This is a genomic window from Pseudomonas sp. MM213 (assembly GCF_020423045.1).
GTDB lineage: Bacteria > Pseudomonadota > Gammaproteobacteria > Pseudomonadales > Pseudomonadaceae > Aquipseudomonas > Aquipseudomonas migulae.
The window spans coordinates 6,185,845-6,242,222 of record NZ_CP081943.1 but is presented as its reverse complement, the minus strand read 5'-3'; the positions used below and the strand labels follow the sequence as shown (position 1 = coordinate 6,242,222).

Annotated in this window: 55 protein-coding genes, 2 tRNA genes, 2 pseudogenes and 1 riboswitch (1 of these 60 running past the window's edge); of the genes and pseudogenes, 32 read left to right on the top strand and 27 right to left on the bottom strand. The window is 59.0% G+C overall.

Going from position 1 to position 56,378, the window contains the following annotated elements:
* On the top strand, positions 1–863 hold the 3' portion of the coding sequence (locus tag K5R88_RS28435; RefSeq protein ID WP_226300294.1) for a LysR family transcriptional regulator. It extends 73 nt beyond the left edge of the window; 863 of the gene's 936 nt are visible here — the last part of the coding sequence; its start codon lies beyond the left edge, outside the window; its stop codon occupies positions 861–863.
* Positions 864–866: 3 nt separating this feature from the next.
* Here K5R88_RS28435 and K5R88_RS28430 read toward each other — a convergent pair whose 3' ends face one another.
* The 3 genes from K5R88_RS28430 to K5R88_RS28420 form a co-directional block, all read right to left on the bottom strand.
* Complete coding sequence (locus tag K5R88_RS28430; RefSeq protein ID WP_226298773.1) at positions 867–1,232, bottom strand: 5-carboxymethyl-2-hydroxymuconate Delta-isomerase; 366 nt, start codon at positions 1,230–1,232, stop codon at positions 867–869.
* 57 nt (positions 1,233–1,289) lie between these two features.
* Positions 1,290–2,216, bottom strand: a complete 927-nt coding sequence (locus K5R88_RS28425; RefSeq protein ID WP_008034933.1) for a LysR family transcriptional regulator — start codon at positions 2,214–2,216, stop codon at positions 1,290–1,292.
* 146 nt (positions 2,217–2,362) lie between these two features.
* The gene (locus tag K5R88_RS28420; protein ID WP_008034931.1) at positions 2,363–2,554 is read right to left on the bottom strand and encodes a YegP family protein; all 192 of its coding nucleotides are present in this window, start codon (positions 2,552–2,554) and stop codon (positions 2,363–2,365) included.
* A 486-nt stretch (positions 2,555–3,040) separates the two neighbouring features.
* On the opposite strand from K5R88_RS28420, the gene K5R88_RS28415 reads away from it, so the two are divergent.
* Both K5R88_RS28415 and K5R88_RS28410 read left to right on the top strand, forming a co-directional pair.
* Positions 3,041–3,703 carry an acetyltransferase gene (locus K5R88_RS28415; protein ID WP_226298772.1) on the top strand — a complete coding sequence of 221 codons (663 nt, stop codon included), beginning with the start codon at positions 3,041–3,043 and terminating at the stop codon, positions 3,701–3,703.
* A gap of 29 nt (positions 3,704–3,732) precedes the next feature.
* A complete protein-coding gene (locus K5R88_RS28410; RefSeq protein WP_223449589.1) occupies positions 3,733–4,599 on the top strand; it encodes a 3-hydroxyacyl-CoA dehydrogenase family protein in 867 nt (288 codons plus the stop codon).
* Between the two features lie 527 nt (positions 4,600–5,126).
* Here the strand turns inward: K5R88_RS28410 and K5R88_RS28405 are convergent.
* From K5R88_RS28405 to dapA, 5 genes are all read right to left on the bottom strand, one after another.
* Positions 5,127–5,216: transfer RNA gene (locus tag K5R88_RS28405), tRNA-Ser, on the bottom strand.
* Positions 5,217–5,300: 84 nt separating this feature from the next.
* Complete coding sequence (purC, locus tag K5R88_RS28400) at positions 5,301–6,014, bottom strand: phosphoribosylaminoimidazolesuccinocarboxamide synthase (protein WP_008034929.1); 714 nt, start codon at positions 6,012–6,014, stop codon at positions 5,301–5,303.
* 28 nt (positions 6,015–6,042) lie between these two features.
* Complete coding sequence (locus K5R88_RS28395) at positions 6,043–6,801, bottom strand: MBL fold metallo-hydrolase (protein ID WP_008034928.1); 759 nt, start codon at positions 6,799–6,801, stop codon at positions 6,043–6,045.
* A 4-nt stretch (positions 6,802–6,805) separates the two neighbouring features.
* A complete protein-coding gene (gene bamC, locus K5R88_RS28390) occupies positions 6,806–7,921 on the bottom strand; it encodes an outer membrane protein assembly factor BamC (protein WP_008034927.1) in 1,116 nt (371 codons plus the stop codon).
* A 17-nt stretch (positions 7,922–7,938) separates the two neighbouring features.
* Positions 7,939–8,817 carry a 4-hydroxy-tetrahydrodipicolinate synthase gene (gene dapA / locus K5R88_RS28385; RefSeq protein ID WP_008034926.1) on the bottom strand — a complete coding sequence of 293 codons (879 nt, stop codon included), beginning with the start codon at positions 8,815–8,817 and terminating at the stop codon, positions 7,939–7,941.
* A gap of 329 nt (positions 8,818–9,146) precedes the next feature.
* On the opposite strand from dapA, the gene K5R88_RS28380 reads away from it, so the two are divergent.
* Together K5R88_RS28380 and K5R88_RS28375 are read left to right on the top strand one after the other, a co-directional pair.
* Positions 9,147–9,707: a glycine cleavage system protein R gene (locus K5R88_RS28380; RefSeq protein ID WP_008034925.1), complete on the top strand. Its 561-nt coding sequence runs from the start codon at positions 9,147–9,149 to the stop codon at positions 9,705–9,707.
* 10 nt (positions 9,708–9,717) lie between these two features.
* A complete protein-coding gene (locus tag K5R88_RS28375; protein WP_008034924.1) occupies positions 9,718–10,191 on the top strand; it encodes a peroxiredoxin in 474 nt (157 codons plus the stop codon).
* A gap of 121 nt (positions 10,192–10,312) precedes the next feature.
* Here K5R88_RS28375 and K5R88_RS28370 read toward each other — a convergent pair whose 3' ends face one another.
* Both K5R88_RS28370 and K5R88_RS28365 read right to left on the bottom strand, forming a co-directional pair.
* Complete coding sequence (locus tag K5R88_RS28370; protein ID WP_008034923.1) at positions 10,313–11,383, bottom strand: AI-2E family transporter; 1,071 nt, start codon at positions 11,381–11,383, stop codon at positions 10,313–10,315.
* A 31-nt stretch (positions 11,384–11,414) separates the two neighbouring features.
* Positions 11,415–11,654 (bottom strand): sulfurtransferase TusA family protein, encoded by a 240-nt coding sequence (locus K5R88_RS28365; protein ID WP_008034921.1) that lies wholly within the window; start codon positions 11,652–11,654, stop codon positions 11,415–11,417.
* Positions 11,655–11,752: 98 nt separating this feature from the next.
* Here K5R88_RS28365 and K5R88_RS28360 point away from each other — a divergent pair, with 98 nt between their 5' ends.
* Positions 11,753–13,186, top strand: a complete 1,434-nt coding sequence (locus K5R88_RS28360; protein WP_008034920.1) for a M48 family metalloprotease — start codon at positions 11,753–11,755, stop codon at positions 13,184–13,186.
* Positions 13,187–13,252: 66 nt separating this feature from the next.
* Here the strand turns inward: K5R88_RS28360 and K5R88_RS28355 are convergent, their stop codons facing one another.
* The 4 genes from K5R88_RS28355 to rpoE form a co-directional block, all read right to left on the bottom strand.
* Positions 13,253–14,638: a DegQ family serine endoprotease gene (locus K5R88_RS28355; RefSeq protein WP_442963920.1), complete on the bottom strand. Its 1,386-nt coding sequence runs from the start codon at positions 14,636–14,638 to the stop codon at positions 13,253–13,255.
* Between the two features lie 226 nt (positions 14,639–14,864).
* On the bottom strand, positions 14,865–15,821 hold the full coding sequence (locus K5R88_RS28350) for a MucB/RseB C-terminal domain-containing protein (RefSeq protein ID WP_008036016.1): 957 nt from the start codon (positions 15,819–15,821) through the stop codon (positions 14,865–14,867).
* Between the two features lie 8 nt (positions 15,822–15,829).
* The gene (locus K5R88_RS28345) at positions 15,830–16,417 is read right to left on the bottom strand and encodes a sigma-E factor negative regulatory protein (RefSeq protein ID WP_008034916.1); all 588 of its coding nucleotides are present in this window, start codon (positions 16,415–16,417) and stop codon (positions 15,830–15,832) included.
* A 30-nt stretch (positions 16,418–16,447) separates the two neighbouring features.
* Entirely contained in the window at positions 16,448–17,029 is a 582-nt protein-coding gene (gene rpoE / locus K5R88_RS28340) for an RNA polymerase sigma factor RpoE (protein WP_007944079.1), read from the bottom strand.
* A 557-nt stretch (positions 17,030–17,586) separates the two neighbouring features.
* Between rpoE and nadB the strand changes: the two genes are divergently transcribed.
* Entirely contained in the window at positions 17,587–19,203 is a 1,617-nt protein-coding gene (gene nadB / locus K5R88_RS28335) for an L-aspartate oxidase (RefSeq protein WP_008034915.1), read from the top strand.
* Here the strand turns inward: nadB and K5R88_RS28330 are convergent.
* Together K5R88_RS28330 and K5R88_RS28325 are read right to left on the bottom strand one after the other, a co-directional pair.
* A complete protein-coding gene (locus tag K5R88_RS28330; RefSeq protein ID WP_223449590.1) occupies positions 19,172–19,624 on the bottom strand; it encodes a protein YgfX in 453 nt (150 codons plus the stop codon). The two genes, nadB and K5R88_RS28330, sit on opposite strands and share 32 nt — an antisense overlap.
* On the bottom strand, positions 19,608–19,862 hold the full coding sequence (locus K5R88_RS28325) for an FAD assembly factor SdhE (protein ID WP_007944081.1): 255 nt from the start codon (positions 19,860–19,862) through the stop codon (positions 19,608–19,610). The genes K5R88_RS28330 and K5R88_RS28325 overlap by 17 nt, the downstream gene beginning before the upstream one ends.
* A 150-nt stretch (positions 19,863–20,012) precedes the next feature.
* Here K5R88_RS28325 and ygfZ point away from each other — a divergent pair, with 150 nt between their 5' ends.
* A complete protein-coding gene (ygfZ, locus tag K5R88_RS28320) occupies positions 20,013–20,954 on the top strand; it encodes a CAF17-like 4Fe-4S cluster assembly/insertion protein YgfZ (protein WP_226298770.1) in 942 nt (313 codons plus the stop codon).
* Between the two features lie 35 nt (positions 20,955–20,989).
* Positions 20,990–21,811, top strand: coding sequence for an HDOD domain-containing protein (locus K5R88_RS28315; RefSeq protein ID WP_008034910.1), 822 nt, complete (start codon positions 20,990–20,992; stop codon positions 21,809–21,811).
* 79 nt (positions 21,812–21,890) lie between these two features.
* Here the strand turns inward: K5R88_RS28315 and K5R88_RS28310 are convergent, their stop codons facing one another.
* Both K5R88_RS28310 and K5R88_RS28305 read right to left on the bottom strand, forming a co-directional pair.
* Positions 21,891–23,279 carry a sensor histidine kinase gene (locus K5R88_RS28310; protein ID WP_008036011.1) on the bottom strand — a complete coding sequence of 463 codons (1,389 nt, stop codon included), beginning with the start codon at positions 23,277–23,279 and terminating at the stop codon, positions 21,891–21,893.
* Complete coding sequence (locus K5R88_RS28305; protein WP_008034908.1) at positions 23,272–23,943, bottom strand: response regulator; 672 nt, start codon at positions 23,941–23,943, stop codon at positions 23,272–23,274. The genes K5R88_RS28310 and K5R88_RS28305 overlap by 8 nt, the downstream gene beginning before the upstream one ends.
* Before the next feature lie 390 nt (positions 23,944–24,333).
* Between K5R88_RS28305 and K5R88_RS28300 the strand changes: the two genes are divergently transcribed.
* From K5R88_RS28300 to K5R88_RS28285, 4 genes and pseudogenes are all read left to right on the top strand, one after another.
* Positions 24,334–25,311 (top strand): Bug family tripartite tricarboxylate transporter substrate binding protein, encoded by a 978-nt coding sequence (locus K5R88_RS28300; protein WP_008036010.1) that lies wholly within the window; start codon positions 24,334–24,336, stop codon positions 25,309–25,311.
* A gap of 58 nt (positions 25,312–25,369) precedes the next feature.
* Positions 25,370–25,828 carry a tripartite tricarboxylate transporter TctB family protein gene (locus tag K5R88_RS28295; protein WP_008034905.1) on the top strand — a complete coding sequence of 153 codons (459 nt, stop codon included), beginning with the start codon at positions 25,370–25,372 and terminating at the stop codon, positions 25,826–25,828.
* Position 25,829: 1 nt separating this feature from the next.
* Positions 25,830–27,344: a tripartite tricarboxylate transporter permease gene (locus K5R88_RS28290; protein ID WP_008034898.1), complete on the top strand. Its 1,515-nt coding sequence runs from the start codon at positions 25,830–25,832 to the stop codon at positions 27,342–27,344.
* A pseudogene (locus K5R88_RS28285) lies at positions 27,337–28,376 on the top strand (AbrB family transcriptional regulator). The gene K5R88_RS28290 and the pseudogene K5R88_RS28285 overlap by 8 nt, the downstream one beginning before the upstream one ends.
* A gap of 88 nt (positions 28,377–28,464) precedes the next feature.
* On the opposite strand, the gene ung reads toward K5R88_RS28285, so the two are convergent.
* The gene (ung, locus tag K5R88_RS28280) at positions 28,465–29,157 is read right to left on the bottom strand and encodes a uracil-DNA glycosylase (protein ID WP_008025785.1); all 693 of its coding nucleotides are present in this window, start codon (positions 29,155–29,157) and stop codon (positions 28,465–28,467) included.
* Between the two features lie 132 nt (positions 29,158–29,289).
* Here ung and K5R88_RS28275 point away from each other — a divergent pair, with 132 nt between their 5' ends.
* Positions 29,290–30,393 carry an enoyl-CoA hydratase/isomerase family protein gene (locus tag K5R88_RS28275; RefSeq protein WP_226298769.1) on the top strand — a complete coding sequence of 368 codons (1,104 nt, stop codon included), beginning with the start codon at positions 29,290–29,292 and terminating at the stop codon, positions 30,391–30,393.
* 124 nt (positions 30,394–30,517) lie between these two features.
* On the opposite strand, the gene K5R88_RS28270 is transcribed toward K5R88_RS28275, so the two are convergent.
* A complete protein-coding gene (locus K5R88_RS28270) occupies positions 30,518–30,985 on the bottom strand; it encodes a hypothetical protein (protein WP_008036217.1) in 468 nt (155 codons plus the stop codon).
* A gap of 167 nt (positions 30,986–31,152) precedes the next feature.
* Positions 31,153–31,395, bottom strand: coding sequence for a hypothetical protein (locus tag K5R88_RS28265; RefSeq protein ID WP_226298768.1), 243 nt, complete (start codon positions 31,393–31,395; stop codon positions 31,153–31,155).
* A gap of 276 nt (positions 31,396–31,671) precedes the next feature.
* A riboswitch (guanidine-I (ykkC/yxkD leader) is annotated at positions 31,672–31,772 on the top strand.
* 61 nt (positions 31,773–31,833) lie between these two features.
* On the opposite strand from K5R88_RS28265, the gene K5R88_RS28260 reads away from it, so the two are divergent.
* From K5R88_RS28260 to K5R88_RS28185, 16 genes and pseudogenes are all read left to right on the top strand, one after another.
* The gene (locus K5R88_RS28260) at positions 31,834–32,901 is read left to right on the top strand and encodes a putative urea ABC transporter substrate-binding protein (protein WP_008025779.1); all 1,068 of its coding nucleotides are present in this window, start codon (positions 31,834–31,836) and stop codon (positions 32,899–32,901) included.
* Positions 32,902–32,916: 15 nt separating this feature from the next.
* Positions 32,917–33,732 (top strand): ABC transporter permease, encoded by an 816-nt coding sequence (locus K5R88_RS28255; RefSeq protein ID WP_226298767.1) that lies wholly within the window; start codon positions 32,917–32,919, stop codon positions 33,730–33,732.
* A complete protein-coding gene (locus K5R88_RS28250) occupies positions 33,729–34,517 on the top strand; it encodes an ABC transporter ATP-binding protein (protein ID WP_226298766.1) in 789 nt (262 codons plus the stop codon). The genes K5R88_RS28255 and K5R88_RS28250 overlap by 4 nt, the downstream gene beginning before the upstream one ends.
* Positions 34,518–34,530: 13 nt before the next feature.
* The gene (locus tag K5R88_RS28245; protein ID WP_008025773.1) at positions 34,531–35,256 is read left to right on the top strand and encodes an urea amidolyase associated protein UAAP1; all 726 of its coding nucleotides are present in this window, start codon (positions 34,531–34,533) and stop codon (positions 35,254–35,256) included.
* Between the two features lie 11 nt (positions 35,257–35,267).
* Positions 35,268–35,909, top strand: coding sequence for an urea amidolyase associated protein UAAP2 (locus K5R88_RS28240; RefSeq protein WP_017336948.1), 642 nt, complete (start codon positions 35,268–35,270; stop codon positions 35,907–35,909).
* 291 nt (positions 35,910–36,200) lie between these two features.
* On the top strand, positions 36,201–39,827 hold the full coding sequence (gene uca / locus K5R88_RS28235; RefSeq protein ID WP_226298765.1) for an urea carboxylase: 3,627 nt from the start codon (positions 36,201–36,203) through the stop codon (positions 39,825–39,827).
* A gap of 25 nt (positions 39,828–39,852) precedes the next feature.
* Positions 39,853–41,619: an allophanate hydrolase gene (gene atzF / locus K5R88_RS28230; RefSeq protein ID WP_226298764.1), complete on the top strand. Its 1,767-nt coding sequence runs from the start codon at positions 39,853–39,855 to the stop codon at positions 41,617–41,619.
* Between the two features lie 193 nt (positions 41,620–41,812).
* Entirely contained in the window at positions 41,813–43,300 is a 1,488-nt protein-coding gene (locus tag K5R88_RS28225; RefSeq protein WP_008036200.1) for a sensor domain-containing diguanylate cyclase, read from the top strand.
* A 6-nt stretch (positions 43,301–43,306) separates the two neighbouring features.
* Complete coding sequence (locus tag K5R88_RS28220; protein ID WP_008025763.1) at positions 43,307–43,501, top strand: cysteine-rich CWC family protein; 195 nt, start codon at positions 43,307–43,309, stop codon at positions 43,499–43,501.
* A gap of 57 nt (positions 43,502–43,558) precedes the next feature.
* A complete protein-coding gene (locus K5R88_RS28215; RefSeq protein WP_226298763.1) occupies positions 43,559–44,251 on the top strand; it encodes a pseudouridine synthase in 693 nt (230 codons plus the stop codon).
* A gap of 313 nt (positions 44,252–44,564) precedes the next feature.
* Entirely contained in the window at positions 44,565–45,449 is an 885-nt protein-coding gene (locus K5R88_RS28210) for an alpha/beta fold hydrolase (RefSeq protein ID WP_008025760.1), read from the top strand.
* Positions 45,450–45,623: 174 nt separating this feature from the next.
* A tRNA-Gly gene (locus tag K5R88_RS28205) sits at positions 45,624–45,697 on the top strand.
* Positions 45,698–46,034: 337 nt separating this feature from the next.
* Positions 46,035–46,583 (top strand): PAAR domain-containing protein, encoded by a 549-nt coding sequence (locus tag K5R88_RS28200; RefSeq protein ID WP_226298762.1) that lies wholly within the window; start codon positions 46,035–46,037, stop codon positions 46,581–46,583.
* Positions 46,483–47,142, top strand: a pseudogene (locus tag K5R88_RS28195) (hypothetical protein); the annotation flags it as partial. The gene K5R88_RS28200 and the pseudogene K5R88_RS28195, both read left to right, overlap by 101 nt.
* Positions 47,127–47,492 (top strand): DUF7079 family protein, encoded by a 366-nt coding sequence (locus tag K5R88_RS28190; RefSeq protein ID WP_008036195.1) that lies wholly within the window; start codon positions 47,127–47,129, stop codon positions 47,490–47,492. The pseudogene K5R88_RS28195 and the gene K5R88_RS28190, both read left to right, overlap by 16 nt.
* 350 nt (positions 47,493–47,842) lie before the next feature.
* Positions 47,843–48,397 (top strand): magnesium transporter, encoded by a 555-nt coding sequence (locus K5R88_RS28185; protein ID WP_223449599.1) that lies wholly within the window; start codon positions 47,843–47,845, stop codon positions 48,395–48,397.
* A 52-nt stretch (positions 48,398–48,449) separates the two neighbouring features.
* Here the strand turns inward: K5R88_RS28185 and K5R88_RS28180 are convergent, their stop codons facing one another.
* Genes K5R88_RS28180 through K5R88_RS28160 form a run of 5 tightly spaced genes read right to left on the bottom strand, consistent with a single transcriptional unit; the run spans position 48,450 to position 53,525 of the window.
* Positions 48,450–48,767 carry a cytochrome C oxidase subunit IV family protein gene (locus K5R88_RS28180; protein WP_007988247.1) on the bottom strand — a complete coding sequence of 106 codons (318 nt, stop codon included), beginning with the start codon at positions 48,765–48,767 and terminating at the stop codon, positions 48,450–48,452.
* Between the two features lie 54 nt (positions 48,768–48,821).
* A complete protein-coding gene (locus K5R88_RS28175; RefSeq protein WP_207286107.1) occupies positions 48,822–49,532 on the bottom strand; it encodes a heme-copper oxidase subunit III family protein in 711 nt (236 codons plus the stop codon).
* A gap of 6 nt (positions 49,533–49,538) precedes the next feature.
* Complete coding sequence (locus K5R88_RS28170) at positions 49,539–50,231, bottom strand: cytochrome c oxidase subunit 3 (RefSeq protein WP_008036190.1); 693 nt, start codon at positions 50,229–50,231, stop codon at positions 49,539–49,541.
* Positions 50,228–52,003 (bottom strand): cytochrome c oxidase subunit I, encoded by a 1,776-nt coding sequence (gene ctaD / locus K5R88_RS28165; protein WP_008036188.1) that lies wholly within the window; start codon positions 52,001–52,003, stop codon positions 50,228–50,230. Before ctaD ends, K5R88_RS28170 begins: the two co-directional genes overlap by 4 nt.
* Before the next feature lie 43 nt (positions 52,004–52,046).
* Positions 52,047–53,525 (bottom strand): cytochrome c oxidase subunit II, encoded by a 1,479-nt coding sequence (locus tag K5R88_RS28160; protein WP_226298761.1) that lies wholly within the window; start codon positions 53,523–53,525, stop codon positions 52,047–52,049.
* A 455-nt stretch (positions 53,526–53,980) separates the two neighbouring features.
* Here K5R88_RS28160 and K5R88_RS28155 point away from each other — a divergent pair, with 455 nt between their 5' ends.
* A complete protein-coding gene (locus K5R88_RS28155; protein WP_008036183.1) occupies positions 53,981–54,319 on the top strand; it encodes a hypothetical protein in 339 nt (112 codons plus the stop codon).
* 613 nt (positions 54,320–54,932) lie between these two features.
* Positions 54,933–55,199: a short-chain dehydrogenase gene (locus K5R88_RS28150; protein WP_192420568.1), complete on the top strand. Its 267-nt coding sequence runs from the start codon at positions 54,933–54,935 to the stop codon at positions 55,197–55,199.
* Positions 55,200–55,497: 298 nt separating this feature from the next.
* On the opposite strand, the gene tam is transcribed toward K5R88_RS28150, so the two are convergent.
* Positions 55,498–56,268: a trans-aconitate 2-methyltransferase gene (tam, locus tag K5R88_RS28145; protein ID WP_207286103.1), complete on the bottom strand. Its 771-nt coding sequence runs from the start codon at positions 56,266–56,268 to the stop codon at positions 55,498–55,500.
* Between the last annotated feature and the right edge of the window lie 110 nt (positions 56,269–56,378).

Here is a 56,378-nt window from a genome sequence, read left to right as displayed (position 1 = left end):
GCAGCGTCACCGGAGTGTCCGAAACACTCTGCGTCAGTCAGTCCACCGTCAGTTACTGCCTGAAAAAGCTACGCAGCGGATTCGAAGACGAATTGTTCATCAACACCCGCGCGGGGATGCGCCCTACTTACAAAGCCAGCACCATGTACACCCACGTGCTGAAAATCCTCGACAGCATCAACCTCTGTCACGCAGGGGCGCAGGCGTTCGACCCGACCCTGCAACCGGTCACCTTCAACATCTGCGCACCGGAATACTTCGAGCAGTTAATCCTGCCGCGTTTATTGAAAAGCTTTGATTTCGCCGACTTACCGGTGATGGTCAACATGCACAAGTTCGAAACCGACATCCCGGCCGAAGAACTGCGCGACGGCAGTCTCGACCTGGTGATTTGCTTCGGCCCGAATTTTCATCGCAGTCACACCGACTTCAAATCCCGCATGCTGCTGGAGGACGATCTGGTCTGCGTCTTCGATAAACGCGCCACGCCGCTGGAGCCGCGTTTAAGTCTGCAAGCCTTCACCGAACGCCGGCACGTGTTTCCTACACCCTGGACATCGACCACCAACATGGTCGACGGCTGGCTGGCGCAGCAAGCGCAAAAACGGCAAATCGTCGCACGCTCCAACAGCTACAGCGCAGCGCTGAAAATGATCACAGGCACCGACTTCATCGTTACCCTGCCCCGACGCATCCAGCATTTACTGGCCAGCGAGGTGATTTTCAATCACTGCGAAGCGCCCAACGGCTTGCCGGGTTTCACCCTCGACATGCAATGGAGTCAAGGCGCCGATCAGGACAGCGCCAATACCTGGCTGCGTGAACAAGTGGTCAAGGCCTGCACTGAACAGGCCACGGCCTGAGACTCAGTTGTTGATGGCGACTTTGCTGTAGGACTCCCGATCGATGTCGAGGATTTCTACAGCCAACTGCACTTCAACCCCCGCCGGCCATTCACACAAATCCTGCACCACCGCCAGCAGGCTTTCGGATAACTGCTTTTTGATCTGCGGCGAGCGGCCACTCAACAACGCCAGTTTCACGTGCACAAATGCCCGCTCAGCCAATGCAGTACCGACCTTGAAGGTTTCGACCTTCACGGCTCGGCTTTTGATGTCGTATTCGGCAGCAAACTGACCGGAAGCCACCAGCGTATTGTTGAGCCGGATCAACGCCACGTCGGCGTTCACATCAGGCAGGTTGGCGGTGTATTCCATGTGCAGGTGGGGCATGACGTGGCTCCTGAAAGTAGGCGGAAAGGTCGTACATATAACACAGAGTGGTCCTGCTCACCGGGACGGCGGCGACGCTAAGCGCTCACTCATGAACGCCTCCAGTCGCGAGCGCAACCAGCGCTCGGCGGGGTCGGTGTCGACGTGGCTGAGCCAGACCATCGACAGGTCAAGCGTCGGTGTCTTGAACGGAAAAGGCTCCATGAACAACTGACCGGATGCCGCCATCGCCTCGGCGGTGTAATCCGGCAGGCTGGCGATCAGATCGGTTCCGGCGAGCAAGGCTGGCAAGGAACTGTATTGCGGCACGGATAACACTACGTGGCGTGTACGCCCGATCTCCGCCAGCCACTCGTCAGCGTAACCACTGATGTTGGCGGTGTGAGACACCAGCACGTGCGGGCGCGAGCAATATTCATCGAGGGTCAGTGGCGTGTCGGACGCATCGGCGCGCAGGATCCTGGGCTGGATGTGCCGCAACAATTTGCGCTTGGCATTGGCCGGCAGACCCCGGGTCTGGCTGATACCCACCGTGATGTCGCCGGATGCCAGCAAATCGGGAATTCGCCAGTAATCGACATGCTGCACCACAAACACCACCTTCGGTGCTTCCTGACGCAAGGCACGCAGCAACGGCGGCAACAGGCCGAACTCGACATCGTCCGACAGCCCGATCCGAAAGGTCATGGTGCTGACGGTCGGGTCGAAATCATGGGTCAGGCTTAACGCCACCGACAACGAGTCCAGCGCCGGCGACAAATACTGAATCAGCTCCTCGGCCCGGGCGGTCGGCTCCATTCGATGGCCAACCCGAATGAACAGCGGGTCGTTGAACATCGTGCGCAGGCGGTTGAGCGCCGAACTGATGGTTGGCTGCCCGAGAAACAACTTCTCCGCCACACGGGTAACGTTGCGTTCGAGCATCAAGGTTTCGAACACCACCATCAGGTTGATATCCGCCTTGCGTAGTTCGTTGCGATTCATCCACTGCCCCCAATCCCCAAATCTGCTGACAGTTTAGGTAGCTGTCGCAACGGGCGTCTATGCGACTCAAGCAGTTTGCATTTGATCGGGCTGCAAGGCTGCTTGAAACGAAGCTGCCCTGATTGAGCAGCTTCACCACTTGAGGCCTAGATTTCCTTCACCGGAGTCTGATCCTGAGTGCCCTTGATCAGGCTGATGGCATGCACGCAATCCGCCTTGTTGACGTAAGCCTCCCCGCTGGCAATCGTTTCATTGTTCCCCGCCCGTAAACGCCACCGCCATTGACCTTTGCCGGTGTGCGGGGTGCCACGGGTTTGCCTGTAAATCTCAAAGTACATTGATCGCTCCTTGCGATTGCTGATAACGGCAGGTCAGTGACCTGCGAAACCAGAGTAGATGAGGATTTTGGGCGGCGAGGCTTTGCAATGTCAGGGGATATTTCGAGGGAAAACTCTTTACTCTCGGGGCGGCCAACACTCACGGGGGACAGGCATTCGAGCTACTTGCGTGAGTAACCTTTCCGCTGAATATGCTTATTTTTCTTACGCCAGAACGCTGATCGCTCCTACGAAAAAAGCTTGCGAAAATACGACAGGTGGAGCGCCGCCACCTGTGGACCAAGGGTACGTATAGAAAAACGGAACACTCCCCCCACACTGCCGGCTTCGATACGCCGCCCTTCTACCGCAATGAATGACAGCCCCCACTCCCAGGGCAGCCAACAATCCTACAATTAATCAACACAGGGTCGCGCGAAAGGGGGAACGCTCGCTACAATAGCGACCATTTTTTGGACGCGACTTCAGTCAGATCAAGGGTGTGTAATGAATATTTATGGAATTGTCGGTGCTGGCGGATTTGGCCGGGAAGTAGCCCCCCTCGCTACCGAGTTACTTAGCACGATCAGTAAGGAGCAATTCAAGTTAATCTTTGTCGATGACACGCCTAAAGAAACCTCGATAAATGGATACGAGGTAGTAGATACCGCTTCCTTCCTGAAACTGGACGGGAACAAGTATTTCAACATTACGATTGCCAATAGCAAAGTAAGACAATTGATTGCAGAGAAATTAATCGCAGCAGGAATAAAACCATTCTCGATATCTGCGAGCAACTCGATAAAACTCAGCAACAACAGTATCGGCCCGGGCTCCATTTTCTGTCCGTTCACAATGGTTACTTCCAATGCGAAAATTGGCAAGTTCTTCCACGCGAACATTTATTCTTACGTCGCGCACGATTGTATCATTGGCGATTACGTAACGTTTGCGCCAAACGTGCACTGTAACGGCGGCGTAATCATTGAAGATCATGCCTACATCGGAACGGGCGCCCTGATTAAACAGGGCACGCCAGAAAGGCCAATCATCATCGGTGAGGGTGCCATTGTAGGTATGGGCGCAGTCGTCACCAAAAGTGTTCCTCCCTTTACTACGGTTTTTGGAAATCCTGCAAAGGCATTGAGACCTGCACCGTCCAACACATAAAACCATCAACTAAATCATGTGGTGCCGAATTGAGTACTCTTAGCAAGCCAAACACTGTTGCTGTTATCGGAACAGGAACCATGGGCAGAGGTATAATTCAAATCCTCGCGCAATCCGAGCACGTATCAACCGTCTACTGGAAGGGACGCGATGAACGTGGCTCAACTGAAGCCTACACGAGCTTAAAAACTCAATGGGACAGGCTCGTTGCAAAAAAGCGGCTTGCCCAGGAAAGCGCAGAGGCTTACGCGAGTAAAATTATATGCTGCAGTGAATACTCAGAACTTTCTGCCTCTGACTGCATTATCGAGGCAGTTGCAGAAAACATGAGCGCGAAGCGAGAGATATTCCAGCACCTCGTTCGAATTGCAAAGCCTGAAGCCATCCTCGCATCCAACACGTCCTCCCTGTCCATCACCGAGCTTTCGAGCATCGCCTCAAATCCAGGACAGGTAATAGGCCTACACTTTTTCAACCCGGCACCGGTCATGCGACTTGTTGAAGTAGTGGTCGGGATAGCCACGTCTCAACAGACTATTGATTGGGCGCTGGATTTTGCAAAAAAACTCGGTAAAGACCCGGTAGTGGTGAATGAAGCGCCAGGCTTCATCGTCAATCGGATGCTGATTCCGATGATCAATGAAGCTATCGGAATACTGGCGGAGGGCGTGGCCAGTGCCGAGGAGATCGACAAGGCAATGCGCTTCGGCGCAAACCACCCAATAGGCCCGCTGGCTCTGGCGGACCTCATTGGCAATGACGTCAACCTTTCAATTATGGAAACACTCCACAATGAAACTGGCGACCCCAAGTATCGAGCACATCCCCTCCTGAGAAAAATGGTTCGAGGGAACAGACTAGGAAGAAAAACCGGTTCCGGTTTTTTCGATTACTAGAGCGAACATCAGGGCGGCGCGTAGTTGCCGCCTCTTCCCACAAAAGCTCCAGGCACATCACCCATCCAACAATGGCTGACATGGCAAGTTTTCCACTCCGGTACTGCCATTCGCTTTACCTGCTTGCACTTGGCGTGACCGAACTCTGAAACAGCCTTGGTGGCGCGCGCAGCCTCCCCCCAACCCCTCCACCATCCCGTCCAGCGTTGTCCTGCTGCAGCCATGGCAACAGCCGCCATACCTCTTACCAACAACAACCTCCGCCACCGATCAGCTTTCACACCGATGCATTCATACGAACACCTGTGCAACGCGACCACACTGTGCCAAATGCAGCGCCTGGGGAACGAGCCAACGTCGCTGAGTCAGAGAACGTGGACACCACAAATTTGAAGCATGGCGCCGGGTGGACTAGAACGAGGCATGGAGCATGACTTATGCCCCTGGGAACGCCCTGAACAATGGGACAGAAACGAAAAAGCCCCTGAAATGTTTAACCATTTCAGGGGCTTAGTCGTATTCAATAATGGCGGAGAGATAGGGATTCGAACCCTAGGTACCGGTGAAGGTACAACGGATTTCGAATCCGTCCCATTCGGCCACTCTGGCATCTCTCCAACGGCGCGCATCATAACAACACTTTTGCCGGAAGCGAACCCCCAAAGCGAAATTTTTTCCGTGCTATCAGATGCTTGCGTCGATTAAAGCGGTACGCCCAGACGATTGGCGACTTCTTCGTAGGCTTCGATGACGTCACCGAGGCCCTGACGGAAGCGGTCCTTGTCCATTTTCTTGCCGGTGGCCTTGTCCCACAGACGGCAGCCGTCCGGGCTGAATTCGTCGCCCAGGACGATGGAGCCGTCGGAGAACACGCCGAATTCGAGTTTGAAGTCGACCAGCAGCAGGCCGGCGTCGTCGAACAGTTTGCTCAGGACTTCGTTGACCTTGAGCGACAGTTCTTTCATGCGAACCAGTTGCTCGGCGGTGCCCCAACCGAACGCCACGACGTGGGATTCGTTGATGAACGGGTCGCCCTTGGCGTCGTCCTTCAGGAACAGTTCGAAGGTGTAAGGGTTGAGCTTCATGCCCTCTTCGACGCCCAGGCGCTTGACCAGGCTACCGGCGGCGTAGTTACGCACGACGCACTCGACCGGGATCATGTCGAGTTTTTTCACCAGGCATTCGTTGTCGCCCAGCAGTTTGTCGAATTGAGTCGGCACGCCGGCTGCTTCGAGTTTCTGCATGATGAAGGCGTTGAACTTGTTGTTCACCATGCCTTTGCGGTCGAGCTGCTCGATGCGCTTGCCGTCGAACGCCGAGGTGTCGTTGCGAAACAGCAGGATCAAGCGGTCAGCGTCATCGGTCTTGAAAACCGATTTGGCTTTGCCGCGGTAGAGTTCTTCACGTTTTTCCATGATGGGCTCCGCTTGCTAAGTAGGTGGGCTAGGCGATGTGTCGCCAGTCGAGCCCTGAATCTTGATCGGCCAGTTGCAGCCAGTCCGGGTCGCACCCGAGGGTGTCGACAAAACATTGCCGGGCCAGCTGCGGCAGGTTGTTCTTGCTGCTCAGATGGGCCAGGACCAGGTGTTGCAGGCCTTGCCAGCCCAACTCGGACACCAGGAATGCCGCCTGGTGGTTGTTCAAATGTCCCAGTTCACCACCCACCCGCTGCTTGAGAAAGTACGGGTAGTGACCGCGAGCCAGCATGTCACGGCAATGGTTGGCCTCGATCATCAACGCATCGAGGTCACGATAGCCGTCCAGCACCTTGTTGCAGTACGAGCCCAGGTCGGTCAACAGGCCGAAGCGCCGCTCACCGTCACTGAACACATATTGCGTCGGCTCCTGTGCATCGTGGGCCACGGCAATGACGCCGATGCTCAGTGCGCCGATCTGCAGTTGCTCGCCGCCAGCCAGAAGGCCAGCCGGTTCAATCGGTTTGCGCATCCCGCGCAGGGTGCCGCGACTGAGGTAGACAGGCAGATTGTAGCGCCGAGACAGCAAACCCACGCCATGCACGTGGTCGGCATGTTCGTGGGTCACGAGTATCGCGCTCAACTGCGCCGGGTTCACACCCAGGCGCAGCAAGCGTTTTTCGGTTTCCCGCAAGGAGAAACCACAATCCACCAGCACATACGTATCAGCGCTGGCTATCAGCGTGCCGTTCCCTTGGCTACCGCTGCCGAGAACGGCAAAACGCATGTGATCAGCCCAGGTTGTCCTGAATCACGCTCAACACTTTGCGCGCCACGTCAGCCGGCGCCACGGTGTTGATGTTTTTCTCGACGGTGACCTGAACGGTATCGCCTACCTTGCTCAGGCGAACCTGATAACGCTCGGCACGGGCTTCAACTTCTTCCTTGTCCGGCTTGCTGCCGAACAAACCGCTGAGGAAACCAGGCTTCTCGTCTTTCTTCTCGGCTTTTTCGGCCAGGTTGATGTAGTACAGGCCCAGGCTGCGGTTGATGTCTTCAACGCGCCATTCGCCCTGCTCCAGCGCACGACCGACGCTCGACCAGGCACGATCCAGGTCGGTGCCGACGTTCAGAACCGGGTTGCCGCTGCCGTCTTCGCTCAGGCTGACACGGCTTGGCGCATCAAAATCACGCGAGGCCAGCATGGAGACCGAACCGCCCTTCTCCGACGTGCGGCTCATGCTTGCCAGCATGTCGTCGACCAGCGCTGCGTCCAGGCCCGTGTTGACCGAACGGTTGGTGAAGGCCACATCGGCGGTGCTGCCGGCAGGACGCTCGGCGCTGACCACATAGACTTCACTGGTGTTGCGCTGCACGCCTGGCTCGATACGGACCCGCACGCGGGTTTCGCTGTCGGCGCCGACACCGGCTGCGCTCAGGCGCTTGGCCATCGCTGCGGACAGTTCGTCGGAATGCTGCCAGGTGGTGGTGAACTCGCCGGTTTGCGGGCGCTGTTCATCCAGACGGAAACCGTTGTCCTGGAAGAACTGCACAGCCACTGGCCAGACTTCGGCTGGCGGGTTTTGGGCCAGGATCGACCTCGAATCACCGCTCTTCTGCAGCGAGTAGGCACTGGCATCGGCAGCAGCGGACAGCGGCTGCGGACGCGGCACGATGTATTCGCCCTTGACGGTGTCATCGGCCACGTTGCGCGGGATCGGCAGCAGCGGATCCAGACGCTTGGCAGTGCTGACGTCCGTTGGCAATTGCATAGGTGCAGTCTGTTGCGCTTCCAGGTAATCGCTACCACGGTCACGGAAATAACCTTCCGGGCCCCAGACCCATCCACAGCCACTGGTGCTGGAGATAATCAAGGCAAGTGCGGAAAGTCCGGCCAATCGCTTCATGCGTAGTGCTTCCTCAATTAAACCAGTACGCCGGACTGGCGCATGGCCTGCCGCAGCGGTTCGTGACAGGCAGCGCTGAGCCAGGTGAGCGGCAGACGGATACCGTCCGGCATCAAGCCCATTTCATGCAGCGCCCATTTCACGGGGATAGGGTTGGATTCGATAAACAGGGTTTTATTGAGCGGCATCAGCTTTTCGTGAATCGCGCGGGCCGTGACGGCATCGCCTTTCAGAGCAGCGTTGCACAGGTCGGCCATGTCGCGCGGGGCAACGTTGGCGGTCACCGAAATGTTGCCTTTGCCGCCGAGCAGGATCAGCTCGACCGCTGTCGCGTCGTCGCCGGAAAGCACCACGAAGTCTTCGCTCACGCCGTCGATGATCGCTTTGGCACGGGCCAGGTCGCCGGTGGCTTCCTTGATACCGATGATGTTTTTCACGGTCGACAGGCGGATCACGGTTTCGGTCAGCATGTCACACGCCGTACGGCCCGGTACGTTGTACAGGATTTGCGGAATGTCGACGGCTTCGGCGATGGCCTTGAAGTGCTGGTACAAGCCTTCCTGGGTCGGCTTGTTGTAGTACGGCGTCACCAGCAGGCAAGCATCGGCGCCGGCGGTCTTTGCATTGGTGGTCAGCTCGATGGCTTCGCGGGTCGAGTTGGCGCCGGTACCGGCGATCACCGGAATGCGCCCTGCAACCTGCTTGACCACGTAACGAATCACTTCGATGTGTTCGTTCACGTCTAGCGTGGCCGATTCACCTGTCGTGCCGACCGCCACGATGGCGTGGGTGCCGTTTTGCAGGTGAAAGTCCACCAGTTTGCTCAGGCTGTCCCAGTCGAGACGACCCTGTGCATCCATGGGTGTGACCAGTGCCACCATACTGCCCGCAATCATGCAACCGCTCCTGCCGGAAAAAGAGAGCCGTAATGGTACTGGCGCCAAGATGCTTGTACAAGCGAAGTACTGCGCTGCTGCCATTCCCCTTGGCGCTGCTTTTCGCTACCCTTCAGACTTTGATCGGTACTGACAAGCTCGTACGCCGGGTTTCAGCCTCCATTTTCGGCATCACAAGCCCCGATCCAGCGTTGCCACCCCTCGCTCTTGCCTTGATGGAGCACGTTGCAACCTTCCGGCTCGGGTTTTCTGAATTCGCATCCGCAGGCTCGCCCCCGGCAATAAAAGCCCGTAGAAGTATCGACCGCTCATCGCTTTAGGAATGCTGCATGTCCACCCCCACAGTTCGCGAACAATTCCTTGTCATCAGTGCCCTCGGCGCCAACCCCATGGAGCTGACTAACGTCCTGTGCCGCGCCAGCCATGAAAACCGCTGCGCCGTGGTCACCTCTCGCCTGACCCGTCATGGCGAGTGCAGTGCGTTGATCCTCGAGATCTCCGGTAGCTGGGACGCCCTGGCGCGCCTGGAAGGCAGCCTGCCGAGCCTCGCCAAGAAGCACGCCTTCACGGTCAACGTGGTGCGCAGCGCAGCACTGGAGAACCGTCCCCAGGCCCTGCCGTACGTTGCCTATGTCAGCTCGGCTTACCGCTCGGACATCATCAACGAGCTGTGCCAGTTCTTCATGGACCATAACGTCGAGCTGGAAAACCTGACCTGCGACACCTATCAGGCACCGCAAACCGGCGGGACCATGCTCAACGCCACGTTCACCGTGACCTTGCCGGCTGGCGTGCAGATCAGCTGGTTGCGCGACCAGTTCCTGGATTTCGCCGACGCGCTGAACCTGGATGCCCTGATCGAACCGTGGCGCCCACAAAACCCAATGTAAGGAAGCTTTCATGGCCGTAGCCATCGACCAACCGGTTGCCGACTTCGAAGCACCCGCCACCAGCGGACAGACCGTCAGCCTCGCGAGCCTTAAAGGCAAGCAAGTGGTGATCTACTTCTATCCAAAGGACAGCACGCCGGGCTGCACGACCCAGGGCCAGGGCTTTCGCGATCAGCTCGATGCCTTTAAAGCGGCGAACACCGAAGTCTTCGGCGTGTCCCGCGACAGCCTGAAATCTCACGAGAACTTCAAGGCCAAGCAAGCGTTCACCTTCGAGCTGATCAGCGACAAGGAAGAGGCGCTGTGCCAGCTGTTTGATGTGATCAAGCTGAAGAAGCTTTATGGCAAGGAATACATGGGTGTTGATCGCAGCACGTTTTTGATCGACAAGAACGGTGTACTGCGTCAGGAATGGCGCGGCGTGAAGGTGCCGGGGCATGTGGATGCTGTTTTGGCTGCTGCACAGGCATTGAACAAAGCCTGATTTTGATGGCGCCTGTTCTGGCGCCTTCGCGGGCAAGCCTCGCTCCTACCGGGTTCTTGGGTGCGACTCAAAACCTGTAGGAGCGAGGCTTGCCCGCGAAAGGGGCCATCAAGCCTGAACGTTAAAGCAGAGGTGCCACAACAGGCTCCTTGCGCGGCCAAGCGTCGAGTACCGCCTTGAACAGCGTCGCCAGCGGAATCGCAAAAAACACCCCCCAGAATCCCCATAACCCGCCAAACAACAACACCGCGCAGATGATCGCCACCGGATGCAGGTTGACCGCTTCCGAGAACAGCAGCGGCACCAGCACATTGCCATCCAGCGTCTGAATAATTCCGTAGACCGCCATCAAATAGATGAACTGATCGCTCCAGCCCCACTGGAACAACGCAATCAGCAGCACCGGCACGGTCACCACCACGGCCCCGACATAGGGCACCACCACTGACACGCCTACCAGCAACGCCAACAGTGCCGCGTAGTTGAGCCCCAACACGACAAACGCGATGTAGGTCACGCCACCACAGATGAAAATCTCAATGACCTTGCCGCGAATGTAGTTGGCGATCTGCCGGTTCATTTCGTGGGCAACACGGGTGATCAGCGCGCGCTCACGAGGCAGATAACCGCGAACCCACTGGCCGATCATTTCCCGGTCCTTGAGAAAGAAGAACACCAGGATTGGCACCAGCACCAGGTAAATCATGATGTTGACCAGCAGCGGCAGGCTCGACAGCGAGAACGTCAGCGCCCATTGGCCGAACTTGCCGATCTCACCGCGTGCCGCCTCAATGGCCTGCAACACCTGCTCGTCGGACACCAGATGCGGATAGCGCTCGGGCAGCAGCAACAACAGTGATTGCCACTTGGCGAGCATGCCGGGCAACTCGTTGAACAAGGTGATCAACTGGTGCCAGAGCAACGGCACCACGACAATAATGAACACCAGCAAAACGCCCATGAACAAGGCAAAGACCGCTCCGACGGCCACCCCACCCGGCACCCGCAGGCGCTCAAGTGTCACCACCAATCCCTGCATCAGATACGCCAGCACCATCCCGGCGAGCACCGGCGCAAGCATGCCGCCAAGGGTGAGCACGGCGGTAAACGCCAGAAACAGCAGGACCGCCAGCACCACCGCTTCTTCATCGGAGAAATAGCGCTGAATCCAGTCGCGTAACACTTTGAACATCAATAATCCTTAGAAACGAACGCAGCAATTTTCAGGCTTTTTTCAGCCAATAGCGGTAAACACCCGCTTCATCTTCTTCGCGAAGCAGCGTATGACCGGCCAAACGGGCAAAGGTGCGGAAGTCGCGCTGCGAACCCGCATCGGTGGCGATCACCTTGAGTACCGCGCCGCTGGCCATCTTGTTGAGTTCCATCTTGGCCTTGAGCAGCGGCAACGGACAATTCAGGCCGCTGGCGTCCAGTTCGGCGTCATGGGCTACAGCGTCGGTCATTGCGTTACTCCGGTTCAGGTGGTCGAGCGGCTTAGAATATCTGGTCCGAAGCGTACTGTCCGGCTACAGTAAGGTCTTTGTCGACTAAGGCTTTGTGCATGACTTTTTTGCGCCCTACCCTGCTGACGCTCGCTTGCCTGCTCGCCTCACCGGGCTTCGCCGACGACCTGCCGTCACTCGGTGACGCCAGTTCTGCAATCGTCTCGCCACAACAGGAATATCAGCTGGGCCGCGCCTGGCTGGCGCTGCTGCGCAGTCAGGTTGACCAGCTCAATGACCCGCAACTCAAGGACTATGTCGAGTCCAGCGTCTACCGGTTGGTTGAGACCAGCCAGGTCAATGACCGGCGTCTGGAGTTCATCCTGATCAACAGCCCGCAGCTCAACGCCTTTGCGGCGCCGGGCGGGATTGTCGGGGTCAACGGTGGTTTGTTCCTTAATGCCCAGACCGAAGGCGAATATGCCTCGGTACTCGCTCACGAACTGGCTCACTTGTCGCAGCGCCACTTTGCCCGTGGCGTCGAAGCGCAACAACGCATGCAGGTGCCGATGATGGCCGCACTGCTGGCCGGGATCGTGATTGCCGCTGCCGGTGCCGGTGATGCCGGGATCGCGGCCATTGCGGGCACGCAGGCGGCAGCGATTCAGGAACAACGACGTTTCTCGCGCCAGAACGAGCAAGAGGCCGACCGCATCGGCATCCTCAACCTTGAAAAAGCCGGTTACGACCCACGCTCGATGCCAACTATGTTCGAGCGGTTGGCGCGCCAATACCGCTTCGACGCCAAGCCACCGGAGTTCCTGCTGACTCACCCGGTGACCGAATCGCGTATCGCCGACACCCGCAACCGCGCCGAGCAGGCCAAACCCGGCGGCATTGAAGACAGCATGCGTTATCAACTGATCCGTGCGCGAGTCCAGCTGATCTACGAAGAAACCCCAGGCCTGGGCGCCAAGCGCTTCCGCGCACAACTGGATGAAAACCCGAAAAACGACGTTGCGCGTTATGGCCTGGCGATCGCCCAGATAAAGGGCGGCCAACTGAACGAAGCACGGGAAAATCTCAAGTTGCTGCTGGCCAAGTCGCCAAACGAGATCATCTACAACCTGGCGCAGATCGATCTGGACATCACCAACAATCGCCTGCCGGACGCCCAAACCCGGGTGGACCGGATGCTGACTCAATATCCGGGCAACTATCCACTGAATCAGGTGCGCGTCGATTTGCTGCTCAAGCAAAACCGGGCGCCCGAAGCGGAAAAAGCGCTGGAGAACCTGCTCAAAAGCCGTCCCGATGATCCGGATGTCTGGTACATGGTGGCGGAAACCCGTGGCCTTTCAGGCAACATCATCGGCTTGCATCAGGCGCGCGCCGAGTACTTTGCGCTGGTTGGCGACTACCGTCAGGCCATTCAGCAACTGGACTTCGCCAAGCGCAAGGCCGGGACCAACTTCCCGTTGTCATCGCGTATCGACGCCCGCCAACGGGAGCTGATGGAGCAGGAGCGCATGATCAAGGACATGATGGGCTGACACTTTTCACCAGGCATAAAAAAACCGCCTCTTTCGAGGCGGTTTTTTATTCAGCCGACAACCGGTTTATTCAGCCAGTTTGAAGGTGATGAAGCTGGCGCGATTCTGACGCAGAACCCGCATCGACACCGAGCGGTTCTTCGGCAGCGCCTTGGCGATATCGGTGAACTCCTTGGCGGAACCAATCGCCTGATTGTTCAGGTGAGTGATGACGTCGCCTGGCTGCAAGCCGATCAGGGATGCAGGACCGTCCTGAACTTCCTTGATCACCACGCCACCTTTGAGGTCGTAGGTTTTCTTCTGCTCGTCAGTCAGCTCGACCACGGAAACACCCAGGCGATTGCTGCTGCGCTCGGTGGTCGATTTCGGCAGGGCATCCAGCTCTTTGCCCTCTTCAGGGATAGCGCCGACGGTCAGCTCGACATTCTGGCGCTTACCTTCACGAATCACTTCAAGGTTTGCCTTGGCGCCAGCCTTCAGCGCGCCGACCAGATGCGGCAGATCGGCAGACATGACGATCGGTTGACCGTTCATGCTCAGGATCACATCACCCACTTGCAGGCCACCCTTGGCCGCCGGACCGTCATCCTGGATCTGCGCCACCAGTGCACCGGCCGGTTTATCAAGACCGAACGACTCGGCCAGATCCTTGCTCACTTCCTGAATCACGACGCCCAACCATCCACGGCTGACCTTGCCGCCGCTTTTCAGCTGGTTGGAAACGTCCATGGCCACATCGATCGGGATTGCGAACGACACGCCCATGAAACCACCGGAACGGGTGTAGATCTGAGAGTTGATCCCCACCACTTCGCCCGCCAGGTTGAACAGCGGACCACCAGAGTTACCCGGGTTGATCGGCACGTCGGTCTGGATGAACGGCACATAGTTTTCGTTCGGCAGGCTGCGACCGATGGCACTGACGATGCCTTGGGTCACAGTGTGGTCGAAGCCGAATGGCGAGCCGATGGCCACGACCCACTGACCAGCCTTCAGGTCCTGGGATTTACCCAGTTTCAGGACCGGCAGATCCTTGCCTTCGATTTTCAGCAGCGCCACGTCGGAGCGTGGATCGGTGCCGACCAGTTTGGCTTTCAGCTCACTACGGTCAGCGAGACGGACGAGAATTTCGTCGGCATCGGCGATCACGTGGTTGTTGGTCAGGATGTAGCCGTCAGACGAGATGATGAAACCCGACCCCAACGACTGGGCTTCGCGCTGACGATCACCGCGCGGCGTACGCGGTTGTGGCGGCATGCCGCGCTCGAAGAACTCGCGCAACATCGGCGGCAAGCCTTCCAGGTCTGGCATCTGCTGGCTCGACACTTTGCGGTCCGGCAGTTTCTGCGTGGTACTGATGTTTACCACCGCGGGCGAGGCCTGCTCGACCAGCTGCGTGAAGTCAGGCAACTCGGCCGCTTGTACAGCGACCGCCTGACCGAGCACCAGCATGGTGGCAAATATGGAGAGGTAAGACTTCAAGCGTGGTATCGACATACGGCTCCCGTTACGACGAGCATGGTTAAGCGATATGGAGCAAGGAACACCGGGAACGATACGCCGGTATTTTTGTTCCGGGAACAACAAACAAGGCCAGAGCCGAGGGGCTCTGACCTATAAAAAATTTCGGGGATATTTGCAAATTGAAATGCTCACCAAACATTTCGGTTTCAGCTCACTACTGGGTTGCAGTGGCATCGGAGCGCATGGACAGCGCAATCCGTTCAGCGGTGCCTACCGGAATTTCACCGACGACGGTGACCATCATCTCGCCTTGAGGGGTGGTCAAGCGCCGGGATACAGCGACGGTTGGGCCCAACTGAGTGCGGGTATCGGTGACGGGGGCACCATTGAGCGGCTCAAGGAACACCGAAAAACGTGCGAGACCATCGTCATACATCAGGCTGCTGACCTGGGTTTTGGTCGCGGGATCCTTGCGTGAAGTGCTGCTGGTCAGCTCAAAGCCGGCAGGCAACCAGTCCGAATGCCAAGTCTGGGCAGCCTTGACTGCCGAAGCCTTGTCGCTGTCGAGGGTGATGGCTTTGCAATCCGGGCCTGCCTGCAAATCGTCGTCGGAAGGCAAATCGGAGGTATCCAGCTGCGTGAACTGGAACCGCTCCAGCAACTGCCCTTTCTCATTCAGAAGCAATGATTTGAGCGGCAGGCCGGTTTCTTTATCCAGATGCAATTCAAAACCGTAGCGATGTTGATCGCGAGGCGTCAGGGTAACGATGACTGCCGCACGTCCGGCCACACGCGACTTGCCGATGACGGCAAGGTCGTACCAATTCTTGAGCTTCTGTGGATCGAGTGTACGAGCAGCGGAATTGGGGGAATCCCCAAGCCCTGCAATCAGAAGACCGCTGACGCATTGAGTATGCCCATCAATGCGCACAACTTCCTGAGCCTGGCCGTCGAGCTGGAGTAAACGCTCATGGACCTTGCCATCCTGGACGCGGTGCCAGATGTTGTGGGTAGAAAAACTACCGTTTCGCTCGTAGACAAAAGTACCGTGAAAGCTTTGCTGCTGCTCGGCCTGACCAAGACGGGTCAACCAGTCTTGTGCCTCATCGGCATGGGCTGGAACAATGAACCAGCCACTAAGCAGAAGCGAAAGTAGAGGTATGGCGCGCATGATCCTCCTTAACGGTTTTCCAGGCTCGCTGCACGAGCGTAAGGCAGAGCGCTCTCAGTACCTTTCAGTGCAGCCTGTTGAGCATGTTGGCGCAAGTAGCCCGGCAAACGCTGATCGTGCCAGCCCGGCTGAGCTTGCAATACGCCGTTGGCCATAGGACCAGTGGCTTCCGAGCTCTCATTATAGCCTGCCAAAACAGCTGGACCCTTGACCTGAGGAACGGCCAGACCCGGTTGAGTGGAGTGCTGAGCCAACTCGACACCCGCGATCTCGTCCTGGTTGTACAGACGAACACCTGCCAACACGGCGACGGTAACCGAAGCGGCTACAGCGAGGCGACCCAGGCTGCGCCATGGACCACGGGAGACTTTCGCCGGTACGGCTTCATCAGCCAACGCAGCAGAAACGGCCGCTGCAATGTCCAGACGTGGAAGCAGCAGATCCTTGTGCATCACTGCCCGAGCGATTTGATAACGAGCCCATGTTTCACGGGTTTCAACATCGTCAAAGGCATTCAATACCCGACGCAATTCCAGTTCGTCCGCTTCGTTATCCATCACTGCGGACAGCGATTCCTGCAGGGCTTCACGACTCATGGCGTTCCTCTCTTGGCTGTCGCCGCTGTCTCAGTTTTCCTGCAACAACGGCTGCAGGGCTTTATCGATGGCCTCCCGAGCGCGGAAAATCCGGGAGCGCACGGTACCCACCGGACACTGCATGACTGCCGCAATGTCCTCGTAACTCAGACCATCAAACTCACGTAAAGTTAAAGCCGTACGCAAATCTTCCGGCAGTTGCTGAATGGTTCGATGGACGGTGCCTTCGATCTCATCCCGCAGCAATGCACGCTCAGGCGACTCGAGATCCTTGAGGCCATGATCGCCATCGTAGAACTCTGCATCTTCGGAACTGACATCGCTATCCGGCGGCCGACGGCCGCGTGAAACCAGATAGTTTTTCGCCGTGTTGATGGCGATGCGGTAAAGCCACGTGTAAAACGCGCTGTCCCCGCGAAAATTTCCAAGCGCACGGTACGCCTTGATAAAGGCTTCTTGTGCCACATCCTGGGCTTCATGGGTGTCGTGCACGAAACGCACGATCAACCCGAGAATTTTGTGCTGATATTTCAGCACTAGCAGATCGAAAGCTCGCTTGTCGCCGCGCTGAACGCGTTCGACCAGCTGCTGATCCTCTTCCTGGGTTAGCATGAACTCTCCTCGATAAGCTCGGAGGAAGCTTGCATAACTAAACGACCAGACTTGCAAACATAGACTCGGGCTTTTCGCAAAAGTTCTCCCCCTCCAAGCAAGTTTCCTGCGGGCTCTGATTTGGCACGCACGAAAAGCGCAGCTCGGCATAACCCGGCTGCGCGAATAATCTTGTCATCGGATTCGCCGGCAAGGATCAAACCGCAATCCTGCATTGAAGCCGACACTGTCCCTTGATTCAGGCAACGGTCTATTGATCTTGGGCCTTTGGCAAAAGTTCCAAATATTTATAGCTGCGCAAGACCGACATTGTGCAACCGTGAATGGAAAAAGACTGTTAAATCGACGATACAGTCTTCTTGTCGCCGAACCGGTCGAAAAATCATCCGACGAAGCGTCAAGTCTTTTCCGTCACAGTAGTTTCACAATGCCATGTGACCTCGGCTATTGTGCCGCTCCCCCCTCTATATACTAGTGCGCTGTGTGGCCGCCTTGACTCGCCGATGCGGGAGTCATGCGCCAACCCCGACCCGGGTCGCTTTGAGCGGAATCCTGAAATGAGCCAACAGTTTCAACACGATGTTCTGGTGATTGGCAGCGGTGCTGCCGGTTTGAGCCTTGCGCTGACCTTGCCCGATCATTTGCGCATTGCCGTACTGAGCAAAGGCGACCTCGCCAATGGCTCGACCTTCTGGGCCCAGGGCGGTGTCGCTGCCGTGCTGGATGACACCGATACCGTTGAATCCCATGTCGATGACACCCTGAATGCCGGCGGTGGCCTGTGCCACGAAGACGCCGTGCGCTTCACCGTCGAGCACAGCAAAGAGGCCATTCAATGGCTGATCGATCAAGGCGTGCCGTTCACTCGCGATGAACAATCCGGCACCGAAGATGGCGGTTTCGAGTTTCACCTGACCCGCGAAGGCGGTCACAGCCATCGGCGCATCATTCACGCCGCCGATGCCACCGGCGCAGCGATTTTCAGAACCCTGCTCGACAAAGCCAGACAGCGGCCCAACATCGAGTTGCTGGAACAGCGGGTCGCCGTCGATCTGATCACCGAGAAGCGCCTGGGCCTTGAAGGCGACCGCTGCCTCGGCGCCTACGTGCTCAACCGCGGCACCGGGGAAGTCGACACCTACGGCGCACGCTTCGTGATCCTCGCGTCTGGCGGCGCAGCCAAGGTCTACCTCTATACCAGCAACCCCGACGGCGCCTGCGGTGATGGCATCGCCATGGCCTGGCGTTCGGGCTGCCGGGTGGCAAACCTGGAGTTCAACCAGTTTCACCCGACGTGCCTGTATCACCCGCAAGCCAAGAGTTTCCTGATCACCGAAGCCCTGCGCGGCGAAGGTGCGCACCTGAAGCTGCCCAATGGCGAACGCTTCATGCAGCGATTCGACCCGCGCGCCGAACTGGCGCCACGGGACATCGTCGCCCGGGCCATCGACCATGAGATGAAGCGCCTGGGTGTCGATTGCGTTTATCTGGACATCAGTCACAAGCCGGAAGCGTTCATCAAGACGCACTTCCCGACGGTGTACGAGCGCTGCCTGGAGTTTTCCATCGACATCACCAAGCAACCGATTCCGGTGGTTCCCGCGGCGCACTACACCTGCGGCGGCGTGATGGTCGATCAGCAGGGCCGCACCGACGTGCCGGGGCTGTATGCAATTGGCGAAACCAGTTTCACTGGCCTGCACGGCGCCAACCGCATGGCCAGCAACTCGCTGCTGGAATGTTTCGTTTACGCACGCTCGGCAGCGGAAGACATTCTTGAGCAGTTGCCGCAGGTTTCGATTCCGGTCGCCCTGCCCGTCTGGGATGCCAGCCAGGTCACCGACTCGGATGAAGACGTGATCATTGCGCACAACTGGGATGAACTGCGGCGATTCATGTGGGACTACGTCGGCATTGTGCGCACCAACAAGCGCCTGCAACGTGCGCAGCACCGCGTGCGGCTGTTACTGGACGAAATCGACGAGTTCTACAGTAACTACAAGGTCAGCCGGGATTTGATCGAGCTGCGTAACCTGGCCCAAGTGGCGGAACTGATGATTCAGTCAGCCATGGAACGCAAGGAAAGTCGCGGCCTGCATTACACCCTCGACTACCCGAACCTGCTGCCGGAGGCGCTGGACACTATTCTGGTGCCGCCCACCTACGCCGACTGAACGTGAGCCGAACCCGCAGGCGTCGGTGCACATCCGCCGCCTGCGAATCCCGGGGCACACAGATCGCCCGGACCCGCCGCTCGCCCTGCAGGCGAAAACGCAGGACGACGACCAGCGGCAGCGCGAGGCTGTCCGGCCGTAGCTGAACCGCCTGCCAACCCGCCGCCTGATTCCACAACTGCCAGCCATCCGCATCGCGACGCAAGCCGCGAAACGCCTGTGGGTGTGTCAGTAAAATCTGGCGCGGCAATGCCAAAACGCAATGAGCCAGGCAGCAAAAAGCGCCGAGCAAGCTGGCCCAGACCGGTATGGCAAGCAGAAACAACGCACCCAGCGCGAACAGCTGGGCCAACAGATACGCCGCCAGCAACTGCCCAGAGGCATGCCAGCGGCATTCGAACGCATTACTTGGGCTGGACACGATCCAGGATCATGCGAACCATGCGCTGCAGCTCCGGATCTTCCGACTCGGCGCGTTCCATGAACCAGCCGAACATGTCCTGATCTTCGCATTCGAGCAGCTTGCGGTAGCAATCGCGGTCGACATCATTGAGGTGCGGGTAGACCTCTTTCACGAACGGCACCAGCAACACGTCAAGTTCAAGCATGCCGCGGCGGCTGTGCCAGTAGAGGCGATTCAGTTCAACATCTTCGACCATGGAGCGCTCCTCAAATAGGCGGCAAGTATACAGCCCCGGACACCATCGAACAGTCGGCTTTGGTCGGGCACTGTCGACCTTTTGTGAACTACCCATTTCATGGGCGCCCCCTTATGATGTCCCCCAGACTCTTTTACCCTGCGATCTCCCATGGCCGATTCTGCTTTTTTCTGCACCCTGTCTCACGAAGGCGTTCTCGCGGTCCGCGGCGCGGATGCCAGCAAATTTCTGCAAGGCCAACTGACCTGCAACCTCAATTACCTGAGCGACACCCAGGCCAGCCTCGGCGCGCGCTGCACCCAGAAAGGCCGGATGCAATCGAGCTTCCGCATTCTGCTGCAAGGTGATGGCGTGCTCATGGCCATGGCCACCGAGCTGCTGGAGCCGCAACTGGCGGACTTGAAGAAGTACGCGGTGTTCTCCAAATCGAAATTGACCGATGAAAGCACTGCCTGGGTCCGCTTCGGCGTTGACCATGGCGATGCCGCCCTGATCGGCCTGGGTCTCGAACTGCCGGCGGACACCGACAGCGTGGCGCGCAATGACGGATTGATCGCCATCCGCGTTTCACCGGACCGCGCCGAACTCTGGGTTGCCGCCGATCAGGCCGACGTCATCAAGGGCCGGTTATCAGCTGTGCTGACCGAGGGCGATCTCAATCAATGGCTGCTGGGCCAGGTCCGCGCAGGGATCGGCCAGGTGATGCCGGGCACACGCGAATTGTTCATTCCGCAGATGCTCAATCTGCAGGCCGTCGGCGGCGTGAGCTTCAAGAAAGGTTGCTACACCGGCCAGGAAATCGTTGCGCGGATGCAGTACCTGGGCAAACTCAAGCGCCGCTTGTATCGTCTGAAGCTGGACGCCAGTGCATTGCCTGAACCCGGCACCCCCTTGTTTTCCCCGACACACGGCAGTTCCATCGGCGAAGTGGTGATTGCCGCGCACGCCGGACAAAACATTGAACTCCTGGCCGTCTTGCAAGCCGAAGCGGCGGAAGGTGGCGACGTCCATCTCGGCGCGATCGAAGGGCCGGCCCTGCATCTGCTTGACTTGCCTTATGAACTGGATCGCGATCGCGAGATCCAGCGTTAACAGCAGTACTTGTTGCAACACCCTAGAGAAAAGAAATGAGCGATTTGGCGGATAAGGTCCAACAGGATTTGGTTGAGGCCATCGATAACGATGACCTGGTTCTGCCAACGTTGCCGGAAGTGGCCCTGCAGATTCGCAAGGCCGCTGAAGACCCGGAAATAAGTGTCAGCACCCTGAGTAAAGTGATTGGCCGTGATACGGCGCTGTCGGCGCGCCTGATCAAAGTGGTCAATAGCCCGCTGCTGCGCGCGACCCAGGAAGTCACTGACTTGCACACGGCAATCACGCGCCTGGGCGTCAATTACAGCAGCAACCTGGCCATCGGTCTGGTCATGGAGCAGATTTTCCATGCGCGCTCTGACGTGGTGGAGAAAAAGATGCGCGATGTCTGGCGCAAAAGCCTGGAAATCGCCGGGGTCAGCTACGCGCTGTGCCGCAGTTACACGCAGCTCAAGCCTGATCAGGCGGCGCTGGGCGGGCTGGTGCATCAGATTGGTGTACTGCCGATCCTGACCTACGCCGAAGACCACTACGAGCTGCTGTCGGACCCGGTCAGCCTGAACCATGTGATCGACCACATTCACCCGCTGCTCGGCGATAAGCTGCTCAGGGTCTGGGAGTTTCCGGAAATGCTGGTACAGGTGCCGGGGCTGTATCTGGACTTCAAGCGCGAGTCCGAGCGCGTCGACTATGTGGATCTGGTGCAAGTGGCCAGTTTGTATTGCCACAAGGACACCGACCACCCCATCGCCCGTATCGACCCGCTCGGCGTGCCGGCCTTCAAGAAGCTGGGAATCGACCCGGAGAATGAGTCGATGTGCAGGGACCTGGAAGAATCGCGGTCGATGTTCTATTAAAAGCTTCGCGGGCAAGCCTCGCTCCTACAAGTTCGATGACGACCTGTAGGAGCGAGGCTTGCCCGCGAAGATGCCACCATTATTCTCCCGCGATAAAACTCACCCGCACCTTCAACCCCGCCTGCTCGCCATCGTGCAGGCTGATCTGTGCCAGATGCGCGCGGCAGATCTCGCCGACAATCGCCAACCCCAACCCCGACCCGGCCACCTGCTGGTTGCGCCGATAGAAGCGCTCGAACACCCGATCACGCTCTTCCAGCGGAATCCCCGGCCCGTCATCCTCGACCTCCAGCACCGCCGGTGCCGAGACCCGCAGGATCACGTTGCCGCCGGGCGGCGTATGGGCCAGTGCGTTGTCCACCAGATTGCTCAACAGCTCGTTCAGCAGCGTCGGCTCACCGCGCAGCCACACCGGTTCGTCGGCTTCCAGCGCCAGCGCCACGCCGCGGGCATGGGCCAGCGGCGCCATCGCCATGCCCAGTTCCCGGGCCAGCTGACTCAGATCGAGTAATTGCGCACCGCCCTCGGCGATCGCCCGGGCACCGTTTTCGACACGCGCCAGCGACAGCAATTGGTTGGCCAGATGGGTCAGACGATCCGTGCCTTGCGCTGCCGTTTCCAGCGTGTTGCGCCAGGTTTCGGGTTCGCCCGAACGCAGGCCGAGTTCAAGTCGCGCCTTGAGCGCCGCCAGTGGCGTGCGCAGTTCATGCGCAGCATCGGCAATGAACTGCGCCTGACGTTCGAACTGCCCGCGCAGGCGCTCGGTAAAGTGATTGAGCGCACGCACCAATGGCCACAATTCTCGCTGCACCTCCACCAGCGGCAGCGGCCGCAAGTCATCGGACTGGCGCTCTTCCACCGCCGTGCGCAAGCGTTCCAATGGACGCAACGCCGCACTCACCGCAAACCACACCATCAGCAACGCGCCGACCGCCAGCATGCCCAGCCGCAACAACGTGTCTGCCGCCAGGCTACGGGCCATGCTGACGCGTGCCTCGTCGGTTTCCGCCACGCGAATTTCCGCCATGCCGTTCATGTTCGGTTCGCTCACGGGTTTGAGCAGGCTGACCACCCGCACGTTCTGCCCCCGATACGTCGCGTTGTAGAAACGGGCAAGCGCCGGATAGTCATCGGTGCGCGGCGTTCCCGGTGGTGGAGCGGGAAGGTTTTCGTAGCCGGAAATCAGGTTCTGGTGAATGTCGTTGACCAGGTAAAAAATTCGCCCGGCACTGTCGTAGGCAAACGTATCCAGCGCCACGTAAGGCACATCGGCACTGAGTGTTCCGTCACGCTGGGACACCCCGGCGGCGATGGTTCGCGCCGAAGCCAGCAGCGTCCGGTCATACGCGGTATCGGCGGCTTCGCGACCATTCCAGTACGCGCTCAATCCACTGGCCAGCATCAACACCACCAGCAACAGCGCGAGGTTCCACAGCAACCGCCAGCGCAGGCTGCTGGGCTTATGCATCGCGGCTTTCCAGCAAGTAGCCAAGACCGCGGAACGTCACGATGGCGACCGGTTGGCCGTCGAGCTTCTTGCGCAAGCGGTGGACGTAGATTTCGATGGCGTCGGGGCTGGCCTCTTCGTCAAGACCGAACACCTGGGCGGCCAGTTGTTCCTTGCTCATCACCCGACCGGGACGCGCAATCAGCGCTTCGAGCACCGCTTGTTCGCGGGAGGTCAGGGTCAGCAATTCGTCACCGAGAGTGAAGCGTCGGGTGTCCAGATCGTAAGCCAGCACACCGCAGGTCTGCTGCCGTTCGCCGCCGAGCACACTGCGACGCAGCAAGGCTTTGACCCGGGCTTCGAGCTCGGTCAGTTCGAACGGTTTGGCCAGGTAATCGTCAGCGCCGAGGTTCAAGCCATGCACACGATCCTTGACGTCGCTGCGGGCGGTCAGCATCAGCACCGGCAGGTTCTTGCCCCGGGCCCGCAAGCGCGCCAGCACCTCGAAGCCATCCATGCGCGGCAGGCCGACATCGAGGATCGCCATGGCGTATTCCTCGCTGCTCAGCGCCAGGTCGGCGGCCACGCCGTCGTGCAGCACATCCACGGTCAGCCCGGTGCTCTTGAGCGCCTGGGCGACACTGTCGGCGAGTTGCAGATGGTCTTCGACGAGCAGAACACGCATGGATCTTTACCTCATTCAGGGATGTTCGACGCCATTCTTTGGCGCGGAGTTTACAGCCGCATCCGCCGCTGTGAAGCCCGAAAACCGTGAAAGTCCGCTGAAAGGTTAGTGAAAGGTTCGACCGTTAGAGTCGGCCCACGGATGGTTTCGACTGAAAGCCATCGATCGTGCTTTGAAATGTAGCTCCCGAAAAACGCCTCGATGCGTTTTCGCCAATAAGAACAATAACGAGGTACTTCGCCATGCTGTCCACACAGCCCCAGGTTTGCCCGCCTCATCTCTTTTTTCAATTCCCGTCGTTTACGTTTGTCAGCGCCATCAACGGCTGCGCGACGCGAAACTGCCGCACCTGAAACATCCCCAAAAACAACAACTCCCGTGGAGACAACAATGAATCGATCACTGCGCCGTTTCGCCCTCGCCGCCAGCTGCATGCTGTTTGCCGGCCAACTGATGGCCGAGCCCAAGCGCCCGGAATGCATCGCCCCGGCCTCGCCCGGCGGCGGTTTCGACCTGACCTGCAAACTGGCGCAAAGCGCGCTGATGAACGAGAAACTGCTGAGCAAACCGATGCGCGTGACCTACATGCCCGGCGGTGTCGGCGCAGTGGCGTACAACGCGGTGGTCGCTCAGCGTCCGGCCGACGCCGGCACGCTCGTGGCGTGGTCCAGCGGCTCGTTGCTGAACCTGGCCCAGGGCAAGTTCGGTCGCTTCGATGAAACCAACGTGCGCTGGCTGGCAGCGGTCGGCACCAGCTACGGCGCCATCGCGGTGAAAAGCGATTCGCCTTACAAGACCCTCGACGATCTCGTTCAGGCGCTTAAGAAAGATCCAAGCAAAGTGGTGATCGGTTCCGGCGGCACCGTCGGCAGCCAGGACTGGATGCAAACCGCGTTGATCGCCAAGGCCGCCGGGATCAACCCGCGCGATCTGCGTTACGTCGCCCTCGAAGGTGGCGGCGAAATCGCCACCGCGCTGCTCGGCGGCCACATCCAGGTCGGCAGCACGGACATCTCCGACTCCATGCCGCACATCCAGAGCGGCGACATGCGCCTGCTGGCGGTGTTCTCCGATAAGCGCCTGGACGAGCCGGAAATGAAAGACATTCCGACCGCCAAAGAGCAAGGCTACGACATCGTCTGGCCAGTGGTTCGCGGTTTCTACCTCGGGCCAAAAGTCAGCGATGAAGACTACGCCTGGTGGAAAGACTCCTTCGACAAACTGCTGGCTTCCGATGATTTCGCCAAGTTGCGCGATCAGCGTGAACTCTTTCCGTTCGCCATGACCGGCCCGGAACTGGACACCTACGTGAAGAAGCAGGTCGCGGACTACAAAGTGCTGGCCAAAGAGTTCGGCCTGATTCAGTGATCGCCTCTGTCTAGCGGCTGCGGCCCCGCACTGCGGGGTCGCGGCACAGGAGTTCCCCATGCTCGTACAACGCATTTTCGCATCGGTGCTGCTGCTGGCCTGCGCCAGCCTGGTGCTGATGGCCTGGCCCTACCAGGCGCCTTTTTCCTACGAACCGATCGGCCCTCGCGCCTTCCCCTTGCTGATGCTGGGGCTGATGGGAATGGGCTTGATCTACATGGTGTTTCGCCCGTCCCCGATCAAACACTCTGAAGAAGACCCGCCGCTGGACCGTGAAACCCTCCACAAGATCGGCCGCTGCGTGGTGCTGCTGCTGGTGTTCGCCGGCCTGTTCGAACCGTTGGGCTTCATCCTCAGCAGCATTTTGATCGGCATTCCGATGGCGCGCCTGTACGGCGGACGCTGGTTGCCAAGCGCAGTGATCATCAGCCTGATGAGCATCGGTCTGTACCTGCTGTTCGACAAAGTGATGGACGTGCCGCTGCCTCTGGGCCTGCTCGACGTTCTGGAGAACTGAAATGGATACGCTTGGTTATTTGAGTCACGGCTTCGGCGTCGCACTGACCCCTTACAACCTGGTCACCGCACTCAGCGGCACGCTGATCGGCACCGTCGTCGGCCTGCTGCCCGGCCTCGGTCCGATCAACGGCGTGGCGTTGCTGATCCCGATTGCATTCGCCCTCGGGCTGCCACCGGAATCGGCACTGATCCTGCTGGCTGCGGTTTACCTGGGTTGCGAGTACGGCGGCCGGATCAGTTCGATCCTGCTGAACATTCCGGGCGAAGCGTCCACCGTCATGACCACCCTCGACGGCTACCCGATGGCCCGTCAAGGCATGGCCGGTGTCGCGCTGTCGCTGTCGGCGTGGAGTTCGTTCATCGGCGCCTTCATTGCCACGTGCGGGATGGTGGTGTTCGCGCCGATCCTGGCGAAATGGGCGATTGCCTTCGGTCCGGCGGAATATTTCGTCCTGATGGTGTTCGCGATTGTCTGCCTCGGCGGCATGGCCGGTGATCGACCGCTGAAGACCTTTATCGCGGCGCTGATCGGCCTGTTCCTGTCGACCGTCGGCATCGACGCCAACAGCGGTGTCTACCGTTTCACCGGCGACAACATCCACCTCACCGACGGCATTCAGTTCGTGGTATTGGTGCTGGGCCTGTTCTCCATCAGCGAGATTCTGTTGCTGCTGGAAAAAACCCATCGCGGCCAGGAAGCGTTCAAAGCCACCGGCCGCATGATGTTCAACTTCAAGGAAGCTGCGTCGGTGTTCTGGGTGAACATGCGGTGCGGTGTGCTGGGTTTCATCATGGGCGTTTTGCCTGGCGCCGGTGCAACACTTGCCAGCGCCGTGGCCTACATGACCGAGAAACGTATCGCCGGCCCAAGCGGCAAATTCGGACAGGGCGACAAGCGCGGTCTGGCCGCTCCGGAAACCGCCATCGGTGCTGAAGCCTGCGGCGCGCTGGTGCCGATGCTGACCCTGGGCGTTCCCGGTTCGGGCACGACGGCGGTGATGATCGGTGCGTTGTCGCTGTACAACATCACGCCGGGCCCACTGCTGTTCCAACAGCAACCGGACATCGTCTGGGGCCTGATCGCATCGTTGTTTATCGCCAACATCATGCTGGTGATCCTCAACATTCCGATGATCCGCATCTTCACCCGCATCCTCGCCGTACCGAACTGGGCGCTGGTGCCGATGATCGCAATCATCACCGCCATCGGCGTGTTCGCGGTGCATGCGACCACCTTCGACCTGTTCCTGATGATCGGCATCGGCATCTTCGGCTACATTCTGCGCAAGCTGGATTTCCCGTTGTCGCCGGTTTTGCTGGGCTTCATTCTCGGAGGTTTGATGGAACAGAATCTGCGCCGCGCACTGTCGATTTCCAACGGTTCGCTGGAGATTCTCTGGTCGAGCGGGATCACGCTGGGTGTCTGGGCGCTGATCGTGGTGATGTTGCTGGTGCCGATCCTGCGGATCTGGCGCAAACGTTCGGTCGCTCGTCGCGCGGTCGCCGATGTCTGATCGAACACCCTTCAAGGCCTGGTGGGGTACGCCGCTGGTCGGCGCGCTGGGCGGTTACCTGGCCAGCCAGATCGGCTGGCCACTGCCATGGATGGTCGGCTCGTTGCTGGCGATCATCCTCGTACGTTGCCTGACGCCCTGGCAATTGGCCGAAATCCCTGGCGGCCGCAAGGTCGGCCAGTGGGTCGTCGGCATCGGCATCGGCCTGCACTTCACCCCGGTGGTGATGGAGCAGGTGTTGAGCCACTTTGGCCTGATCTTCTTCGGTGCGTTGATCACCAGCCTGTCCGCCGTGGTCGGGGTCTGGTTGATGCGCCGTACCGGTGAGGATCGCGCCACCGCATTTTTTCCAGCATGCCCGGCGGCTCCGGGGAGATGGTCAACCTCGGCGCACGCAATGGCGCGGTGCTCAGTCGCGTAGCGGCCGGGCAAAGCCTGCGGGTGCTGGTGGTGGTGCTTTGCGTACCGGCGGCGTTCAAGTATTTGCTGGGCGACGGCGCACCGGTTTTTCATCCGACGGCCGTCAACTGGTGGTGGCTGGCCCTTCTATTTCCGGCGGGCGCCTTGGCGGCGTGGATTTGGGAGCGTTTGCGTCAACCCAACCCATGGCTGTTCGGGCCGTTGCTGGTGAGTGCGGCGGTGAGCATTGGTTGGGATCTGCACATTGGTTTGCCCAACGGCGGTAGCCAGATTGGCCAATGGCTGATCGGCAGTGGCTTGGGCTGCCACTTCAATCGGCAGTTTTTCCGGCGTGCGCCTTCGTTTATGGGGCGGACGTTGATTGGTACGGTGTTGACCATGTTGATCGCCACGGCGGCAGCCTTGGGATTGAGTGCGCTGACACATCTGGATTTGCGTTCGCTGACCCTGGGCATGATGCCCGGCGGGATTGCGGAGATGAGCCTGACGGCGGAGACCCTGCAATTGTCGGTGCCGCTGGTGACGGCGATGCAGGTGATGCGGTTGTTGTTTGTGTTGTTTCTGGCGGAGCCGTTGTTCAAGTATTGGAACCGTAATCCGGATTCGGTCTGATAGACCGAGGTGTTCCCTTCGCGGGCAAGCCTCGCTCCTACAGGTTTTGCACGAAATCTGTAGGAGCGAGGCTTGCCCGCGAAGCTTTTCAGACTGGCGGCAACCTCCAATCAATCGGCGTCTCGCCATTCTGCTCAAGAAACTTGTTGGTCCGGCTGAAGTGCCCGCACCCGAGAAAACCGCGATAAGCGGACAGCGGTGACGGGTGCACCGACGTCAGCACCAGATGCTTGGTCGCGTCGATCAGCTTCTGCTTGCTCTGGGCATGGGCGCCCCACAGCATGAACACCAGATGCGGTTGCTGTTGGCTGACCACTTCAATGATCCGGTCGGTAAAAAACTGCCAGCCCTTGTCCTTGTGCGCATTGGCATTGGCCCGCTCGACGGTCATGGTGGTATTGAGCATCAACACGCCCTGATCGGCCCAGCTCTGCAGATAACCGTGATTGGGTATGTCGATGTTCAGGTCGCGTTTCAACTCTTTATAGATGTTCACCAGCGACGGTGGCGCCGGCACGCCCGGTTGCACCGAGAAGCACAAACCATGGGCCTGGCCTGGCCCGTGATACGGATCCTGACCGAGAATGACGACCTTGACCTTGTCCAGCGGCGTCGAGTTGAGCGCGTTGAAAATCATCGGGCCCGGCGGATAAATCTCCTTGCCGGCCGCACGCTCCTGTTGCAGGAAATCGCGCAACTCTGCCATGTAGGGCTGGTCGAATTCGGCACGCAGTGCCTCCTTCCAGCTCGGTTCGAGTTTGATACGGTCGTCAGCAGTCATGGTTACATCCGGCAAAAACAATGGGGCGAACCCTAGGAAAGCCCATCACGCTTGTCAATTGATCTGACGCAGATCCGGCACTTTCCTGCATTGCGATCATACTGAACGCTCAAATTCCCGATCGAGGTCACGATGAATCTGCACTTCGAAGAACTCACCGGCACCGATGGCGCCCGCATCGGCGTTGCCAGCCTGGATGCCGAAAAATCCCTGAACGCCCTGTCCTTGCCGATGATCAACGCCCTGCGCGATCAACTGGACGCTTGGGCCAAGGATCCGCAAATCGTCTGCGTGCTATTGCGCGGTCATGGCGCCAAGGCCTTTTGCGCCGGTGGCGAAGTGCGCAGCCTGGTGGAAGCGTGTCGCGCGCACCCCGGCGTAGTGCCCCCGCTGGCCGCAACTTTCTTCGCGGCGGAATATCGGCTGGACTTCAGCCTGCACACCTACCCGAAACCGCTGATCTGCTGGGGTCACGGTTATGTCCTCGGCGGCGGCATGGGCCTGCTGCAGGGCGCGAACATCCGTATTGTCACGCCGAGCAGCCGTTTGGCGATGCCGGAAATCAGCATTGGTTTGTATCCGGATGTCGGTGCCAGTTGGTTCCTGTCGCGCCTGCCCGGCAAGCTCGGCTTGTTTCTCGGCCTGACCGGCGCGCACATGAACGGTCGCGATGCGATCGATCTGGGCCTGGCCGACCGCTTCCTGCTCGATGAACAGCAAGAAGAGCTGATCGAAGGCTTGCTGCAATTGAACTGGCAGGAACAGACGCCGATGCAGCTCAACAGCCTGCTCAAGGCCCTGCAGCAGGAAGCGCTGGCGAAAATGCCCGAAGCCCAGTGGCTGCCGCGCCGCCAGCAGATCGACGAATTGCTGGACGTCAGTGATGTGCGCTGCGCCTGGAAAGCCATCAGCCAACAGCGTGATAGCACGGACCTGGTACTTAGCCGCGCGGCGCGGACCCTGAGTGAAGGTTCGCCGCTGACTGCTCATCTGATCTGGCAACAGATATCCCGCGCCCGGCATATGTCGCTGGCTCAGGTTTTCCAGATGGAATACACCTTGAGCCTCAACTGCTGCCGGCATCCGGAGTTCAGCGAAGGCGTGCGTGCGCGGTTGATCGACAAAGACCAGAAACCGCACTGGCATTGGCCTGATATCAATCACGTGCCGGATACGGTGGTGGAGGCGCATTTTCGCAAGGTCTGGGAAGGCCGGCATCCGCTGGCGGATTTGTAAGGTCACAAAACGAAATGTGGGAGCGAGCCTGCTCGCGATGACGGTTTGTCATTCATCAATGATGCGACTGACAATCCGCCATCGCGAGCAGGCTCGCTCCCACAGGTATTGCATTCAACTCATGTTATCGGTGGCTGCCTCGGCCAGAGTGATCGCCGCGACCGTAGTGGTCACCTCGTCCACCGTGATTGCGTCCGCCACCACGGTAATCATTGTTCCAATTGCCACGATTACGGCCATCCCAACCGCCCCGGCCATTGCCGTCCCAACCGCGCCCCTGGTGCGCCCGGTAATCGCTTCGTGGCGAAGGCTGGTAATAACGCGGTGCCGGTTGATACACCCGCGGCTGGTGGTAGTACCGCGGCGTTGGCTGGTAATAGCGGGCCGGCGGTGAGTAATACCGGCGCGGCGAGGTGTAGTAACCGCCACTGGAGTAGTAACCCCCGCCATCTGAGTAGTACGGCGCGGGGGACGTATAAACCTCGGAACTGTAGTAGCTGCCTCCTCCATCGGCATAAGGCACGCACGCGCCAAGTGACAATCCCAATACAGCCATCAGAAGAATTGGGCGGAGCTGTTTTCGACAGAGCATGGCGGCCTCCTGGACCGCGAGTGAGCCACACCAGCGACGCTGGCGAGCGACAGTCAATTATTCGCTGACTGTCGAAAGATCAGACATCGTTTTCGACATCCGGTGCGCCCTTGAAACAAGTTGAAACATCTAGCCGATGAAAGGTTTTTCATCTATTCACCCGCTGATTAATGGTGCCGCCCATGGTATCCACCGCCGTAATAACGAGGGTGATGCCCGCCCCAATAGTAGTAGCGATAGCCACCGTAAAAGCGCGGAACATAGTAATAACGCGGGCCGTAATAGTAGGAATACGGCGCATAGCCGGGATAGTAATAAGGCGTGGAATACACGTCGTAGGTGCCGGCGTAGTAGTAGCAGCCGGACAACCCGACACCGAGCACAACGCCCAGTAACAGTCGACGAAACATGGCGGCCTCCTGAAAGACCACAGCCGATACAGCCGGCTGACACCTGTTTTGACTGGCAATGCGTTGGCGAGTGCCGGACGACGCCTGACCTTCGGATCAGCGGCCAGCCACGCTGCATCTCAGTGCACGGGCGCACCATCACAACGCAGCGAACGGCCCTTGCGGCCTCCCGAAAAATGGCAATCCCCCGGCCCAGAGCGCTTCGAGCGACTTGGCACGGCTCTCGCTTTAGCAAACCCGTGCAGGAGTCATCACAGGTTCGCGGCACCACAATTTGCAATGGCTGACTAGGGTTCCGGCTCGCTAAGGCGAGTGGCTGGTCCGAGAGTTGGCGACCTCCAGTTGAGGTTACACGGCGGGACAAAAGCCCGGGAGACAAGCCACCGTTCGCGGTGCCGCGTTGACTCCTGCCCGCCCTTGATCAACTGGAGAACCACCATGTCCCGACTTCGTTTACCCGCCCTCCTCGCCGCTGCCTTCGCAGCCATCGTGAGCGTCTCGTCCCAGGCCGCGCCAAAAGACCACTTCAGCGTCTGCTGGACCATCTACGCCGGCTGGATGCCCTGGGAATACGCCGGCAGCCAAGGCATCGTCGACAAATGGGCGAAGAAGTACGGCATCAAGATTGATGTGGTGCAGCTCAACGACTACGTCGAATCCATCAACCAATACACCGCCGGCCAGTTCGACGGCTGCACCATGACCAACATGGACGCGCTGACCATTCCGGCCGCCGGCGGCGTCGACAGCACCGCGCTGATCGTCAGCGATTTCTCCAACGGCAACGACGGCATCGTGCTCAAGGGCGACGGCAAGAAAGTCGCCGACCTCAAGGGCATGGACGTCAATCTGGTCGAGCTCTCGGTGTCCCATTACCTGCTGGCGCGGGCCCTTGATTCGGTGGACCTCACCGAGAAAGACCTGAAAGTGGTCAACACCTCCGACGCCGACATCTCCGCCGCTTTCAACACGGAGCAGGTCAACGCCGTCACCACCTGGAACCCGATGCTCTCGGACATCAAGGCCAAGCCGGGCGTGACCGAAGTGTTCAATTCCAGCCAGATCCCCGGCGAGATCATGGACATGATGGTGGTCAACAGCGCCACCCTCAAAGACAACCCCGCCCTGGGCAAGGCACTGACCGGCGCCTGGTTCGAAGTGGTCGAGTTGATGAACGCGAAAAACGCCGCCAGCAAGGCTGCGCTCGAACACATGGCCAAGGCCTCGGGCACTGACCTCGCGGGTTTCCAGGCGCAACTAGACACCACCAAACTGTTCGCCACACCGCAAGAAGCCCTGGCGTTTTCTACCAGCAAGCAACTGCCGGAAACCATGCGCAAGGTCGCGGAGTTTTCCTTCCAGCACGGCTTGCTCGGTGAAGGCGCCAAGGACACCAGCGCAGTCGGCATGGCCTTCGCCAACGGCGTGACCAGCGGCGACAAGAGCAACCTCAAGCTGCGCTTCGATCCGAGTTACGTGCAGATGGCTGCCGACGCCAAGCTGTAACAAGAGGACCTGGCCATGCGCCTGATCAATCGTCACCCGGATCGCCCGAGTCGCCTGTTGTTGGTGATCCTGCCGTTCGCCCTGGTGCTGTTCGCCTACTTCATGGGCTCGGCCGAACGGCTGCTGGACAACCCTAACGACAAGCTGTTGCCGAGCGCCGTGCAAATGACCGACGCAGTGAAGCGCCTGGCGTTCACTGCCGACAGCCGCACCGGTGAATTCGTGCTGTGGCAAGACACCGCGTCCAGCCTGCGGCGCCTGGCCATTGGTCTGGGCATCAGCGCGTTGGCCGGGTTGTGCCTGGGCATCGCCGCCGGCACGTTGCCGCTGTTCGGCGCGCCGTTGTCGCCGTTGCTGACGGTGCTGTCGATGGTGCCGCCGCTGGCGATCCTGCCGATTCTGTTCATCGTCTTTGGACTGGGGGAGTTATCGAAAGTGATGCTGATCGTCATCGGCATCACCCCGTGTCTGGCGCGGGATCTGGAACAGCGCGCCCGGGAAATACCGGTCGAGTTGCTGATCAAGGCCCAGACCCTCGGTGCATCGACCTGGACGCTGATGCTGCGCGTGGTGCTCCCGCAATTGCTGCCGCGCCTGCTGATCTCGTTGCGGCTGATGCTGGGTTCGGCGTGGTTGTTCCTGATCGCCGCCGAAGCCATCGCTTCCACCGACGGCCTCGGCTACCGGATTTTCCTCGTGCGCCGTTACCTGGCGATGGACGTGATCCTGCCGTACGTGGTGTGGATCACCCTGCTCGCCTGGCTGATGGATTGGGGCCTCAAGCGCCTGACTCAACGTGCGTTCCCTTGGTATGAAGGAGCCCGCGCATGAGCTTCATCACGGTAAAAAACGTCTGGCAGCAATACGCCGATCAAGTGGTGCTCGAAGGCTTGAACCTGAACGTCAACGAGGGTGAGTTCTGCACCTTGGTCGGCGCGTCGGGCTGCGGCAAATCGACCTTCCTGCGCCTGTTGCTCGGCCAGGAACGCGCCAGTCGCGGCGAGATTCTGCTGGACGGTCAACTGCTGGCCGGCGAACCGGATTCGAGCCGTGGCGTGGTGTTCCAACGCTACTCGGTGTTCCCGCACCTGACGGTGCTGGACAACGTCGCCCTCGGCCTCGAACTGCCGCGCTCACCGCTGCTTGGGCGCCTGTTCGGCAGCGCCAAAAAAGACGCCCGCGAACAGGCCTCGGTGCTGCTGCAAAAGGTCGGCCTCGGCCACTCGCTGGACAAGTACCCGGCGCAACTGTCCGGCGGTATGCAGCAACGGTTGGCCATCGCCCAGGCGCTGATCATGAAACCGCGGGTGTTGCTGCTCGACGAACCGTTCGGCGCGCTCGACCCGGGCATCCGCAAAGACATGCACGCCATGCTGCTGGAGCTGTGGCGCGAGACGCAACTGACGGTGTTCATGGTCACCCACGACCTGTCCGAAGGTTTCAGCCTCGGCACGCGACTGCTGGTGTTCGACAAGGTCCGCGTCGACCCGCACGCCCCCGGCGCCTATGGCGCGCGCATCACTTACGACATCCCTTTGAACAGCGACCGCCGCGCCACACGCGCCGCCGTCGATGCCTTGCCGGAAACACTGGCAGGCGCGCTTCGCACCGCTTAAGAGGATTTTGCACATGACTGATTCGACCCAACTGTTCCCCCCCTTCGCCGAGGAAATGCTCCCCGGCGGCGGCCATCGTTCCTTCGTCCTGAAGCGCGGCCAATTGCTGCGCCTGACCGACCTGCGCGGTGGCGCCAACGTCAGCCTGACGCTGCTCAACGCCAACGAAAAAACCGAACGCCTGAACCTGCCCGACAGCCTCAAATGCCAACACACCGCCAAGCTCACCACCGGTCATTGCCTGTATTCGGACATGGGCCGCGTGCTGGCGGCGATCACCGCCGACACCTGCGGCTGGAGCGACAGCCTCGGCGGTGTGCTGTGCGCTGAAGAAGTCGCGGAAAAATACGGCGCGGGCCGCTATCAGGAACTGCGCAACGGCTTCTTCCGCAACGGCACTGACAACCTGTTGGTGGAACTCGGCAAGTGGGGTTTGGGCCTGTCGGACTTGCTGATGACCCTCAACCTGTTCAGCCGCGTAAACGTCGATGAGGCCGGGCGTTTCCACTTCGTCGAAGGCAACTCCAGGGCCGGCGACTACATCGAGTTGTACGCGCCGATGGACACGCTGGTGGTGCTCACCGCCCTGCAACATCCGATGGACCCGTCGCCGGAATATGCACCAAAACCGTTGAAGCTGAGCTGGATGAACGCCGACGCCAGTGTCGCCGAACACTGCCGCACCTCGCGCCCGGAAAACGAGCGCGGCTTCATCAACACCGACCGCCTGTTCGCCTGAGGATCGCTGCCATGTCACTCGCAATCGCTACCGCTCAAAAGCATCCAGAAACAGCGGTCTACCGCGCCACCATTCCCGCCGGCGAACCGTGGCTGATGGAGGTCAAGGCCGGCCAGACCCTGCGCATCCTCGACCTGGAAGGCAATCAGGCGGTTGATACGTTGTTCTACAGCGTCGCCAACCCGAAAGAACGCTACGACGTGCAACGCACCTTGCGCCGGCAGAACAGCGTCTACCTGAGCACCGGCAGCGTGCTCTATTCCAACCTCGGCAAACCGATGCTGACCATCGTCGCCGACACCTGCGGGCGCCACGACACCCTCGGCGGTGCCTGCGCGCAAGAGAGCAACACCGTGCGCTACGCCCTGGAAAAACGCTACATGCACAGCTGCCGCGACAACTACCTGCGCGCCTGCGTCCACGACGGGCGACTGGGCAAGGGCGACATCGGGCCGAACATCAACTTCTTCATGAACGTGCCGGTCACGGCGGATGGCGGGCTGACGTTTGAGGACGGTATTTCGGCGCCGGGCAAGTACGTGGATTTGCGAGCGGAGATGGACGTGATCGTGCTGATTTCCAATTGTCCGCAACTGAATAATCCGTGCAATGCCTACAACCCTACGCCTGCGGAGCTGCTGGTATGGAACTGAAACTGAACCGTCTGCGTCGCTGGTTGTTTGCCTTGTGCCAGGCCCGTTCCGGGCAGTGCCTCAAACCTCAGGAACACCACTAACCCCCTGTGGGAGCGAGCCTGCTCGCGAAAAACCCAAGTGCACCGCGGGGCATCTGGTTTTACGCGTAATCGTTCACGACCATCGCGAGCAGGCTCGCTCCCACAGGGTTCAGCGGTGTTCTGAAGACTTGTGATTTTCCGCCGGGGACGACCCCGGCGCCCAACGAAAAACTGCGGGACGGCCCGCATCCCCTCCAGGGGTTATGCCATGTTCGAAAAAGTCCTGATTGCCAACCGTGGCGCCATTGCCTGCCGCGTCCTGCGCACCTTGCGTGAACTGCACGTCAAAGGCGTCGCCGTTTATTCCGAAGCCGATGCCGCGAGCCTGCACATCCTGCATGCCGATGAAGCCCACAGCCTTGGAGAAGGCGCCGCCGCCGGCACCTATCTGGCGGTCGATAAAATCCTCGCCATCGCCAAAGCCACTGGCGCCACGGCGATCCATCCCGGCTACGGTTTCCTCTCGGAAAACGCCGCATTCGCCGAAGCCTGCGAAACCGCCGATATCGCGTTCATCGGCCCGACGCCAGAACAGCTGCGCGTGTTCGGCCTCAAACACACCGCGCGCGCCCTGGCCAAGCAACACGGCGTGCCGATGCTCGAAGGCACCGAGCTGCTCGACAGCCTCGACGCGGCATTGATCGCCGGCGATCAGGTCGGCTACCCGGTGATGCTCAAAAGCACTGCCGGTGGTGGTGGCATCGGCATGCGCGTGTGCCGCAACGCTGGCGAGTTGGGTGAATCCTTCGAAGCCGTAAAACGCCTCGGCCAAAACAATTTCAGCGATGCCGGCGTGTTCATCGAGAAGTACATCCAACGCGCCCGACACCTGGAAGTTCAAGTGTTCGGCGACGGTCGCGGTGAAGTGATCGCCCTCGGCGTGCGCGACTGTTCGGTACAGCGGCGCAACCAGAAAGTCCTCGAAGAAACCCCGGCGCCGAACCTGCCCGACGGCATGGCCGATGAGCTGTGCGCGGCGGCGATCAAACTGGCAAAAGCGGTGAACTACCGCAGCGCCGGCACCGTGGAATTTGTGTTCGACAGCGCAGACCAGCGCTTCTACTTTCTGGAAGTGAACACCCGTTTGCAGGTGGAGCACGGCGTCACCGAACAGGTGTGGGGCGTGGACCTGGTGCGCTGGATGGTGGAACTGGCGGCGGGTGATTTGCCGCCGCTGAGCGTATTGAGCCAAGGCTTGAAAGCCGAGGGCCATGCGATTCAGGCGCGGCTTTATGCGGAAGATCCGGGGCGCGATTTTCAGCCAAGCCCAGGTTTACTGACCGCTGTAAATTTCCCTGTCGCCGACGGCAAACAGCTGCGGATCGACACCTGGGTCGAGGCCGGTTGCGAGATACCGCCGTACTTCGACCCGATGATCGCCAAGGTCATCTGCTGGGCGCCGACCCGCGAACAAGCGCGTGCGGATTTGCATCAAGCACTGGGCGACAGCCAGCTCTACGGCGTGGAAACCAACCGCGATTACCTGCGGCAGATTTTGCTCGACGCGCCGTTCACCAGCGGCCAACCGTGGACCCGTTGCCTCGAAGGCCTGGTGTATCAGGCCAACACTTTTGAAGTGCTCAGCGCCGGTACGCAGACCAGCGTTCAAGACTATCCGGGGCGACTCGGTTACTGGGCCGTGGGCGTGCCGCCGTCAGGGCCGATGGACAGTCGCGCATTGCGATTGGGCAACCTTTTGCTGGGTAACGACGAAGGCGCCGCCGCCCTGGAGATCACCATGAGCGGGCCGTTGCTGCGCTTCAATTGCGAGGCGGTGGTGGCGGTCACCGGAGCAGTGATTCCGCTGACGTTGAACGGCGAAACCGTGGCGATGAACACGGCGCTGTTGATTCCGGCAGGCGCTACGTTGAGTCTCGGCACGATTGGCGGCGCAGGCGCCCGCAGCTATCTGTGTGTGCGCGGCGGGCTGCAGGTGCCCGATTATCTGGGCAGCAAAAGCACCTTCACCCTTGGACAGTTTGGCGGCCATGGTGGTCGCGCATTACGGGCCGGCGATGTGTTGCATGTGCCGGCGTTGACCGATCACAGCGTCGGTGAGCAACTGCCTGCAATCGCTGAGCTGCCTGCCGTGCGGCAGATCCGGGTGATCTACGGCCCCCATGGCGCACCGGAGTATTTCACCGAAAACTACATCGGCACGTTTTTCGAGACTCAGTGGGAAGTGCATTTCAACTCCAGCCGCACCGGCGTGCGTCTGATCGGGCCGAAGCCGGAATGGGTGCGTGCGGACGGCGGTGAGGCGGGGCTGCACCCGTCGAATATCCACGACAATCCGTATGCGATTGGCGCCGTGGATTTCACCGGGGACATGCCGGTGATTCTGGGGCCCGACGGCCCGAGCCTCGGCGGGTTTGTGTGCCCGGTGACAGTGATCGAGGCGGATCTTTGGCAACTCGGCCAGCTCAAGGCCGGGGACAAAGTGCAGTTCCTTCCCGTCGATCTCAAAACCGCCCGCAACCTAGCCTTGAAATGGAACCCTTGTAGGAGCCGGCTTGCTGGCGATGGGGCCCTAACAGACACCGCGTCAACTTCATCGCCAGCAAGCCGGCTCCTACAGGGGGTTGTATCGCCTGTTGTTATGGAGATTGGCCAGGACGATACGCGGTTGGTTGCGCGACTGTCGGGGGATACGCACCTGTTGCTTGAGATCGGCGCACCGGAACTGGACCTCGTCCTGCGCTTCCGCGCCCACGCCCTCATGCAAGCCCTGGAAAGCAAACACCTGCACGGCGTGATCGACCTCACACCCGGCATCCGTTCGCTGCAAGTGCACTACCAACCCGAGCAACTGCCGCTGGCCGATCTGCTCGGTATCGTCGCCGGTGAATGGGACGCGGTGTGCGCCGCCAAGGATCTGCAAGTGCCGTCGCGCATCGTGCATCTGCCGCTGTCCTGGGACGATCCGGCCTGCCAATTGGCGATCGAGAAATACATGACCACCGTGCGCAAGGACGCACCGTGGTGCCCGAGCAATCTGGAGTTCATCCGCCGCATCAACGACCTGCCGAACCTCGATGAAGTGCAGCGCACGGTGTTCGACGCCAGCTATCTGGTGATGGGGCTGGGCGACGTCTACCTCGGTGCGCCGGTCGCCACCCCGCTCGACCCGCGTCATCGTCTGGTGACCACCAAATACAACCCGGCCCGCACCTGGACTGCGGAAAACTCGGTGGGCATCGGCGGCGCGTACATGTGCGTGTACGGCATGGAAGGCCCCGGCGGTTATCAGTTCGTCGGTCGCACGTTGCAGATGTGGAACCGCTACCGCGAAGTCGCCGCGTTCGATGGCAAACCGTGGTTGCTGCGCTTCTTCGACCAGATCCGTTTCTACCCGGTGAGCGCCGATGAACTGCTGCGCATCCGTCGGGATTTCCCCCTCGGGCGCTTCGATTTGAACATCGAACACAGCCAGTTGAACCTCGCGGACTACCAGGCGTTCCTGACCAAAGAGTCCTCGAGCATTGCAGCTTTTCGGGATCAACAGAAAGGCGCGTTCAACGCCGAGCGCGAGCGCTGGATCGCCAGCGGCCAGGCCCACTTCGACAGTGAGGAAGCGGCCCCGGAAACGACCGAAGACGCACCGTTGGCCAGTGGCGAAATGAGCGTCGACAGCCACATCGCCGGCAACCTCTGGCAGGTCCAGGTGGAGACCGGCAGCCGCGTCGCTGCCGGCGATGTGCTGGTGATTCTGGAGTCGATGAAGATGGAAATCCCGCTGCTCGCACCGATGGCCGGCGTGGTGCGCGAAATCCGCGTGCAACCGGGTTCGGCCGTGCGCGCCGGACAGCGCGTCGTGGTGCTGGAACTCGACTGAACCCATTTTGCAAAGGACTCACTTCATGACCATCAATCTGCAACTCGACGCCCTGCGCAGCGCTTATCGCGACGCCAGCATCACACCGCGACAGCTGCTGCTGAACCTGCGCGATAAAGCCGCCGCCCTGAACCCGGACTATCACCTGTTCATTCATTTGCTCAGCATTGAAGAACTGGAGCCGTACCTCGCCGCGCTCGACGGCCGCGATATCGACAGCCTGCCGCTGTACGGCGTGCCGTTCGCGATCAAGGACAACATCGATCTGGCGGGCATTCCGACCACGGCAGCGTGCCCGGCATTTGCCTATGTGCCGCAGCAGTCGGCGACCATCGTCGAGCAATTGCTGGCGCTGGGCGCGATTCCGCTGGGCAAGACCAATCTCGACCAGTTCGCCACCGGCCTCAACGGCAGCCGCTCGCCGTATGGCGCGTGCCCGAACAGCGTGTTGCCGGAATATCCGTCGGGCGGTTCCAGCGCCGGTTCTTCGCTGGCGGTGGCGCTGGGCGTGGCGAGTTTTTCGTTGGGCACGGACACGGCGGGCTCGGGGCGAGTGCCGGCGGGGTTGAACAATCTGGTGGGGATGAAAGCCACCAAGGGGTTGATCTCCACGGCGGGCGTGGTGCCGGCGTGTCGTACGCTCGATTGCGTCACGACCTTTACCGCGACGGCTCGGGAAGCCAGTCAGTTACTGGCGCTCACCGCGCATCTCGATCCACGGGACGAATACAGCCGCCGTAATCCGCTGTGGAATGACGGCTCGGCGTTCGGCACACCGCGCCCCTTTCGCTTCGGCGTACCGCGTGCGCAGGACCTGGAGTTCTTCGGTTGCCCTGAAGGTCCGCTGTTGTTCGGCGATGCCATCGACCGGCTCAAGGCGTTGGGCGGTGAAGCCGTGGTACTGGATTTGTCGCCTTTCCTTGAAGCGGCGCGCCTGCTGTATGAAGGCCCGTGGGTGGCGGAGCGCTACAGCGTCGCCGGCGAGTTGATGGAGCAAAATCCTCAAGCGGTGTTGCCGGTGATTCGTGCGGTGCTGGCCAAGGCACCGGCGGTGAACGGTGTGCAAACCTTCCGCGCCCAATATCGGCTGCAAGCCTTGAAAGCGCTGTGCGACAAAGCGCTGGAAGGACTCGATTGCGTGGTCACGCCAACCATCGGCCGTCCCGTCACACTGGCAGAGCTTGAGGCTGAGCCGGTGCTGCGCAATTCGGAACTGGGTTACTACACCAACTTCATGAACCTGCTCGATTACGCCGCCGTCGCGGTGCCGAGCGGGTTCATGGGCAATGGTTTGCCGTGGGGCGTGACGGTGTTTGGCCGGGCGTTTACCGATCAGTATTTGTTGAGTGTGGCGGATGCGTTTCAGCGTCGCTCTCCTGCGCCCGCAACGGTCGCGCGCAACGATCGTGCACGGTTGGTGGTGTGCGGCGCGCATCTCGATGGGCTGGCACTGAACTGGCAGTTGAAGCGGCGCGGTGCGACGTTGGTCGAGACGACGTTCAGTTCGCCGGACTATCAACTGCATGCATTGGCCGGTGGCCCGCCGTTTCGTCCGGGGATGGTGCGGGTGAAGGATGGCGGCGTAGCGATTGCGGTGGAGGTCTGGGAGTTGCCGAGCAGTGAGTTGGGGTCGTTTTTGACCGGGATTCCGGCGCCGCTGGGGTTGGGCAAGGTGCAACTGGCGGATGGGCGTTGGGAGAGTGGGTTTATCTGTGAGGCGTATGGGCTGGAGGGGGCGGTGGATATCAGTCATTTGGGCGGATGGCGTGCGTACCTGACAGATTTGAGGTGATCTTTCGATTCGCGGGCAAGCCTCGCTCCTACAGGTTTACGCAATCCCCTGTAGGAGCGAGGCTTGCCCGCGAAGACGTCAGCACAGGCACCACAAGACCTGATCCTCGCCGATTCACCCCACAAATCCCGCAGTTATTTCCCCGCAGTCCCACTAGAATGCTCCCCAACGGGTCACTGCCAACGGAATCGCCATGCTGCTTCACTCGCCGCTGTATTCGCAACGTTCGCTGGTCCTCACGCTGATCGCGCTGCTGGGCGCAGGTTTTCTCGCCACGTCATTTCTCAGCTACTACGCCTCGCGCGCCTCGATCCGCGACAACATCGTCAACACCGAGCTGCCGCTGACTTCGGACACGGTCTACTCGGAAATCCAGAAAGACCTCGTCAGACCGATCCTGATTTCCTCGATGATGTCCCGCGACACCTTCATGCGTGATTGGGTGGTCAACGGCGAACACGACCCCGACCAGATGACCCGCTACCTCAACGAAGTCATGACCCACTACGGCGCCTACACCGCATTTTTCGTCTCCAACGGCACGCTCACCTACTACCACGCCAAAGGCGTGCTCAAGCAGGTCAAGGTCACTGAGCCGCGCGATGCCTGGTATTTCCGCGTGCGTGACATGGCTGCCCCTTACGAGATCAACGTCGACCCGGACCTGGCCAACAAGGACAACCTGACGTTCTTCATCAACTACAAGGTCTACGACTACAACAACCGTTTCATCGGCGCGGCAGGCGTTGGTCTGACCGTCGATGCGGTGATCAAGCTGATCGACAAGTATCAACAGCGCTATCAACGCAGCGTGTATTTCGTCGACAGCTTCGGCCGATTGGTGCTTACCGGTGCCGAGGGTGGCCCGCAGGGCGCGCATATCGGCCAGAAACTCAACGACCTGGAAAGCATGAAAGGCCTGGTCAACCAGCTGCCCAAGCCCCACAGCGGCAGCTACGAATATTCCGTCCAGGGCCAGGGCCATTTCCTCAACGTGCGCTTCATTCCAGAACTGAACTGGTACCTGTTCGTCGACAAACGCGAAGACGGCGCCCTCAGCGAAATCCGCCAGTCGCTGTACCTCAACCTGCTGATCTGCTTGCTCGTGACCCTGACTGTGCTGGCCCTGCTCAATCGGGTGATCAAGCGTTATCAGGGCAAGATCCAGGCGCAGGCGACCCTCGACAGCCTGACCGAACTGCCGAACCGTCGCGGCTTCGATCTGCTGGCCGCACAAGCCATGCACGAAGCCCAACGCGAGCCGAAACCGCTGACCGCGTTGCTGCTGGATCTGGACCATTTCAAGGCCTTGAACGACACCTACGGTCACCTCGCCGGCGATCAGGTACTGATCGGCTTCGCAAGGGATCTGGAGAGTTGCCTGCGCCATTCCGACATCGTCTGCCGTTGGGGCGGCGAAGAATTCATCGTGCTGCTCAAGGACACGGACGGTGAGACCGGTCTGATGATTGCCGAGAAAATTCGTCAGCATGTCGAAGAACAGCTTTATGCCTACAACGGTCACACCTTGCATCTGACGGTCAGCATTGGCTTGACCACGCTGCAACCGGATGACACCTTGCACACCCTGCTCTCCCGCGCCGATCATGCGATGTATCGGGCCAAGCAATCCGGCCGTAACCGTACCTGCGCGGAAATGCCTCACACCAGTTATGCATAGTCCTACATGAACAAGCCTGAATTCTGCCCGGCCTGCGGCGCCTCCAACGACTGCACCCTGGCCGACCCGCGAACCGCCGATCGGGCCTGCTGGTGCTACGGCGTCAGCATCGACCCGGCAGTGCTCGAAGCACTGCCGCCCGAACTGCGCGACAAATCCTGCCTGTGCCCGCGCTGCGCGCAGGTCGAGGCGCAGTTGTAAGCATCCTTGTGGCCGATCACGTAAGATGCGCGGCCCCTTTCCTGCCGATGTTTTGTCATGCGTGTTGACCGTTTCCTCAGCAACCTGCCCCGCTTCAACCGTAAGCAGGTTCGCCTGTTGCTGGTGGAAAAGCGCGTGCGGGTCAACGGAAAAATCGTCAGCGACCCTCACACCGAGGTGCTGGAGTTCAGCCGCGTCGAAGTCGATCAAGAAGTGCTTCAACTAGGCAAACCCGCCCGCTATTTCATGCTGCACAAGCCACCCGGTTGCGTCAGCGCCACCCGCGATCCGGAGCACCCGACGGTGCTCGATCTGTTCGACGAACCGGACAAGGACGACCTGCACATCGCCGGCCGCCTGGATTTCAACACCACCGGCCTGATGCTGATCACCAACGACGGCAGCTGGTCGAGACGACTGACCCAGCCGCAGACCAAATTGCCCAAGGTCTACTACGTCGAGACCGAGCAGAACATCGGCCCGGAATATGCTTTGAAATTCACCGAGGGCCTGTACTTCGCCTTCGAAGACCTCACCACGCTGCCGGCCGAACTGGCGCTGCTCGGGCCGAAGTCAGCACGGCTGAGCATCGTCGAAGGTCGTTATCACCAGGTGAAGCGGATGTTCGGCCACTTCGACAACAAAGTACTGCGCCTGCACCGCGAACGCATGGGGCCGCTGGTGCTCGACAGCACGTTGAAACCGGGCGAATACCGCCCTTTGAGCGATGAAGAGATCGGATTGATCTAAGCAGCCTACCGCTCAGCAGAAGTTGTCGAACAATTTACGAATGGCACTTGCGCGATGCCGACTCCCCTGCTTGAATCAGGTCGTCAGCCGAAATGTGACTGACGAGTCACAACATACATCTAAGAAACTTTTTGTCGGTTAGAGAACCTCAAGGTTCCGCCTCAGACCGACAGACTGCCCGCCAATAACAACACCCGTCGACCGGACTGCAATGGATCGACATGGGCCTTCAAATTCCAGGCATATGCCTACCTGTCACAAAGCTCGTGCAATCTCATTTGCGCGCATACCCGCTTGCCAGGAGTCTTATGACATGAGGCCAGAAATCGCTGTGCTGGATATACAAGGTCAGTATCGGGTTTACACGGAGTTCTATCGCGCAGACGCCGCAGAGAAGACCATTATCTTGGTCAACGGCTCGATGGCCACGACTGCGTCGTTTGCACAAACCGTGAAAAACCTCCACCCGCAGTTCAATGTGGTCTGCTACGACCAGCCCTACGCGGGCAAGTCAAAAGCCCACAACCTGCATGAGAAATTGCTGACCAAGGAAGTCGAAGGGCAGATCCTCCTGGAGCTGATCGACCACTTCGCCGCCGAACACGTGCTGTCGTTTTCCTGGGGCGGCGCCGCGACCCTGGTCGCCCTCGCCCAACAACCGCGACGGATCGAAAAAGCCGTGATCAGCTCGTTCTCCCCGGAGATCAACGCGCACATGCTCGACTACCTCGAGCGCGGCGTCGACTACCTCGGCAGCCGTGACGGCGACCGGGTCGGCAACCTGGTGAACAGCACCATCGGCAAACACCTGCCGACCCTGTTCAAGCGCTTCAACTATCGTCACGTCAGCAGCCTGGCCGATCATGAATACGGGCAGATGCACTTCCACATCAGCGACCTGCTGCACAGCGACCGCCAGTGCTTCTTCAAGGCGGCAGAGAAAATCAACGTGCCGGTGCTGTTCATGAACGGCGAATGGGACGAATACACCGCCGCCGATGGCGCGGCTTTGTTCGCCAACCACGTGCAACACGCCACGTTCACGACGCTGGATGCGACGGGCCACTTTCTCGACATGGAACACAAAGCCGCCTGCCGAGACAGTCGCAATGCGTTGCTGGGTTTCCTGAAACCTGAGCAACAGGCAAGCCGACCGCGTTACCACTACGTCCAGGACCAACATGCATTGTCCATTTGAAACAGCGTCATCGCGAGCAAGCTTCGCCGCCTAATGCAGTCCTGTAGGAGCGAGGCTTGCCCGCGAACGACCGTCACCCGGTCTGATGTCTTGTTTCACCTGTGCCAAAGCCATCTCGCGCAAAGAAAAACTTCATTTCCACGCGCACATCTGGTACAAAGTCAGCCGCTCTGAGCGGGTGTCGTATAATGGCATTACTCCAGCTTCCCAAGCTGATAACGAGGGTTCGATTCCCTTCACCCGCTCCACTATTTTCAAGGCCTCCAGCCTACCCCGCGTCAAAAAGGTGTCTGTTAAGGTGTCTGTTAAGGTGTCTGTTTCTGGTTTTTCAGAACACGAACAAACTAAAAACAGATACCAGCGCTTAGTTGACTTAGACCTATCCCCCCCTCCTGCACGCTTGCAACTGGCCAACACACCACTATTCGCATGCCACCCACAGCTGATCAAGCTTAGTCATACAACTCTGGCTCATCATCTCCCATCCCATGCCCAGGCATGACCCCGCGAACATCCGCGCGGGCTATTTCTCAGCACAAGTCTGATACAGTCGGCCCCGTTAAATTCGTTGACAGGGAGTCAAGCATGGCAAAGCCAGCTGCACGAATCACCGACCCAACCAGTTGTCCCATACCTGGGCACGGCTCCAAAGCTATCGATGTGTTCTTCGACGGCCTTGCAGCCGCTCGCAAAGGGGACACGTGCACTTGCGGTAGTGCGTTAGCCTCGGAAGTGTCCGGCACAGTGTTTATCAACGGCAAGAACGCCGCATTGGTCGGCACTGTCGGCACCCATGGCGACGTCGTGATCGGCGGTTCGGGTACGGTCATCATCGGAAGCTCCCACACCCCTGCCCCCTTTACTCCGCCTACGCCCATGGTCATTCACGGGAACTGGATCGGTTTTAAGATTTCCGCAGAAGAAAGCTACAAAGGATTTGCTTGCACGGCTCACTTTGACGATGGGTCTTCCATGCCCGGCGTCTTTGACGCAAACAACTCGGTCAAATTTTCCAACCCCACCGGAAAGGCATGCCATAAAGGACGAACGCGTCCGCGCAAGCTACGAGGGCAATATTCGACGAATGTCACAGCAGATATTCGCCGAGGTGCGGGCCGGCAACATAAGCGTTGAGGACGCGACAAAGTTCAGCAATGAGATGCGCAACAAAATCATGCTCGAACACCGCAAGCTGACCTCTGCGCAGGGCCTGGCCATCGTGCAAAAAAAGAAGAAAACCGGGAAAACACACAGCGAAATCCTGAACGAAAAATCTCAAACCCAGTTCAACAAAAATTACGAACAACTTTCAAAGGCCCAACAAAAAGAAGTCCTGTACAAAGCGCTGGAGCGGTCCGGAAGTGCCAATGCCAAGTTCACCTCTGGCACCAAAATCATGTCTGTTATGGGCAAGGTTGGCATCATCATGACAGCGGTGCTGGCCACTTACCAAATACTGAACGCAGACGACAAGGCCAAGGAAACGGCTCGTCAAGCCACGATCCTGGGTGGTGGTGCGGCGGGTGGATTTCTGGCGGGTTTGGGCATATCCGCACTTTGTGGTCCTGGAGCTCCGGCTTGCGCCATAGCCGTTGTTCTCATCGGTAGCATTGCTGGTGGCATTGCAGGCGGGGTCGCGGCTGATACGTTCGACGCAGAGCTAGAGGAGCTGGCCCATTGGGACATATTCTGACCCCCGCGGAACGAGCCAGCATCCAGATCGCGCTGGCAGAGGCTTTTGTAGACAGCACTGTCGACTACGCCTCTATTGCAGAACGAATCCGGGGCTATGACCCAAAGGTCGTTGAAGACATCTTGTACTCAGAGGTCGCGCCTGTGTGTTTCAGCAACCTTGAAACGCCCGTCCCTCCTGTTTGGACTGGTTTTCAGGATGAATGGTTACTAGATGAAATAGCCAAAGAACTCAAAGCGCGAGAAAACAGTTGGCTGCGACGTAGCTTCGACCTGTTAAAAGTTACATGGCTACGCTACAGCTACGGTTACATTTGGAAGGAGCTCATGAAATTTAATCAATTCCAGTAGCCCACCTGCACCAGCTTCCCAAGCTGATAACGAGGGTTCGATTCCCTTCACCCGCTCCAATCGAATTTATGTCTCACGTCAGGATGGTTTTGACGGGGGATGCAGGAACACAAAAAACCGGTCCAAGTGACCGGTTTTTTTGTGCCCTGAATCTGGAATCCCGCGAGCCAGCCGCAAGGCCAGCCGACCCGATGCCCCTACCCTGCCCGCACGCCATGCGGTGCTATACTTTTTCATGGCTTGAACGAAGTGAGAAGCGTTGCCCACGGGTACCGAAACCGACTGCAAATTCCGGCAAACGGCTGCAAGACAAAGGAGGTCTACGGCAAGCACGGGATGGGAGGTGTGGCATGAATCGACACTATTACATCAGTGACAATCTCGACGACCTTGAAGCCGTTGAAAATGAACTGGAAGCCAACGGCATCAACTCCGAACAAATCCATGTGCTCAGCGAACGTGTGGCTGATGTTGAACAACATCACCTGCACGAGATCAACTCGCTGATGGAGCAGGATGTCGTTCACTCTGGCGAAATCGGTGCGGTGATCGGTTTGCCACTCGCCGCGTTGGTCCTTGGCGGCGCCTACTGGCTGGGCTGGACCGAATCCGTCGCAGGCTGGATGCCTTTTATCTTTCTCGCCGTTGTTATATTCGGCTTCTGCATCTGGGAAGGCGGTTTTTTTGGTATTCAGGTGCCAAACGCTCACTTCCGCAGTTTTAAACAGGTGGTAGAAGAGGGAAAACACATTTTCTTTGTGGACGTCGAGCCGAATCAAGAACCGGTATTGGACGGAGTTATCGAACACCATCCACTGCTGAAGATTGCCGGTACGGGCACGGCAGCCCCTCACTGGACAGTCGCCTGGCTGCACAGGTGGCATCAGTTCAAACGAACGATATAACGGCATTGGTTGCCGATCAGTCCCCGGAGGCTCAAGGTCGTCCGGGCGTTTCCTATTGACCGAAGAAAATCACCCGGCTGAGAAACACATAGTCCGCCTCGGTGGCCATCAGTCCGACAAGCACCAGCAAACACAACGGTGGCACCAGGATGGCGTAGACCATGGCCAATCGCTCCCAGGCCATGTGCATGAAGATGGAGACGATCAAACCGGCCTTCAGCAACATGAAGGTGATGATCAGGGCCCAGCGAAGGTAGCCGTGGAAGTGAAAGTAATCGACCAGGTACGACAGGGTACTGAGGACGAATAACAGCCCCCAGATTTTCAGGTACAGGCTGATCGGATGTTGCTGACCTTGAGCATGCGCCATCATCAGTGCTCCTCTGCGGATCCTGCTCTCCCCTTCATGAACAGCGTCCCGGACTTACCATAAGTAGAAAAACGCAAAAATAAACACCCACACCAAATCCACGAAGTGCCAGTACAGCCCGGCTATCTCGACGTTTTGATAGTTTCCGGAGCGCTCATAATCTCCCCGCAATACTTTCCTCGCCACAATGCTGAGGTAGAGGGCGCCGATGGACACATGCAGCCCGTGAAAACCGGTAATCATGAAAAAGCTGGCGCCAAATTGCGCTGCTCCCATGGGGTTCCCCCAGGGACGTACCCCTTCTGCGATGAGCTTGCTCCATTCAAATGCCTGCATGCCGACGAAGGTCACGCCCAAGGCAGCGGTCGCCAACATCAGGGCCGTGGTTTTCGCGCGATCACGGCGATAGGCATAGTTCACGGCCATGGCCATGGTGCCGCTGCTGCTGATCAGCACAAACGTCATGATGGCGATCAGAATCAGCGGGATTTCTCGACCGGCGATGGTCAAGGCGAACACTTCACTGGGGTTTGGCCAGGCCGTGGTGATGGTCATGCGAACCGACATGTAGCCGGTCAAGAAACAGGTGAATATAAACGTGTCGCTGAGCAGGAATATCCACATCATCGCCTTGCCCCAAGGCACCTGCTTGAAAGCCTCCTTGTCCGAGGCCCAGTCATTGGCGATGCCTTGCCATCCTGGTGCAGACGGCGAGCCGAGGGGATTGGATGAACTTTCGCCTGGAGCTTGTGGATGCGATGCCATGGCTGATCACCTCAAGCCGCAGAGTCTGGCGATGGCTTCATAAGTCTGTGGCGTGCTGGTCAGCAAAGCGAATAACACAATCCACAGACCCAATAAGTAATGCCAGTAGATGGCACAGAGTTCTACGCTGGCGCTGAGTTGCGGCAACGGCACGCGACTCAGGAATCTGGCGACGGTCCTGCCCCAGGCAAACAACCCGCCCAGCAGGTGGAGCCCGTGTACACCGGTCAACAGGTAGAAGAAACTATTGGCCGGGTTGCTGGCGACAAAGTAGCCCCAGGCGACAAACTGCTGCCAGACCCAGAACTGCCCCGCCAGAAACGCAATTGCAAATACGCCTCCCACTACAAAGCCAATGACCGTTGCGTTCAGCCGGGCCTGGCGAGCGGCCATGCGCGCCCACTGCAACGCGATGCAACTCAACACCAGAAATGCCGAATTCACCCAGAGTTGCCATGGATTGGCTAACGGCGCCAAGGGCTCTGTCAGCGGTAGCCAGTCAGACATTTGTGAACGGGCGATAAAGGCCAGCAGAAAGAGAAAGAACAACGAACTCACCACGACCAGAAACAGGCGCAGGCCTATTTTTGCGGTCTGGTTTCGATTGGCACCTTCAGCGGACTGAATCCCTTCGGGATCACGACTCCAGCTGCCGTTAGGGTCCGCGCCATCGGCGTTTTTCAACAGCAGTCTGTTCATGTTTTAACGTCCGCTGCCCGGGTTCCGGCACTGAGCTGCCGCATCTGCTCCAGCTCCTCGGCGGAGACTGTTTGCGGCACGAAATCCTGTTCGATCCCCGGAACGCTGTAGTCATAGGCCCAACGATGCACGACCGGCAGCTTCGCGCCCCAGTTACCGTGTATCGGCGGAGTGTTCGGCGTTTGCCACTCCAGGCTGGCCGCGCCCCACGGGTTGCCGCCAGCGGGCTTGCCCTTGAATGTGCTCCAGGCCAGGTTGAACACAAACAGCAACTGGGAAACGCCGACGGTCAAGGCCACCACCGTAATGAAAGCATTCAACTCTTGCGCCGACTGCGGGATGAACGCGTAGTTGTCATAAGCGTAATAACGGCGCGGCATGCCCTGGAAACCCAGGTAGTGCATGGGGAAGAAGATGGCGTAGGTGCCCAGGAAGGTAATCCAGAAATGCAACTTGCCCAGCGTGTCATTCAACAGGCGCCCGGTGACTTTCGGAAACCAGTGATAAATGCCGCCAAACACCACCAGTACCGGCGCGACGCCCATGACCATATGGAAATGGGCGACGACGAAATAGGTGTCCGAGAGCGGAATGTCCACGATCACATTGCCGAGAAACAACCCGGTCAGGCCACCGACCAGGAAGGTGACGATAAAGGCCAGGGCAAACAGCATCGGCACGGTCAGATGAATGTCGCCGTGCCACAGGGTCAGCACCCAGTTGTATACCTTCAATGCAGTCGGCACCGCGATGATCAAGGTGGTGACGGCGAAGAAAAAGCCAAAGTACGGGTTCATTCCGCTGACATACATATGGTGCGCCCAGACCACAAAGCTGAGTACGCCAATCGCGATAATGGCCCACACCATCATTCGGTAACCGAAGATATTTTTCCGCGCATGGGTGCTGATCAGGTCCGAGACCAGGCCAAACGCCGGGAGCGCAACGATGTAGACCTCCGGGTGGCCAAAGAACCAGAACAGGTGCTGGAACAAGATGGGGCTGCCCCCTTGATGATCGAGTTGCTGCCCCAGCGAGATGATCGCCGGCATAAAGAAACTGGTGCCCAACAGTTTGTCGAACAGCATCATGACGGCGCTGACAAACAACGCCGGGAACGCCAGCAAGGCCATGATCGAGGCCATGAAGATTCCCCACACCGAGAGCGGCATGCGAAACAACGTCATGCCGTGGGTGCGCGCCTGCAACACCGTGGTGACGTAGTTCAACCCGCCCATGGTGGCGGCAACAATAAAAATCGCCAGAGAGACGAGCATCAGGACGATGCCCCACTCGACTCCCGGTGTCCCCTGAGTAATGGACTGTGGCGGATAGAGCGTCCAGCCCGAACCGGTGGGGCCGCCCGGGACAAAGAAACTGGAGAGCAACACCACGACCGCCAACAGGTAAAACCAGTAGCTGAGCATGTTGACGTAGGGGAAGACCATGTCGCGGGCGCCCACCATCAGCGGGATCAGATAGTTGCCGAAGCCCCCCAGAAACAAGGCCGTCAGCAAATAAATAACCATGATCATGCCGTGCATGGTCATCGCCTGGTAATAAGCACTGGCGTCCATGAACGCCAAACTGCCGGGGAAGCCGATCTGCATGCGCATCAAGCCGGACAGCACCACGGCGATAAGACCCACGAACAGCGCCGTCAAGGAATATTGAACGGCAATGACCTTGTGGTCCTGACTCCAGATGTATTTGGTCAGGAAACTTTTCGGCTCGTGCAGTGCCTCTGTTTCGGCTTGCTCCGCATAGGCCATCACGTCATCCTCCTGCCGAAGTTTCAGTGTGTTTCTGGCGGCTTTACGGCGATTTCCCTGGCTCAGCCTTGCTCGCTTCAGCGTCAGCGTTCGCTTTGGATTTGATAAAAGCGATCAGGGCGTTCAGCTCCTTGTCGCTCGGCGTGAAGGGCGGCATAACGGCTGCGTAGCCCTTGACGATTTTGGCAGCGGGATTGAGAACCGACTCTTTCAAATAGCCCTCATCGACCTTGATGCTCGTACCGTCGGCAAGGGTTTCTGCCTTGCCATACAGGCCCTGCCAACCGGGGCCGATACCCTTGCTGCCATCGACACTGTGACAGGCCAGACAACCGAGCGACTGCGCCAGCCGCTGTCCCTGCGCCACCAGATCGTCACCTGAACCCGACACGTCGCCGGTAGACGGTTCTTCGGCTGGCTGCCCGGCACCCAGCGATTTGATCAGGGCGATGAGAGCAGCCAATTCATCATCCTTGAGAGTATAGGCCACCATCACCGGCGGGTAGCCTTGCACCAGGCGGGCCTTCGGATCGAGGATCGACTCTTTGAGGTAAGCCTCATCGACCTGCACGCTGCTGCCATCGGCGAGTTGTTCGGTGCGGCCGTACAAGCCCTTCCATCCCGGGCCGAGACTGGCACTGCCATCCTGGCTATGGCAGGCATGGCAGCCGTATTGCTCGACCAGTTGGCGACCTTTTTCCAGCACGCTGTCCCGACCGGGCCTGGCGGCTGTGGTCAATGTCTGCGCAAAGGTCGGCTGGCTGCCCAGCCATTGCGCGAAGGCGGCCTGGTCGACCACGATCATATTGCCGCGCATATTGTAATGACCGACGCCGCAATACTCGGCACACAGCACTTCATACTTGCCCATGACAGTTGGCGTAAACCAGAAGTACGACACCATTCCCGGCACCATGTCCATCTTGCTGCGAATCTGCGGTATATAAAAATTGTGCAGAACATCTTTGGAGCGCAACAAGACTTTCACCGGTTGATCGACCGGCAGACGAACTTCATTACTTCTGACTATTACATCGTCCTGCCCAACAGGGTCCTTGGGATCAAGACCGAGTGGATTGACCGAATCAACAAGCTTGATATCCGACTTCCCCAACTTCCCGTCCTGGCCCGGAAAACGAAAAGCCCATTGCCATTGCTGGGCGACCACCTCTAGTTCATACGCATTTTTTGGCACCCGGATAAAATCGTTATAAACAACAAGACCCGGCGCCAACATCCCGGCAATCCCGATCGACGTCACGACAATCAGCCAGAATTCCAACCGTTTATTTTCTGGCTGGTAGGCGGCCCTGACGCCCTCCTTGTGACGGAAACGCATGACGGCCACCGCCATGAACACGGTGATGGCGATGAAAAATATCCCGCTGATGACCAGCGTGATGAACAGCGTGGTGTCTATTGAACCCCAATTGGAAGCGGGTGGTGCCGCATGCCAGGGCGCTAATAAATGGAAGAGCACGGATGCAATAACGATCAGGACAAGAATAATTGCCATTGCCATTTTGCCTTCTTCCTATTCCTGTCACTCATTGGCATGCATAAGCATCCCCACAGAACAGCAGCGTCTAATCACGACTCATCCGACGCCAAAACAGGCTGACCCAATACCACCTTTCGTCGTGGCAAAGTTCGCTGGAAGTATAGTTCATGGGCGCTACAGACGCTGTTGCTACAAGGCCCGCGCACCTGGATATTCCAACCTGGGCATCAAGCTGATTATTTAAAATCCATTCGCTATATCTAACTGTCTCTATTAAGTAACACCCCTTCGGACTAATAAGGCGCGCAGAGACATCGAGTAAGCGAAACGCGGTGGCCAGCTATAATTAGTATCTGTGTTACGCAGGCAGGGATCGGCTGAAAATGCCACTGAAGACGGTCCTTGTCGGGTATAGCGGTCAGACCCATGACGGCTAAGAGCTACAACGTCCAGCCGTCCACAACGGAGATTTCGTCATGAGTGCCTTGACGATCGAAGGCTGGTGCAAATTCAACGGCGCACAAAAATCGACCCCAATAGGTGAAATCCATTTTTACGTCGATGGCCCCCTCCACCGGGGCCTGGAGGAGGCTGAAGAACGCTTGCAGGAGACCCATGAAAAGGAAGCCATGGTTGACGTCGACATGAGCACACTGGAGTTGATCTTGCCAGGGGGCTACGGGCCTTTGTCCGACTGCCAGATGCGCGTCTATATCCACAACGAGCGCGGCCAGTTTCATCTGGTGGGACATCGAGCGAGTGATGGCTGCCTGATCTACAGCAACGCGGTTTTGGTTGATCAGTTGATTGATTAGCGGCTAAGGGATTTTCGGTTCTCAAATGCGCGAAAGGGGCGGACGAAAAGAGTGGCGTCTGCCCCCTGCTTCATCAACGCGTCGCGACGATAAGGTGTCGGGTGGGGCATAGGAATAAATTAACGTTTTCACATAAAGTCGATGCTTTGTTAGCGTTTTTCTCGGGCCAGTAAAGGTTTTTTATGGGCGGGACTTGTTGGGACACTGACACTTCATCCTGAACGGCCAATCAACACCTGAAAAACCAGGGGTCAAGTACACGAATACTGGTGGCCAAAAAGTGGCCAATAGCTGAATAGGCAAGGTCCTACACGACTCTGGGAATTGTCCGTAGACTTGTCCATTGCTGTGCTTTTGTCATGAGACCTATAGTCCGAACGCGCCCAAATGGCGTATTGGGTTTGGCGACTCGATGGTAAAGGCATAGAAACCTCCGGGTCCGCTCGGAGCGTTTCTAAGCGCTTGGCTACTTTTTTTTGGTGGCTGTGCGTGGGAGACCTTCGGGTCTGCCGGTTTGTGCCTTGTCCGGTTCGCCAACCCGCGTACAGCTGCCACCCATTGTTTGGCGACAACGAGTGGCAGGTGACTTCACTTCACTTCAAGGTAACCACTCATGAATGACTACATGGCTTTAACCAGCAACGCCGACGACCTCCCCACCTTCTACGTCAACACCACCCAACCGCTGCATTCCCTTCTCAGCTCCGCCCGCTACAGAATCGGCGCGGTAACGCAGGTCCTGGAAAACCTCGCGATGCGTGGTGAAATCATCACCGACTCGGTGATTCTCAGCGACTTCGCACTGCTCTGCTCCATACCGCTACGCGATGGCTGCGATGTGATGGATGTCATTGCGCGACGTATGGATACGGAAAAGTAGTGCCGTGATTTGAGGGCGTCTTTCGAGGCGCTCTCCGCATTTAACCGCCCCACGTATAGTTTCCGTATAGATCCCCGCCCCCCAGTAAAGAAGCCGTAGCGCCCCCTCAAACCCGCCCAAAAACCACCTACCCTGCCCTCTCACCTTTCACGCAGAGATCAGCATGGACAATTCAGAGTTGGGGCTCATGATCATTTCAATGATCGGGTTATTCGGCTTTGCGTCGTTTCTTTTCGATTACTTGAGCACCAAGCGAAGGGACAGATGACGTTCCGCGTTATCCGTCCCTTTTCCGCACTTAGCGGGTGGCGACGATGAACAATCGCGGGAATGGCAGCAGCACCGAACCATCGCTCAGCGTCGGGTACGCCTGTTCGATAGCGGTGTGATATTGCTTGAGGTATTGCGCCTTTTCCGCGTCATCCAGCGGTTCGAGAAACGGCCGCAAGCCGCTGCCCTTGAACCACTCGACCACGCCTGACGCACCGCCCGCCAGCGGATGATGGTAGGTGGTGCGCCACACATCGACGCGCGCGCAGTGCGGTCGCAGCATCGAGTAATAGTCGCTGGCACTGGCCATTTCCGTGCGTTGCCCGGCGGCGTCGGCCAATTTGCTGGCCCACGGGCCATCGGCAGCGACTTCGCGCATCAGGCGATGGGACGGTTCGTTGAGGTTGTCGGGCATCTGAATCGCCAGGCTGCCACCGGGAGAAAGCTTGCTCACCAGAGCCGGCAGCAAATTCGCGTGATCGGGCAGCCACTGCAACACCGCATTGGCGAAGATCACGTCGAACGGGCCGCTCTCGTTCCAGGTGCCGATATCCACGGTGTCGAATTGCACCTGCGGCAAGCGCTTGCGGGCGGCTTCGATCATGTCGGTCGAACTGTCGACGCCGCGCACCGTGGCGCTGGTGAAGCGTTCCAGCAACAGCTCGGTCGAGTTGCCGGGGCCGCAACCGATGTCGATGGCCGAGCGTGCTTCAACGGGCGGGATCGCCGCGAGCAGATCCCGGGCCGGGCGCGTGCGTTCATCTTCAAAAGCGACGTATTGCTTGGCGGACCAACTCATTGCGTTCTCCTGTCGAATCGTTGTCCGGGCCTTGGCCGACAACCGGTTCGCTACGATACCTCGCCCCACGCATCCCTCCCTACCCGACTTTTGGATGTTCGAAGGATATG

Coding starts and splice junctions, on each gene's coding strand:
- K5R88_RS28430 (WP_226298773.1), bottom strand. CDS start 1,232: ATGCCCCACCTGCACATGGAATACACCGCCAACCTGCCTGATGTGAAC.
- K5R88_RS28425 (WP_008034933.1), bottom strand. CDS start 2,216: ATGAATCGCAACGAACTACGCAAGGCGGATATCAACCTGATGGTGGTG.
- K5R88_RS28420 (WP_008034931.1), bottom strand. CDS start 2,554: ATGTACTTTGAGATTTACAGGCAAACCCGTGGCACCCCGCACACCGGC.
- K5R88_RS28415 (WP_226298772.1), top strand. CDS start 3,041: ATGAATATTTATGGAATTGTCGGTGCTGGCGGATTTGGCCGGGAAGTA.
- purC (WP_008034929.1), bottom strand. CDS start 6,014: ATGGAAAAACGTGAAGAACTCTACCGCGGCAAAGCCAAATCGGTTTTC.
- K5R88_RS28395 (WP_008034928.1), bottom strand. CDS start 6,801: ATGCGTTTTGCCGTTCTCGGCAGCGGTAGCCAAGGGAACGGCACGCTG.
- bamC (WP_008034927.1), bottom strand. CDS start 7,921: ATGAAGCGATTGGCCGGACTTTCCGCACTTGCCTTGATTATCTCCAGC.
- dapA (WP_008034926.1), bottom strand. CDS start 8,817: ATGATTGCGGGCAGTATGGTGGCACTGGTCACACCCATGGATGCACAG.
- K5R88_RS28380 (WP_008034925.1), top strand. CDS start 9,147: ATGTCCACCCCCACAGTTCGCGAACAATTCCTTGTCATCAGTGCCCTC.
- K5R88_RS28375 (WP_008034924.1), top strand. CDS start 9,718: ATGGCCGTAGCCATCGACCAACCGGTTGCCGACTTCGAAGCACCCGCC.
- K5R88_RS28370 (WP_008034923.1), bottom strand. CDS start 11,383: ATGTTCAAAGTGTTACGCGACTGGATTCAGCGCTATTTCTCCGATGAA.
- K5R88_RS28365 (WP_008034921.1), bottom strand. CDS start 11,654: ATGACCGACGCTGTAGCCCATGACGCCGAACTGGACGCCAGCGGCCTG.
- K5R88_RS28360 (WP_008034920.1), top strand. CDS start 11,753: ATGACTTTTTTGCGCCCTACCCTGCTGACGCTCGCTTGCCTGCTCGCC.
- K5R88_RS28355 (WP_442963920.1), bottom strand. CDS start 14,638: ATGCTGGTGCTCGGTCAGGCGGTCGCTGTACAAGCGGCCGAGTTGCCT.
- K5R88_RS28350 (WP_008036016.1), bottom strand. CDS start 15,821: ATGCGCGCCATACCTCTACTTTCGCTTCTGCTTAGTGGCTGGTTCATT.
- K5R88_RS28345 (WP_008034916.1), bottom strand. CDS start 16,417: ATGAGTCGTGAAGCCCTGCAGGAATCGCTGTCCGCAGTGATGGATAAC.
- rpoE (WP_007944079.1), bottom strand. CDS start 17,029: ATGCTAACCCAGGAAGAGGATCAGCAGCTGGTCGAACGCGTTCAGCGC.
- nadB (WP_008034915.1), top strand. CDS start 17,587: ATGAGCCAACAGTTTCAACACGATGTTCTGGTGATTGGCAGCGGTGCT.
- K5R88_RS28325 (WP_007944081.1), bottom strand. CDS start 19,862: ATGGTCGAAGATGTTGAACTGAATCGCCTCTACTGGCACAGCCGCCGC.
- ygfZ (WP_226298770.1), top strand. CDS start 20,013: ATGGCCGATTCTGCTTTTTTCTGCACCCTGTCTCACGAAGGCGTTCTC.
- K5R88_RS28315 (WP_008034910.1), top strand. CDS start 20,990: ATGAGCGATTTGGCGGATAAGGTCCAACAGGATTTGGTTGAGGCCATC.
- K5R88_RS28310 (WP_008036011.1), bottom strand. CDS start 23,279: ATGCATAAGCCCAGCAGCCTGCGCTGGCGGTTGCTGTGGAACCTCGCG.
- K5R88_RS28305 (WP_008034908.1), bottom strand. CDS start 23,943: ATGCGTGTTCTGCTCGTCGAAGACCATCTGCAACTCGCCGACAGTGTC.
- K5R88_RS28300 (WP_008036010.1), top strand. CDS start 24,334: ATGAATCGATCACTGCGCCGTTTCGCCCTCGCCGCCAGCTGCATGCTG.
- K5R88_RS28295 (WP_008034905.1), top strand. CDS start 25,370: ATGCTCGTACAACGCATTTTCGCATCGGTGCTGCTGCTGGCCTGCGCC.
- K5R88_RS28290 (WP_008034898.1), top strand. CDS start 25,830: ATGGATACGCTTGGTTATTTGAGTCACGGCTTCGGCGTCGCACTGACC.
- ung (WP_008025785.1), bottom strand. CDS start 29,157: ATGACTGCTGACGACCGTATCAAACTCGAACCGAGCTGGAAGGAGGCA.
- K5R88_RS28275 (WP_226298769.1), top strand. CDS start 29,290: ATGAATCTGCACTTCGAAGAACTCACCGGCACCGATGGCGCCCGCATC.
- K5R88_RS28270 (WP_008036217.1), bottom strand. CDS start 30,985: ATGCTCTGTCGAAAACAGCTCCGCCCAATTCTTCTGATGGCTGTATTG.
- K5R88_RS28265 (WP_226298768.1), bottom strand. CDS start 31,395: ATGTTTCGTCGACTGTTACTGGGCGTTGTGCTCGGTGTCGGGTTGTCC.
- K5R88_RS28260 (WP_008025779.1), top strand. CDS start 31,834: ATGTCCCGACTTCGTTTACCCGCCCTCCTCGCCGCTGCCTTCGCAGCC.
- K5R88_RS28255 (WP_226298767.1), top strand. CDS start 32,917: ATGCGCCTGATCAATCGTCACCCGGATCGCCCGAGTCGCCTGTTGTTG.
- K5R88_RS28250 (WP_226298766.1), top strand. CDS start 33,729: ATGAGCTTCATCACGGTAAAAAACGTCTGGCAGCAATACGCCGATCAA.
- K5R88_RS28245 (WP_008025773.1), top strand. CDS start 34,531: ATGACTGATTCGACCCAACTGTTCCCCCCCTTCGCCGAGGAAATGCTC.
- K5R88_RS28240 (WP_017336948.1), top strand. CDS start 35,268: ATGTCACTCGCAATCGCTACCGCTCAAAAGCATCCAGAAACAGCGGTC.
- uca (WP_226298765.1), top strand. CDS start 36,201: ATGTTCGAAAAAGTCCTGATTGCCAACCGTGGCGCCATTGCCTGCCGC.
- atzF (WP_226298764.1), top strand. CDS start 39,853: ATGACCATCAATCTGCAACTCGACGCCCTGCGCAGCGCTTATCGCGAC.
- K5R88_RS28225 (WP_008036200.1), top strand. CDS start 41,813: ATGCTGCTTCACTCGCCGCTGTATTCGCAACGTTCGCTGGTCCTCACG.
- K5R88_RS28220 (WP_008025763.1), top strand. CDS start 43,307: ATGAACAAGCCTGAATTCTGCCCGGCCTGCGGCGCCTCCAACGACTGC.
- K5R88_RS28215 (WP_226298763.1), top strand. CDS start 43,559: ATGCGTGTTGACCGTTTCCTCAGCAACCTGCCCCGCTTCAACCGTAAG.
- K5R88_RS28210 (WP_008025760.1), top strand. CDS start 44,565: ATGAGGCCAGAAATCGCTGTGCTGGATATACAAGGTCAGTATCGGGTT.
- K5R88_RS28200 (WP_226298762.1), top strand. CDS start 46,035: ATGGCAAAGCCAGCTGCACGAATCACCGACCCAACCAGTTGTCCCATA.
- K5R88_RS28185 (WP_223449599.1), top strand. CDS start 47,843: ATGAATCGACACTATTACATCAGTGACAATCTCGACGACCTTGAAGCC.
- K5R88_RS28180 (WP_007988247.1), bottom strand. CDS start 48,767: ATGGCGCATGCTCAAGGTCAGCAACATCCGATCAGCCTGTACCTGAAA.
- K5R88_RS28175 (WP_207286107.1), bottom strand. CDS start 49,532: ATGGCATCGCATCCACAAGCTCCAGGCGAAAGTTCATCCAATCCCCTC.
- K5R88_RS28170 (WP_008036190.1), bottom strand. CDS start 50,231: ATGAACAGACTGCTGTTGAAAAACGCCGATGGCGCGGACCCTAACGGC.
- ctaD (WP_008036188.1), bottom strand. CDS start 52,003: ATGGCCTATGCGGAGCAAGCCGAAACAGAGGCACTGCACGAGCCGAAA.
- K5R88_RS28160 (WP_226298761.1), bottom strand. CDS start 53,525: ATGGCAATGGCAATTATTCTTGTCCTGATCGTTATTGCATCCGTGCTC.
- K5R88_RS28155 (WP_008036183.1), top strand. CDS start 53,981: ATGAGTGCCTTGACGATCGAAGGCTGGTGCAAATTCAACGGCGCACAA.
- K5R88_RS28150 (WP_192420568.1), top strand. CDS start 54,933: ATGAATGACTACATGGCTTTAACCAGCAACGCCGACGACCTCCCCACC.
- tam (WP_207286103.1), bottom strand. CDS start 56,268: ATGAGTTGGTCCGCCAAGCAATACGTCGCTTTTGAAGATGAACGCACG.